Annotated in this window: 47 protein-coding genes (2 of these 47 cut by a window edge); 29 read left to right on the top strand and 18 right to left on the bottom strand. The window is 71.1% G+C overall.

Annotated elements, in window-relative coordinates:
• Positions 1–719, top strand: partial view of an anthranilate synthase family protein gene (locus QOZ89_RS25975; protein WP_071048436.1) — the 3' portion only. Its footprint begins 1,276 nt before the window's first position; only the last 719 of its 1,995 coding nucleotides appear in the window; the start codon falls outside the window, past its left edge; its stop codon occupies positions 717–719.
• A 17-nt stretch (positions 720–736) separates the two neighbouring features.
• On the opposite strand, the gene QOZ89_RS25970 is transcribed toward QOZ89_RS25975, so the two are convergent.
• Positions 737–1,696 carry a helix-turn-helix transcriptional regulator gene (locus QOZ89_RS25970; protein WP_312625883.1) on the bottom strand — a complete coding sequence of 320 codons (960 nt, stop codon included), beginning with the start codon at positions 1,694–1,696 and terminating at the stop codon, positions 737–739.
• A gap of 61 nt (positions 1,697–1,757) precedes the next feature.
• Here QOZ89_RS25970 and QOZ89_RS25965 point away from each other — a divergent pair, with 61 nt between their 5' ends.
• From QOZ89_RS25965 to QOZ89_RS25945, 5 genes are all read left to right on the top strand, one after another.
• A complete protein-coding gene (locus QOZ89_RS25965) occupies positions 1,758–2,378 on the top strand; it encodes a DinB family protein (RefSeq protein ID WP_312625881.1) in 621 nt (206 codons plus the stop codon).
• 1 nt (position 2,379) lies between these two features.
• Entirely contained in the window at positions 2,380–2,817 is a 438-nt protein-coding gene (locus QOZ89_RS25960) for a VOC family protein (protein WP_071048433.1), read from the top strand.
• Positions 2,818–2,942: 125 nt separating this feature from the next.
• Positions 2,943–4,616 (top strand): class I adenylate-forming enzyme family protein, encoded by a 1,674-nt coding sequence (locus tag QOZ89_RS25955; RefSeq protein WP_312625880.1) that lies wholly within the window; start codon positions 2,943–2,945, stop codon positions 4,614–4,616.
• Positions 4,606–6,807: an acyl-CoA dehydrogenase family protein gene (locus tag QOZ89_RS25950; RefSeq protein ID WP_312625878.1), complete on the top strand. Its 2,202-nt coding sequence runs from the start codon at positions 4,606–4,608 to the stop codon at positions 6,805–6,807. Before QOZ89_RS25955 ends, QOZ89_RS25950 begins: the two co-directional genes overlap by 11 nt.
• 306 nt (positions 6,808–7,113) lie before the next feature.
• Positions 7,114–7,926: an enoyl-CoA hydratase gene (locus tag QOZ89_RS25945; RefSeq protein WP_312625876.1), complete on the top strand. Its 813-nt coding sequence runs from the start codon at positions 7,114–7,116 to the stop codon at positions 7,924–7,926.
• Between the two features lie 129 nt (positions 7,927–8,055).
• Here QOZ89_RS25945 and QOZ89_RS25940 read toward each other — a convergent pair whose 3' ends face one another.
• On the bottom strand, positions 8,056–8,973 hold the full coding sequence (locus QOZ89_RS25940) for an enoyl-CoA hydratase/isomerase family protein (protein ID WP_312625874.1): 918 nt from the start codon (positions 8,971–8,973) through the stop codon (positions 8,056–8,058).
• A gap of 106 nt (positions 8,974–9,079) precedes the next feature.
• Between QOZ89_RS25940 and QOZ89_RS25935 the strand changes: the two genes are divergently transcribed.
• The 3 genes from QOZ89_RS25935 to QOZ89_RS25925 all read left to right on the top strand — a co-directional run bounded on the left by QOZ89_RS25935 (position 9,080) and on the right by QOZ89_RS25925 (position 12,937).
• Positions 9,080–10,123 (top strand): acyl-CoA dehydrogenase family protein, encoded by a 1,044-nt coding sequence (locus QOZ89_RS25935; RefSeq protein ID WP_312625872.1) that lies wholly within the window; start codon positions 9,080–9,082, stop codon positions 10,121–10,123.
• A 79-nt stretch (positions 10,124–10,202) separates the two neighbouring features.
• Positions 10,203–11,753 (top strand): class I adenylate-forming enzyme family protein, encoded by a 1,551-nt coding sequence (locus QOZ89_RS25930; protein ID WP_071054256.1) that lies wholly within the window; start codon positions 10,203–10,205, stop codon positions 11,751–11,753.
• A complete protein-coding gene (locus QOZ89_RS25925; RefSeq protein ID WP_071054234.1) occupies positions 11,753–12,937 on the top strand; it encodes an acyl-CoA dehydrogenase family protein in 1,185 nt (394 codons plus the stop codon). The genes QOZ89_RS25930 and QOZ89_RS25925 overlap by 1 nt, the downstream gene beginning before the upstream one ends.
• Before the next feature lie 124 nt (positions 12,938–13,061).
• Here the strand turns inward: QOZ89_RS25925 and QOZ89_RS25920 are convergent, their stop codons facing one another.
• A complete protein-coding gene (locus QOZ89_RS25920) occupies positions 13,062–13,691 on the bottom strand; it encodes an EthD domain-containing protein (RefSeq protein WP_312625868.1) in 630 nt (209 codons plus the stop codon).
• Positions 13,692–13,870: 179 nt separating this feature from the next.
• Positions 13,871–15,490, bottom strand: coding sequence for an ABC-F family ATP-binding cassette domain-containing protein (locus tag QOZ89_RS25915; protein ID WP_071054229.1), 1,620 nt, complete (start codon positions 15,488–15,490; stop codon positions 13,871–13,873).
• A gap of 162 nt (positions 15,491–15,652) precedes the next feature.
• On the opposite strand from QOZ89_RS25915, the gene QOZ89_RS25910 reads away from it, so the two are divergent.
• Positions 15,653–16,699, top strand: coding sequence for an aldo/keto reductase (locus QOZ89_RS25910; protein ID WP_071054227.1), 1,047 nt, complete (start codon positions 15,653–15,655; stop codon positions 16,697–16,699).
• A gap of 97 nt (positions 16,700–16,796) precedes the next feature.
• Here QOZ89_RS25910 and QOZ89_RS25905 read toward each other — a convergent pair whose 3' ends face one another.
• Complete coding sequence (locus tag QOZ89_RS25905; protein ID WP_071054225.1) at positions 16,797–17,651, bottom strand: helix-turn-helix domain-containing protein; 855 nt, start codon at positions 17,649–17,651, stop codon at positions 16,797–16,799.
• A 150-nt stretch (positions 17,652–17,801) separates the two neighbouring features.
• Here QOZ89_RS25905 and QOZ89_RS25900 point away from each other — a divergent pair, with 150 nt between their 5' ends.
• Positions 17,802–18,899 carry an NAD(P)/FAD-dependent oxidoreductase gene (locus QOZ89_RS25900; protein ID WP_312625863.1) on the top strand — a complete coding sequence of 366 codons (1,098 nt, stop codon included), beginning with the start codon at positions 17,802–17,804 and terminating at the stop codon, positions 18,897–18,899.
• A 51-nt stretch (positions 18,900–18,950) separates the two neighbouring features.
• Here the strand turns inward: QOZ89_RS25900 and QOZ89_RS25895 are convergent, their stop codons facing one another.
• Entirely contained in the window at positions 18,951–19,928 is a 978-nt protein-coding gene (locus tag QOZ89_RS25895) for an alpha/beta fold hydrolase (protein WP_312625861.1), read from the bottom strand.
• 152 nt (positions 19,929–20,080) lie between these two features.
• Complete coding sequence (locus tag QOZ89_RS25890) at positions 20,081–20,815, bottom strand: TetR/AcrR family transcriptional regulator (protein WP_083420072.1); 735 nt, start codon at positions 20,813–20,815, stop codon at positions 20,081–20,083.
• Positions 20,816–20,940: 125 nt separating this feature from the next.
• On the opposite strand from QOZ89_RS25890, the gene QOZ89_RS25885 reads away from it, so the two are divergent.
• The 4 genes from QOZ89_RS25885 (at position 20,941) to QOZ89_RS25865 (ending at position 31,947) form a co-directional block, all read left to right on the top strand.
• Positions 20,941–22,539 (top strand): MFS transporter, encoded by a 1,599-nt coding sequence (locus QOZ89_RS25885; RefSeq protein ID WP_312625858.1) that lies wholly within the window; start codon positions 20,941–20,943, stop codon positions 22,537–22,539.
• A gap of 178 nt (positions 22,540–22,717) precedes the next feature.
• Positions 22,718–23,161: a cyanase gene (cynS, locus tag QOZ89_RS25880; protein WP_071054218.1), complete on the top strand. Its 444-nt coding sequence runs from the start codon at positions 22,718–22,720 to the stop codon at positions 23,159–23,161.
• Between the two features lie 441 nt (positions 23,162–23,602).
• Positions 23,603–25,627 carry a prolyl oligopeptidase family serine peptidase gene (locus QOZ89_RS25870; protein WP_312625855.1) on the top strand — a complete coding sequence of 675 codons (2,025 nt, stop codon included), beginning with the start codon at positions 23,603–23,605 and terminating at the stop codon, positions 25,625–25,627.
• A gap of 1,079 nt (positions 25,628–26,706) precedes the next feature.
• Positions 26,707–31,947 carry a protein kinase domain-containing protein gene (locus QOZ89_RS25865; RefSeq protein WP_312625853.1) on the top strand — a complete coding sequence of 1,747 codons (5,241 nt, stop codon included), beginning with the start codon at positions 26,707–26,709 and terminating at the stop codon, positions 31,945–31,947.
• 165 nt (positions 31,948–32,112) lie between these two features.
• On the opposite strand, the gene QOZ89_RS25860 is transcribed toward QOZ89_RS25865, so the two are convergent.
• Positions 32,113–33,129: a CobW family GTP-binding protein gene (locus QOZ89_RS25860; RefSeq protein WP_071054212.1), complete on the bottom strand. Its 1,017-nt coding sequence runs from the start codon at positions 33,127–33,129 to the stop codon at positions 32,113–32,115.
• 388 nt (positions 33,130–33,517) lie between these two features.
• On the opposite strand from QOZ89_RS25860, the gene QOZ89_RS25855 reads away from it, so the two are divergent.
• Positions 33,518–33,907, top strand: a complete 390-nt coding sequence (locus tag QOZ89_RS25855) for a VOC family protein (RefSeq protein WP_071054210.1) — start codon at positions 33,518–33,520, stop codon at positions 33,905–33,907.
• 880 nt (positions 33,908–34,787) lie between these two features.
• Here QOZ89_RS25855 and QOZ89_RS25850 read toward each other — a convergent pair.
• Entirely contained in the window at positions 34,788–34,910 is a 123-nt protein-coding gene (locus QOZ89_RS25850) for a hypothetical protein (protein WP_274536638.1), read from the bottom strand.
• A 5-nt stretch (positions 34,911–34,915) separates the two neighbouring features.
• A complete protein-coding gene (locus QOZ89_RS25845; RefSeq protein WP_241842424.1) occupies positions 34,916–35,062 on the bottom strand; it encodes a hypothetical protein in 147 nt (48 codons plus the stop codon).
• 167 nt (positions 35,063–35,229) lie between these two features.
• Between QOZ89_RS25845 and QOZ89_RS25840 the strand changes: the two genes are divergently transcribed.
• Positions 35,230–35,583, top strand: coding sequence for a VOC family protein (locus QOZ89_RS25840; RefSeq protein ID WP_241842423.1), 354 nt, complete (start codon positions 35,230–35,232; stop codon positions 35,581–35,583).
• 31 nt (positions 35,584–35,614) lie between these two features.
• Here QOZ89_RS25840 and QOZ89_RS25835 read toward each other — a convergent pair whose 3' ends face one another.
• Both QOZ89_RS25835 and idi read right to left on the bottom strand, forming a co-directional pair.
• Positions 35,615–36,391 (bottom strand): helix-turn-helix domain-containing protein, encoded by a 777-nt coding sequence (locus QOZ89_RS25835; protein ID WP_241842422.1) that lies wholly within the window; start codon positions 36,389–36,391, stop codon positions 35,615–35,617.
• A gap of 82 nt (positions 36,392–36,473) precedes the next feature.
• Positions 36,474–37,121, bottom strand: coding sequence for an isopentenyl-diphosphate Delta-isomerase (idi, locus tag QOZ89_RS25830; RefSeq protein ID WP_083420071.1), 648 nt, complete (start codon positions 37,119–37,121; stop codon positions 36,474–36,476).
• A 508-nt stretch (positions 37,122–37,629) separates the two neighbouring features.
• Between idi and QOZ89_RS25825 the strand changes: the two genes are divergently transcribed.
• Positions 37,630–38,094 carry a SpoIIE family protein phosphatase gene (locus QOZ89_RS25825; RefSeq protein ID WP_071054206.1) on the top strand — a complete coding sequence of 155 codons (465 nt, stop codon included), beginning with the start codon at positions 37,630–37,632 and terminating at the stop codon, positions 38,092–38,094.
• A 308-nt stretch (positions 38,095–38,402) separates the two neighbouring features.
• Here QOZ89_RS25825 and QOZ89_RS25820 read toward each other — a convergent pair whose 3' ends face one another.
• Positions 38,403–39,437, bottom strand: a complete 1,035-nt coding sequence (locus tag QOZ89_RS25820) for an ankyrin repeat domain-containing protein (protein ID WP_071054204.1) — start codon at positions 39,435–39,437, stop codon at positions 38,403–38,405.
• A 451-nt stretch (positions 39,438–39,888) separates the two neighbouring features.
• On the opposite strand from QOZ89_RS25820, the gene QOZ89_RS25815 reads away from it, so the two are divergent.
• On the top strand, positions 39,889–40,956 hold the full coding sequence (locus QOZ89_RS25815) for an NAD(P)H-dependent amine dehydrogenase family protein (RefSeq protein ID WP_071054202.1): 1,068 nt from the start codon (positions 39,889–39,891) through the stop codon (positions 40,954–40,956).
• Positions 40,957–41,163: 207 nt separating this feature from the next.
• On the opposite strand, the gene QOZ89_RS25810 is transcribed toward QOZ89_RS25815, so the two are convergent.
• Positions 41,164–41,811: a flavin reductase family protein gene (locus QOZ89_RS25810; protein ID WP_071054200.1), complete on the bottom strand. Its 648-nt coding sequence runs from the start codon at positions 41,809–41,811 to the stop codon at positions 41,164–41,166.
• Positions 41,812–42,346: 535 nt separating this feature from the next.
• Here QOZ89_RS25810 and QOZ89_RS25805 point away from each other — a divergent pair.
• Positions 42,347–44,461, top strand: coding sequence for a hypothetical protein (locus tag QOZ89_RS25805; protein WP_312625844.1), 2,115 nt, complete (start codon positions 42,347–42,349; stop codon positions 44,459–44,461).
• A gap of 229 nt (positions 44,462–44,690) precedes the next feature.
• On the opposite strand, the gene QOZ89_RS25800 is transcribed toward QOZ89_RS25805, so the two are convergent.
• A complete protein-coding gene (locus tag QOZ89_RS25800; RefSeq protein WP_198543632.1) occupies positions 44,691–45,116 on the bottom strand; it encodes a TetR-like C-terminal domain-containing protein in 426 nt (141 codons plus the stop codon).
• Between the two features lie 530 nt (positions 45,117–45,646).
• Here QOZ89_RS25800 and QOZ89_RS25795 point away from each other — a divergent pair.
• The 4 genes from QOZ89_RS25795 (at position 45,647) to QOZ89_RS25780 (ending at position 48,446) form a co-directional block, all read left to right on the top strand.
• Complete coding sequence (locus QOZ89_RS25795) at positions 45,647–45,865, top strand: CbtB domain-containing protein (protein WP_083420074.1); 219 nt, start codon at positions 45,647–45,649, stop codon at positions 45,863–45,865.
• Positions 45,866–45,880: 15 nt separating this feature from the next.
• Complete coding sequence (locus tag QOZ89_RS25790; RefSeq protein WP_071054195.1) at positions 45,881–46,756, top strand: CbtA family protein; 876 nt, start codon at positions 45,881–45,883, stop codon at positions 46,754–46,756.
• 163 nt (positions 46,757–46,919) lie between these two features.
• Positions 46,920–47,438, top strand: a complete 519-nt coding sequence (locus tag QOZ89_RS25785; protein WP_241842421.1) for a flavin reductase family protein — start codon at positions 46,920–46,922, stop codon at positions 47,436–47,438.
• A gap of 258 nt (positions 47,439–47,696) precedes the next feature.
• The gene (locus tag QOZ89_RS25780; protein ID WP_312625833.1) at positions 47,697–48,446 is read left to right on the top strand and encodes a GntR family transcriptional regulator; all 750 of its coding nucleotides are present in this window, start codon (positions 47,697–47,699) and stop codon (positions 48,444–48,446) included.
• Positions 48,447–48,582: 136 nt separating this feature from the next.
• Here the strand turns inward: QOZ89_RS25780 and QOZ89_RS25775 are convergent, their stop codons facing one another.
• Positions 48,583–49,950 carry an LLM class flavin-dependent oxidoreductase gene (locus tag QOZ89_RS25775; RefSeq protein WP_312625831.1) on the bottom strand — a complete coding sequence of 456 codons (1,368 nt, stop codon included), beginning with the start codon at positions 49,948–49,950 and terminating at the stop codon, positions 48,583–48,585.
• Between the two features lie 341 nt (positions 49,951–50,291).
• Here QOZ89_RS25775 and QOZ89_RS48390 point away from each other — a divergent pair, with 341 nt between their 5' ends.
• From QOZ89_RS48390 to QOZ89_RS25760, 3 genes are read left to right on the top strand one after another with little or no spacing between them, the layout of a single operon-like run.
• On the top strand, positions 50,292–51,341 hold the full coding sequence (locus tag QOZ89_RS48390) for a ribonucleotide reductase barrel domain-containing protein (protein ID WP_312625829.1): 1,050 nt from the start codon (positions 50,292–50,294) through the stop codon (positions 51,339–51,341).
• A gap of 46 nt (positions 51,342–51,387) precedes the next feature.
• Entirely contained in the window at positions 51,388–52,089 is a 702-nt protein-coding gene (locus QOZ89_RS48385; protein WP_312625827.1) for a ribonucleotide reductase barrel domain-containing protein, read from the top strand.
• Entirely contained in the window at positions 52,086–53,195 is a 1,110-nt protein-coding gene (locus QOZ89_RS25760) for a ribonucleotide-diphosphate reductase subunit beta (RefSeq protein ID WP_312625825.1), read from the top strand. Before QOZ89_RS48385 ends, QOZ89_RS25760 begins: the two co-directional genes overlap by 4 nt.
• Positions 53,196–53,383: 188 nt before the next feature.
• Here the strand turns inward: QOZ89_RS25760 and QOZ89_RS25755 are convergent, their stop codons facing one another.
• Positions 53,384–53,548, bottom strand: coding sequence for a hypothetical protein (locus QOZ89_RS25755; protein ID WP_241842418.1), 165 nt, complete (start codon positions 53,546–53,548; stop codon positions 53,384–53,386).
• A 576-nt stretch (positions 53,549–54,124) separates the two neighbouring features.
• On the opposite strand from QOZ89_RS25755, the gene QOZ89_RS25750 reads away from it, so the two are divergent.
• Both QOZ89_RS25750 and QOZ89_RS25745 read left to right on the top strand, forming a co-directional pair.
• A complete protein-coding gene (locus tag QOZ89_RS25750) occupies positions 54,125–54,826 on the top strand; it encodes a cysteine hydrolase family protein (RefSeq protein WP_071054189.1) in 702 nt (233 codons plus the stop codon).
• Between the two features lie 190 nt (positions 54,827–55,016).
• A complete protein-coding gene (locus QOZ89_RS25745; protein WP_071054188.1) occupies positions 55,017–56,672 on the top strand; it encodes a SulP family inorganic anion transporter in 1,656 nt (551 codons plus the stop codon).
• 150 nt (positions 56,673–56,822) lie between these two features.
• Here QOZ89_RS25745 and QOZ89_RS25740 read toward each other — a convergent pair whose 3' ends face one another.
• Positions 56,823–57,671 carry the 3' portion of a sensor domain-containing phosphodiesterase gene (locus tag QOZ89_RS25740; RefSeq protein ID WP_071054186.1) on the bottom strand. It continues 372 nt past the right edge of the window, so 849 of the gene's 1,221 nt are visible here — the last part of the coding sequence; its start codon lies off the right edge, out of view — the gene reads right to left on this strand; the stop codon is at positions 56,823–56,825.

Below are 57,671 nucleotides of genomic sequence, written 5' to 3'. Positions count from 1 at the left end.
TCGCCGCCGCGCTCGCCGCGCGCAACACCCACCTGGCCCGCTTCTGGCTGGAGGAACGGTCACCGGCGACGGCCACGGTGCCCGCGCTGGCCGAGCGGTCGGCGCTCGTCGTCGACGGCGAGGACACCTTCACCGGGATGCTCGCCCACCAGCTGCGCGGCCTGGGCCTCGCGGTCACGGTGCTGCCATGGCGCCAGGCCGGCGACACCGTCGGCTTCGACCTGGTCGTGCCCGGCCCAGGACCGGGCGACCCGACCCTGTGGCACGACCCGAAGATGGCGGCCATGCGACGAATCGTCGCCGACCTGCTGGACCGGCGGCGGCCGATGCTCGCCGTCTGCCTCGGGCACCAGCTCCTGGCCGGCCTGCTCGGGCTGCGCCTGCACCGGCGCGACACGCCCTGCCAGGGGCTGGCCCGAGAGATCGACCTGTTCGGCCAGACACGTCGGGTCGGCTTCTACTCGACGTTCACCGCCCTGTCCGACACCGACGAGATCGCCACGCCATACGGCGTGGTCCGGCTCGCCCGAGACGGTCGCGAGGGCGGCGGAGAGGTGCACGCGCTGCGCGGGCGGACATTTGCCGGGCTGCAGTTCCATCCCGAGTCGGTGCTCAGCGAGGACGGCCTCGAGATCCTGCGTGATCTGCTGACAGAGCTACTGCCCGCGCCGGCACACCGGACCCGAGCAGGGACAGCCGCATCGGGCCAAGCCACGTGAAGTGGAGCCCACGCACATCAGCTGGCGCCGGCCAGTGCCGCGGCGCGGCGGGCGAGCCGGGCGGCGGCGTCGCGCAGCTCCGGAGGCTCCAGCACCTCCGCGTCGAAGCCAAGGCGGGCCACGTGCACGGCCAGCCAGTCCAGGTCCTCCCCGCCGAGGACGAGCACGCACCACCCATCGCGATCGTCCTCGACGCGTCCCACCTGGGGTGGCACCAGCTCGCGCACCTGGTCGGGCCTGGCGTGCACCCGCACCCTGGCGAGATGGCGGTACGGGGCCTGCGTCACCGACCGCTGCACGTAGGCGACCGGGTCCGGATGCTCCCTCGGCCGAAAGTGCCAGGTCGTCGCCACGACCTCGCTCATCCGGTCCAGCCGGAAGGTGCGCCAGTCGTCGCGCTCGACGTCCCAGGCCATCAGGTACCAGCGGCGGCCGGTGGCGACCATCCGCACCGGCTCGACGGTGCGCTCGCGCTTCGCGCGGTCACGGCCGGCGTACTGGAACCGGACCCGCACCGCGTCGCGGCAGGACCGCGCGAGCGTCACCAGCAGCTCCGCCGCGATCTCGACGCCGGGGCCGACGAGGGTCTCGGTGGCACCGTGCACCGCGCGCACCTCGGCGCGCAGCCGGGGCGGCATCACCTGGTCGAGCTTCGCGAGCGCCCGCAGCGCCGCCTCGCCCGCTCCGGCGACCGTGCCTCCCGCCGCCAGCCGCAGCGACACCGCCGTCGCGATCGCCTCCTCGTCGTCGAGGAGCAGCGGCGGCAGCCGGGTGCCCGCCCCGAGCTGGTAGCCGCCGCCGACGCCCGCCGTCGCGTGCACGGGATAGCCGAGCGTGCGCAGCCGCTCGATGTCGCGGCGCACCGAACGGTCGGTGACGCCGAGCTCGGTGGCGAGCGCGGCGGCGGTCCAGGACGCACGATGTTGCAGGAGCACCAGCAGTCGCAGCACCCGCTCGGTCGTCGCCTCGACGGTCATGCACGCATTGTCCCCGCGATCGCGGAACGATCCTGTCCGCTATCGAGGGGAGGGTGAGGCCATGACCGACCAGACCTGGAACTCCCTGCTGCGCGACCAGCTCGCCTGGCACTGGACCCACCAGCTGTGCGATCGTCTCGACGGGCTCACCGACGACGAGTACTTCTGGGAGCCGGTGCCCGGCTGCTGGAACGTGCGCCCGCGCGGCACCGGCACCGCGCCGGTGGCGGCCGGGGCCGGCGCGATGACCATCGACTTCGCGGCGCCGCCACCGGAACCTCCGCCGTTCGCGACGATCGCCTGGCGGCTGGGGCACGTGATCGTCGGTGTGCTCGCGATGCGGAACGCCGCCCATTTCGGTCGTGCACCCACTGACTACCGGTCGTTCGAGTACGCCGCGACCGCGACCGGGGCGCTGGCCCAGCTCGACGCGGAGTACGCCACGTGGCTGGCCGGGGTCGAGTCCCTCGGGGACACCGGCCTCGCCCGGCCGTGCGGTGCGGCGGAGGGGCCGTACGCCGAGTTTCCGTTGGCGGCGCTGGTGCTGCACATCAACCGCGAGCTGATCCATCATCTGGCTGAGGTGTGCCTGCTTCGGGACCTTTGCCTGCACACCCACCAGCACACCCAGCACACGACCCGGCAGCAGACCCATCAGCGGATTCGACGGGAGGCGAGCTGAGATGGCCCGCAACGTCCAGATCACCTTTGACTGCGCCGACCCGGCCGCGCTGGCCGCGTTCTGGGCCGAGGCTCTCGGCTATCGCGTGCAGGACCCGCCCGCGGGTTTCGACTCGTGGGATCAGGCACTGGCGGCGATGGGTGTGCCGCCCGAGCGCCGTAACGACGCCTCGGCGCTGGTCGACCCCGAGGGCGCCGGGCCGCGGCTGTTCTTCCAGCGGGTGCCGGAACGCAAGCAGGTCAAGAATCGGGTCCATCTTGATGTGCGGGCCGCCCCCGGGCTCGCGGGCGACGCGCGGATGGCGGCTCTGGAGGCGGAATCCGCGCGGCTCGTCTCCCACGGCGCGACCCGGCACCAACGCCACGAACCCGCTCCGCCGCTCGGCGCCGGGCACATCGTGATGGCCGACCCCGAGGGCAACGAGTTCTGCCTCGACTGAGCGTCCGGGCGCCGCGGCGCCAACGAAAGATCTAGATCTCGTATCGCCATCTTCCCTGGACCTGCGGGCATCCAGGGGAGCCGCCGCCCCTAGACGCCGTCGAAAGGTTAAGATATTTTCTGCTCATGATCGCCACGACGATCGATGCCGGTGACGAGCTGCCACTGACGGTCCCGGCACTGCTGCGGGCACAGGCCGATCGGCACGGTTCGCGGGTGTTGTTGGCCTGCGACCACGACGTGCTCACCTATGACGACGCGGACAGGCGTTCGCTGGCGCTTGCCCGTGGTCTGCTGGCGGTGGGTGCGGGCAGGGGAACGCACGTCGGGCTGCTGTACCCGAACGGGTCCGAGTTCGTCGTCTCGTGGCTGGCGGCGGCGCGGATCGGGGCGGTGACCGTTCCGCTCAGCACCTTCTCGACAAGCGCCGAGCTGCGCGCCCTGCTGCGGGGCGCCGACGTCGGGGTGTTGTTGAGTGCCCGGTCCTACCGCGGCCACGACTATGTCGCGGCGCTCGCCGAGGCGGTGCCGGAGCTTGACCTCGGCGCCGCCGGGCCGCTGTTCGCACCGTCGATGCCGGTCCTGCGCCACATGTTCTTCAGCGATGACGTCTTCAGCGATGACGCGGATGGGGCGAGCTCGGCGGGGCACCGATCCGGTGGAATGGGCCCTGCCTGGACGGTGCGGGCGTTGGTCGACCGCGGCGAGGCGGTCGCCGGCGACGTCGCTCGCGCGGCGGAGGAGACCGTGTACCCGAGCGACCGCATGGTCATCGTGCACACGTCGGGATCGACCAGCGCGCCGAAGGGCGTGATCCACACGCACGGCGCGCTCATCCGGCATCAGGCCAACCTGAACGAGATCCGCCGCTACACCCCGGACGAGGTCCTGTTCTCCAACTCGCCGTTCTTCTGGGTCGGTGGCTTCGCCTACGCGCTGCTCGGGACGCTGGTGGCCGGCGGCCGGCTCGTCTGCTCGAACGCGCAGGCGGCGGCCGGCGTGCTCGACCTGCTCGAACACGAACGCCCGACGATGGTCAACGGCTACGCCCAGTCGGTGGCGCAGCTTCCGGCCGATCCGAGCTTCGCCGGCCGGGACCTGTCGTCGATCCGGCGCGGGAACCTGTACTCGATCATGCCGGACGACGTCAGGCCGGCCGACCCACAGCTGCGCCACCAGATGCTCGGCATGACCGAGACCGGCTCGGTCTGCCTGGTCAGCGAGGACGAGGGTGACCAGCCCGAGCACCGGCGCGGTTCGTTCGGCCGCCCGGCACCTGGCCTCCAGGCGCGGATCGTCGACCCGGACGACGGCCGGGTCCTCGGGCCGGGGGAGGTGGGGGAGCTGTGGCTGCGCGGGCCGTTCCTGATGGAGGGCTACCACGGGCGCGAGCGGCACGAGGTGTTCGACGCCGACGGCTGGTACCACTCCGGTGACCTGTTCGTCGTCGACGACGAGGGGTTCTACTACTTCAAGGGCCGCGGCGGCGACGTGATCAAGACGGGCGGCGCCAACGTCTCGCCGGCCGAGGTCGAGGAGACCATCCGGGACGTCGCCGGGCTGACCGCGCACGTGGTCGGCCTCGCGGACGCGGCCCGAGGCCAGATCGTCGCCGCGGCCGTACGGGTGCCCACCGGGCGGACTGTCGACCCGGACCGGCTGCGCCGCCAGCTCGCCGACCGGCTGTCCGCGTACAAGGTCCCGCGCCGGATCGTGCTGCTCACGGACAATGAGGTGCCGACGATGTCCAGCGGCAAGATCGACATGCCCGCGCTCAGGGAGCTGCTCCGTGCCCGGTGAACCGCCGATGAATCTCGCGCCGACCGAAGAGCAGGAAGCGCTGGTCGCGTCGTTCGCCGATCTGCTGGCGGCGCACGCGACCCCGGAACGCGTTCGCGCCGCCGAGGCGACGGCGGGCTTCGATCCCGAACTGTGGAAGGCGCTGCGGGATGTCGGGGTGGTCGAGATGGCTGTCCCCGAGACCCATGGCGGCTGGGGCGCCGATCTCCTCGACCTCGCGCTCGTCGCCGAGCGGATGGGCGCGGCCGCCGCCGCGGCGCCCGTCGTGGAGACGCAGGTCGCGGCCCGGTTGCTCGCCGCTCTCGACACCGCGGCGGGGCGGGCCGCGCTGGCGACGGCGGTGGGCGGCGAGCGGCTGGTGACGATCGCCGTGCGGCCGGCGGTGGACGGCGTCGCGTCGCTCGTCCCGGGAGCGGCCGTCGCCGAGGAGGCGGTCGTGCTCGACGGCGATCGTCTGCTGCTGGTACCGCTGCGCGACGGGACGCGTACCGCGGTCGCGAACCTCGCCGCCGCGCCGCTCGCCGACGTCACGCTCGGCCCGGGCGCGATCGAGCTCGCCCGCGGCGCGGCGGCGGTCGGCGCGTTCGAGGCGGCACTCGACGACTGGCTGGTGCTGACCGCAGGCGCGCTCGTCGGCCTGGGAACCGCGGCGCATCGGCTCACCGTCGGATATGCCAAGGAGCGCCGGGCCTGGGACCTGCCGATCGGTGCCTACCAGGCGGTGGCGCATCCGTTGGCGAACGGCGCCACGGCGTTGGACGGCGCGCGGCTGCTGGTGGCCAGGGCGGCGGGGGAGCTGGCGCGGGGTGGCCCGCGTGGCCGTGAGCTGGCCGCGATGGCCTTCGCGTTCGCGGCGGAGACCGCCAGGCAGGTGACCTACGACGGCGTCCACTTCCACGGTGGCAACGGCTTCACGCTCGAGTTCGACGCGCAGCTGTACTACCGGCGGGCACGTGGTTGGGCGCGGGTGTGGGGCGAGCCGCGTGACGCCTATCGGCGGGCGGCCCGTGTCCGGTACGGCCGCGGGCAGGGGCCCGGGCGCATCGTGGATCTCGGTGTGGACGAGTCTGTGGCGGCGCTGCGGGCCGAGGTGCGCGCGTTCCTCGCCGAGGAGCTCACGCCCGAGCTTGAGGAACGGGTCTATCGCAGCGGCGTGTCGCACGATGACACGTTCGTACGGCGGCTGGCCGAGCGCGGCTGGTTGGCTCCCGGCTGGGACCGCGGCGACGGCCGTCGCGCGCTCGACCCGTACGAGGCGCACGTCGTCGTCGACGAGCTGACGAAGGCCGAGGCACCGGTCTACGCCATCGGCACCACGGAGATGGTGGCGAACGTGATCCGCGCGGTCGGCTCGGAAGCGCTCAGGGCGGAGATCCTGCCGGGGTTCCTGCGGGGCGAGGTGACGATCGCGCTGGGCATGACGGAGCCGGAGGTCGGCTCGGACGTAGCCGGGGTCCGCACCAGGGCGCGCTGGGATGGCGAGCGCTGGGTCGTGAACGGCCAGAAGATGTTCACGACCAACGGGCACATCACCGACTACATCTTCCTGCTCACCCGGACACGTCCGGACGGCCCGAAGCACGCCGGCCTCACGATGTTCCTGGTCCGGCTCGACCAGCCGGGTATCGAGGCGCAGGCCGTCTACACGCTGTCCGGCGAGCGGACGAACATCTTGTTCCTCAGCGACGTGGTGGTCGAGGACCGGTGGCGGATCGGCGACGTCGACGGCGGCTGGCGGGCGCTGATGATCGCGCTCCAGGATGAGCACTCGGCGCCGTTCAGCCCGCACCTGGCCCGCCTGGTCGACGCGGTGGAGAAGTGGGCGCACGAGCGCGGCCGGATCGACGAGCCCGACGTGCGGGAGCGGCTCGGCCGCTGGGCGACCGCGCTCGAGGTCGCCCAGCTCCTGGAGCTGCGCACCACCTGGATGGTCGCGAACGGCCAGGTGCCGGTGGCGGAGGGCCCGATGTCGAAGCTCTTCAGCACCGAGTCAATGGTGCACGCCGCCGAGGACCTGACCGAGCTGGTGGGCCCGGACGCCCTGCGCAGCCGGCTCGACCCGACCGCGGTCGTCGGCGGCCGGATCGAGCACGCCCTGCGGTTCTCCCTCGGCACCACGATCTACGCCGGGACCAGCGAGATCCAGCGCAACATCATCGCCCAGCAGCGCTGCGGCCTGCCCCGAAAGTAGCGGGCCGCGTCACTCGGGTCACTGAGTCATATTGAGACGCATTGACTCTCGAATCTGCTGCCGAATGCAACAGACCTTGACCGACGGGTAGCTGGCGGTGAGAGTCGGCTGAGGGGCGCTTGCGGCCGCGCGGGCGGTACGGACCGGTCCGGCCTCGGGTGGCCTCAGGGCCGACCCGACCGTTAACATATAGATATTTCTGGATGTGATGGGTCGTCCGGCCCGACCGCCCACAGGGCGGTCGCCGCACCGGCCGCCCCGGACCGGAGACGCCGGCACGGTACCCCAGGGTTCGAGGAGATCTTCGTGATCACAAGCTTCATCGAGTACGAGGTCAGCGAGCGGATCGCGACGATCACGCTCAACCGGCCGGAGGCGGCCAACGCCCAGACCCTCCCGCTGCTCGACGACCTGGACGAGGCGTGGCGGCGCGCGGCGGACGACCCTGAGGTCCGGGTCATCGTCCTGCAGGCCAATGGAAAGCACTTCTCCGCCGGCCACGACATCAAGGGTGTCGGCCCGCAGGGCTCCGGCAATGGCGCGACTCCCAAGTGGACCCTCGAGGGCATCTACGAGATCGAGGCGAGGCGGTTCCTGGAGTACACGCTGCGGTGGCGCAACACCCCCAAGCCGTCGATCGCCGCCGTGCAGGGTGTGTGCATCTCGGGCGGTCTGCTGCTGGCGTGGCCGTGCGACCTGATCGTCGCGGCCGACAACGCGAAGTTCTCCGACCCGGTGGTCATGATGGGCATCGGCGGCGTCGAGTACCACGGCCACACCTGGGAGATGGGTCCCCGCAAGGCCAAGGAGATCCTGTTCACCGGCCGGCACATGACGGCGGACGAGGCCGAGAAGGTCGGCATGGTCAACCGGGTCGTGCCGCTCGACGAGCTGCGCCCGGCCGTCCGTGAGCTGGCCGCCCAGATCGCCCAGATGCACCCGTTCGCGCTGCGCCAGGCCAAGCGCGCGGTCAACCAGACCCTCGACGTCCAGGGCTTCTACGCGGCGATCCAGTCGGTGTTCGACATCCACCAGACCGGCCACGGCCACGCGCTGTCCGAGTCCGGCCTGCCCATCCTCACGCTCCTCGACGGCATGAAGACCGCGATCAACAAATAGGCTTTGCCGTCTACGGGGCGGGAGGCACGTGCCAAGGGCCGCGCCGAGGGGGAATACGCATCGTGGTGCGTGTTCCCCCTGACGTTGTGCCCGGACGAAACCCGGGCGCCGCCAAGACGGGTCGTTCCGCTACAGGTCGGGGATGTTGAAGTGTTGGTCGCGTAGTTGGAAGGCGCGTTTGATGCCGTGGCGGGCGCGTTCTTTGATGAAGTTGTATTCGCCGTCTTCGAAGGTGAGGTTGGTGCCGTAGGCGTGGAGGAGGTAGCTGAGGACTTCTTCGCCTTGGTAGGCCTGGAGTTGTTCGATGAGGCGGAAGGCTTCTTTGGCGATGGCGATGCCGTCGGCGGGCATGCGGGAGATCTTGTGGGCCCACCAGTCGGCGCGTTTGGCGACGTCGGTGTCGTCGACGGTCTCGGTGAAGATTCCGAGGTGTTCGAGGGTGGTGGCGGGGATGGAGTCGCCGGTGAGGAGCATGCGGCGGGCGAGGACGGGTCCGAGTCGGTGGAGGAAGAGGTGGAGGGAGCCGAGTGCGGGGCCGAGGAAGCGGGTGGCGGGCATGCCGAGTTGGGTGTTGCGTCCGACGACGGCGATGTCGGCCATGAGTGCGATTTCGAGGCCGCCGCCGAGGGCGAGGCCTTCGACCTGGGCGATGGTGGCTTTGGGGTAGCCGAGGAACTGGTGGTAGAAGCCGAAGGTCTGGCGGTCGACGGTGAGGCGGCGGCGTTGGCTGGGTCGGCGGGGCTTGCTGGGTGGCGTGCCGGTCGTGGTGGTGTTGGGGGTGGTGCTGTTGGTGTTGGTGGGGGTTTCGCCGTACCAGTCGTAGGCGTTGCGCATGTCGGCGCCGGCGGAGAAGTAGCCGTCGGTGCCGCGTAGGAGGACGACTTTGATGTTGTCGTCGGTGGCCGCGGTGTCGAGGTGGGTGGCGAGCTGGTCGCGCATGGTGGCGTCGTAGGAGTTGCGCCGGTCGGGGTTGTTCAGCGTGATGCGGGCGATCCCGGTGTCGGGGTCGCGTTCGAGCAGTACGCGTCTGTCAGTCAACGCGGTCATCCTTCTCCCGTTGCGCCTGGGTCCTGGCCATCCTAGGGTTAATGTCTAGATATTTCCAGCGAGCCGCGTGCGGTCGACCCTAGCGAGGCAGAGGGAGGCGTCACGTATGGACTTCCGTCTCAGTGACGAGCAGCTTGCCCTGCGCGACACCGTCGTGTCGTTCTGCAAGGGACATTCGGACGTGGGGGCAGCCGCGTCGCGCGAGGGTAAGCCGGCGGACGCCGCGGCCTGGTCGGAGCTCGCGGGTATCGGCGTGCTCGGCATGCTGGTCCCCGACGAGATCGACGGCGCGGCGCCCGGCGGCGCGGCCGAGGTCGCCATCGCCTTCGAGGAGCTCGGCCGGCACCTGTGCGCGGGGCCGCTGCTCTGGTCGACGATCGCCGCCCCGCTCGTCGCCGGCGCCGGCGACGGGGACATCAGGGTGGCGGGGGTGCGCGTCGAGCCCGGCCTGCCCATCGGTCCCTTCGCCGTCGAGCACGCGGGGGAGAGCGATGTGCTGATCGCGCTGTACCCGGACCGCGTCGAGCGGGTCGAGACGGCTGACCTGCCGGTCTCCGTCGCCGGGGAGCCGTTCGACCCGTTGACGCCCACGGCGGTGTTCGAGACGCTGCCCGCCGGCACGGCGATCGGCGGTGCCGAGGAGGCTGCGCGGCTGCGGCTCCTCGGTACGACGCTGTCCGCCGCGCTGCTGACCGGTGTCGCGCAGGGGGCGCTGGACACGGCGGCGGGCTACGCGGCCGGGCGCAGGCAGTTCGGCGTGCCCATCGGCTCGTTCCAGGCCGTGAAGCACCTGCTCGCCGACATGTACGTGCGGGTCGCGCTTGCCCGCAGCGCGACCTACGCCGCCGCCGTGATGATCGACGATCCGCGCGCCGGGGACGCTGTGCGCGCCGCGAGTGCCGCGAAGCTCCTGGCGGGCGAGGCGGGCATCGGCAACGGCCGGACCGCGGTCCAGGTGCTCGGTGGCATGGGCTTCACCTGGGAGATGCTTCCGCACTACTTCCTCAAGCGGGCGTGGGTGCTGGAGCAGGGCTTCGGCTCCGCGGGCGACCACGCGCTCGCGCTGGCTGGCGCGCTCGCGGCGGAGGCCACGGAGACCACGGAGGCCGCGAACAGGGCCGGCAGGACAACGAAGGCGGCGAGTGCATGATCTCCACACGTCCGCGAGACCCGATCGGCGTGGCCGAGGTCAAGGCCGGCCCTGGGCCCGAGTGCCAGGCGAGGTCGCGGTGACCCCCAGCGAGAGGACTGACCGGGCCACGCTGTCCAACCGGATCGCCGACACCCTTGTCCTCGACCCGGGCGCGCCGTTCCTGGAGTTCCACGGTGAGTGGCGCACCTGGGGCCAGCTCGCGGTGACCGCCGAGGCGGTCGCCGCCCACGTTCCCAGGCCGGGCACCCGGGTCGGGGTCCTGCTGCGCAACCGGCCGGCGCACGTCGGCCTTCTTGTCGGCCTGCTGCGTGCCGGGGCCTGCGTCGTCACCATCAACCCGAGCCGCGGCGTAGACCGTGTCCGTGCCGACCTCGCCGGCCTCGGCCTGCCGATCCTCGCCGGCACACCGGACGACATCGCCACCTTCGCCGGCCGTGCCGACGGTGCCGTGACCGGGCTGGTGCTCACGACGACCGACCTTGGCGAGCCGGTCAGCGCGACGGGCGGACTCCCCGACGACCTGGGCGTGCCGCGGCCAGAGGTCGCTGTGGAGATGCTGACCAGCGGTACGACCGGGCCGCCGAAGCGGATCCCGCTGGGTTACGAGATGCTCACCCGCGGACTCGTCGGCGCCAAGCACTACGAGTCCAACCAGGACGACACCCCTCGGTTGCGGTCGGGTGTCGCGATCGTGAACGCGCCGCTGGTGCACATGGGCGGCCTGTTCCGGGTCCTGCAGTGTCTCTACGACGGCCGCGCGCTGTGCCTGCTGGAACGGTTCGCGCTCGACCCATGGGCGGACGCGGTGCGCAGGCACCGGCCGCGCACGATCAGCCTCGTCCCGGCGGCGCTGCGGATGGTGCTGGAGGCCGATCTCGACCCGGCGGTCTTCGCCAGCGTCCGTTCGGTGATTTCGGGTACCGCCCCGCTGTCTCCGGACGACGCGGACGCCTTCGAGGCGAAGTACGGCGTGCCGGTGCTGGTCTCGTACGCGGCGACCGAGTTCGGCGGCGGCGTGGCGGGCTGGAACCTGGCCGACCACCGGAAGTACGGGGCGGCGAAGCGGGGCAGCGTCGGGCGGGCGCACGCCGGCTGCGAGCTGCGCGTCGTCGACGCGGAGACCTTCGAGCCGCTGCCGGCGGGCGCGGAGGGACTGCTCGAGGTCCGCGCGCACCAGTTCGGCGACGGCGCGGGCTGGGTGCGGACCACCGACCTCGCCCGGCTCGACGCCGACGGCTTCCTGTGGATCCTGGGCCGGGCTGACCAGGCGATCATCCGCGGCGGTTTCAAGATCCGCCCGGATGACGTCCGGGTCGTGCTGGAGCGTGATCCGCGGGTGCGGGGTGCCGCTGTCGTCGCCCGGCCCGACCCGCGGCTGGGCGCCGTTCCCGTCGCGGCCGTCGAACTGCGAACGGCCACCGGCGGCGCTGCCGGCGCGACGGCGGGCGCCGACGCGCGGGAGGTGGTCGAGGTGCTGCGGGCTGACGCGGCCCGCGTGCTCGCCGCCTACGAGCTGCCGGCCGAGATCCGCGTCGTGGACGCGCTGCCGCGTACCCCGTCGGGCAAGGTCGACCTTGGCGCCGTCAGGGAGCTGCTCGCCGTACCCGTCATCGACCAGGAGCACTGATGGACCTGACCTACAGCGAGCAGGACGAGCGCTTCCGGGTCGAGCTGCGGGCGTGGCTGGCCCGGGAGGTGCCGGCCCACGGCGCGCCCCCGCCGCCTGGTGACTGGCCGGCCCGGCGTGCCTATGACACGGCCTGGCAGCGCAAGCTGTACGACGCGGGCTACGCCGGGCTGCACTGGCCGACGGCGTTCGGCGGCCGGGGTGTGGCGGTCAGCCAGCAGCTGGTCTACCTGGAGGAGTACGCGGCGGCGAACGCGCCCTACATCAGTGTCAACTTCGTCGGCATGATGCACGCCGGGCCGACGCTGATCGCGGAGGGGACCGACGAGCAGCGGGCCTTTCACCTGCCGCGGATCCTGCGCGGTGAGGATGTGTGGTGCCAGGGCTTCTCGGAGCCGGACGCGGGTTCGGACCTGGCGTCGCTGCGGACCCGCGCGGTCCGCGACGGCGACGAGTACGTCATCCATGGCCAGAAGATCTGGAGCACCCGGGCGCACGTCGCGGACTACTGCGAGCTGCTGGTGCGCACGGACCCGGACGCGCGCAAGCATCGGGGGATCAGCTGGCTGATCCTGGACATGCACCAGCCGGGCGTCGAGGTCCGCCCGATGCGCACGATCGACGGGGAGAGCCATTTCTGCGAGGTGTTCCTCGACGGCGCCCATGCCCCCGTCAGCAACCGGGTCGGCGAGGAGAACGACGGCTGGCGGGTCACGAACGTGACGCTGCGCTTCGAGCGCGGCACGGCGTTCGCGCAGCACATCATCACGCTGCGCTCGCAGGTCCGGGCGCTTGTCGAGGTCGCGATGACGACCCCGACCGGCCCCGGCGGGCAGACGCTGTGGGACGACTCGGCGCTGCGCACGCAGGTCGGGCGGCTTTCGGCGAGCGTCGACGCGCTGTGGCGGCTAACCCAGATGGGCATCGCCGAGGCCGAACGGACCGGCCTGCCCGCCCCGACCGGCTCGGCGGTGAAGCTGCGGTTCTCCGAGCTCGCCCAGGAGATCACCGAGCTGACGCTGCGAATCCTGGGCCGCCCGGTGCTCGGCGGCGCCGCCGGACGCGCCCGGGAAGCCGCGCGCGACTACCTCTGGTCGCTGCAGTACACCATCGCCGCCGGCACCTCCCAGATCCAGCGCAACCTCGTCGCCGAACGCATCCTCGGCATGCCCAGAAGCGCCTGAACCAGATTCCCCGGGCTGGATTCCCTACGTAAACGCCCTTACGTTGGGGCAGTACCTCCGACTGGGTGATTTTCGCCCAGGCCGCCGCGGCGTTCGCGTGGGCACGATCGGAAAGAGGTCCGGGTCATGATGGCGGGACAGGCCACAGAGTCTCCTCGCGGACCGCGACGAACCAGGACTTCCGGACCAGGTCGTCTTCGTTCTGGTCAAGGTTCTCGGCGAACCAGGATATCCGCTTGCGCATGTCGTCAAGGTCGTCGAAGTAGACCTCGTTCACGGCGTCGTACGGCCAGTCGGCGTCGGCGGTCAGCAGCGGGTGGTTCTGTATGTATGCCTGCCCGCGTGCGTCGGCGGGAATCGGCACGGTCCCGACCTTGCCGGCACGGTTCTTCCAGCGGTCGAAGAACTCCGCCGGTGTCAGGTCCGCCGCCCGCCGCGCAAGCGCCATGTGCTTCAGGCTCGTACCACCTTCTCGGCGCCGCTGGCGGAGCCACTCCTCGCCACGCATCACGTGCTCGTGTGCCACCACGATGCTGACGCTTCCCGGCTCGACCGCGCGGCCAAGGAGATCGTTCGCGGCTTTTGCGTCTGACGAGGCCCACCATGCTTCGAACCGCTTCAGGTGAGTGTCGTCCGCGAACCACTCCAGACCGATGCCGTCATGAGGCGGATCGGGCGTGACAGCATCCAGCACGGTGCACGCGGCTAAGCCAAGTGGTCGGGCGTCCGGCGGCGCGGTCAGCGCGGCGCCCACGCAGGCGCGCCACTCGGCGGCGAACCCGTCCCGCGCACACGCGCGGGTGACCAGCAGTATCCGCTTGATCATGCCTCTCCTCGCAGATCTCACTCCCCGAACAGCACCTCCATCACTACCAGCCGAGGGCTCTTCGGGTCGGGGAGGCGACAGGGGCAGCGGATTGCTCCGCGTTGGAGCTATCGGCTGCGCCGCACCCGTCGCTCGTCCCAGACCGGCTCGGTGGTCTCGCGGACCTTCCCGTCCGTTCCGAACACCAGGAAACGGTCGAACGACCGGGCGAACCAGCGGTCGTGGGTGACCGCCAGGGTCGTTCCCTCGTACGACTCCAGACCTTTCTGCAGGGCCTCGGCGGAGGCCAGGTCGAGGTTGTCGGTCGGCTCGTCCAACAGCAGTGCCGTCGCGCCGCCGATCTCGAGCAGAAGGATCTGGAAACGGGCCTGCTGGCCGCCCGACAGCCGGTCGAACGGCTTGTCGCCGTGGCCATCGAGCTCGTAGCGACGCAGCGTGTTCATAGCCGGTCCCCGGCTCTTCGCGTGGTCGGCCCACAGGATGTCGACCAGCGTGCGCCCCACCAGATCCGGCCTGGTGTGCGTCTGCGCGAAATGCCCTGGCACGACGCGGGCTCCGAGCTTCCACTCGCCGCCGTGGGCGACGTCACCGCCCGCCAGCAGCCGCAGGAAATGGGACTTGCCCGAGCCGTTCGAGCCGAGCACGGCGACCCGTTCGCCGTAGAAGACCTCCAGGTCGAACGGCTGCATGAGACCGGTCAGTTCCAGCCCCGCACAGGTGAGGGCCCGCATGCCCGTACGCCCGCCCCGCAGCCGCATGGTGATCTTCTGCTCGCGCGGTGGCTCCAGCGGCGGGCCGTTCTCCTCGAACTTGCGCAGCCGCGTCTGGGCCGCGTGGTAGCGCGAGGCCATCTCGTCGCTCCGCGACGCGTACTGCCGCATGTCCAGCACGAGTTTCTTCAGCTGTGCATGCTTCTCGTCCCAGCGCCGACGCAGCTCCTCGAACCGCTCGAACCGTTCGGCGCGCGCCTGGTGGTAGGTGGCGAAGCCGCCGCCGTGCACCCAAACGACACTTCCCGACGGCCCCGGTTCGACACTGACGATCCGTTGCGCCGCCCGCACGAGCAGCTCGCGGTCGTGGGAGACGAACAGCACGGTCTTGCGGGTGGCGCGCAGCTGCTCCTCGAGCCACTGCTTGCCCGGCACGTCCAGGTAGTTGTCCGGCTCGTCGAGCAGCAGGACCCCGTCGGGGCCGCGCAGCAGAGCCTCCAGGACGAGCCGCTTCTGCTCACCGCCGGAAAGCGTCCGCACGGCGCGCCACTGCGCCTTCTCGTAGGGCACGCCGAGCGCGGACATCGTGCACATGTCCCAGACGGTCTCGGCCTCGTAGCCGCGCGCGTCCGCCCAGTCGGAAAGGGCCTGCGCGTAGCTCATCTGCGCCGCCTCGTCGTCGCGTTCGACGAGCGCCATCTCGGCCTCGTCGACGGCGCGCGCGGCCTGCTGGATGAGCGGCACCGCGACCGAGACCAGCAGGTCACGCACGGTCCGGTCGTCGCGCACGGAGCCGACGAACTGCGGCATGACACCCAGGCCGCCGCTGACGGTCACCGTGCCGGCGTGCGGCGTCAGCTCGCCGGTGATGATCCGCAGCAATGTCGTCTTGCCGGCGCCGTTGGCCCCGACAAGCGCGGCGATGGTGCCGTCCGCCACCCGGAACGAGGCGTCGTCGAGCAGCACCTGCCCATCCGGCAGGTGGTACTCGACATGCGCGACTTCTACGTGGCTCATCGGTCCAATCCAAACCCACGGGGACCTGCCCCAGCCCGACGAGCGTGCCCACAGGCTAGCTGACCGCCCGCCATGCCAGGCGTCTGGCCATTCAGGCCATATCCGGGAGGGCGGGCGCCGGGGCCCGCCGCGATAGTGTGCCGACTGACCTGGGGAGTGTGCATGAAGTACCGCAAGTTCGGTCGAACCGGCGTCGAGGTCAGCAGCCAGTGCCTGGGCGCGATGATGTTCGGGGTCATAGGCAACCCCGACCACGACGAGTGCGAACGCATGATCGGCCGGGCGCTCGACGCCGGGATCAACTTCATCGACACCGCCGACATCTACTCCCGCGGCGAGAGCGAGCAGATCGTCGGCCAGGCGGTGAGGGCGCGGCGCGACGACGTGGTCATCGCGACCAAGTGCTTCAACCCGATGGGCGCCGATCGCAACCAGCGCGGCGGGTCCCGGCGATGGATCATCAAGGCCGCTGAAGACAGCCTGCGCCGCCTCGGCACCGACTACATCGACCTGTACCAGGTCCATCGGCACGACTGGGACACCGATCTTGAGGAGACTCTCGGCGCGCTCACCGACCTGGTCCGTCAGGGCAAGGTGCGATACATCGGCTCGTCGACCTTCCCGGCGGACTGGATCGTCGAGGCGCAGTGGGCCGCCCAGCGTCGCAACAGCGAACGTTTCGTCAGCGAGCAGCCGCAGTACTCGATCTTCGCGCGGTCGGTGGAGAAGGCCGTGCTGCCGACCTGCCTGCGGCACGGCATCGGGGTGATCCCGTGGAGCCCGCTGTCCGGCGGCTGGCTCACCGGCAAATACCGGCGCGGCCAGGACGAGCCGGCCAGCTCGCGGTACGCCGCCGGCAGCGTGTTCGCCCGGGGCCGCACGATCTCCGGCGACCCGGACTCCGAGGCCAGGTTCGACGCGGTCGAGGAGCTGTCCAAGATCGCGGCGACGGCCGGCCTCTCGCTCACCCACCTGGCGCTCGCGTTCGTCGACCGCCATCCGGCCATCAGCTCGACGATCATCGGCCCCAGGACCATCGAGCAGCTCGACGACGTGCTCGCCGCCGTTGACGTCGTGCTCGACGACGACACCCTCGACGCCATCGACGAGGTAGTGCGCCCGGGCACCGACATCGCGGGCGTCTCCCACATGACTGGAGACCCATCTCTGCGGCCCGAGCTACGCCGCCGGCCGGTCGCACAGACCTGAAGTACGTCCGGTTCGGCCAGACCGGCCTGTTGGCGCCGAAGGATCAAGGTGCTCTACGGCGGTGGCGCGTGTTGCCTCGCTGGGTGTGAGGCCTGCGTCACCGAAGGACGAGGCGTAGTGGTTGCGCTCGATCGCGGTTGAGCTGGTCGAGCGCTGTGGCGGTTGCCGCGTCGCCGGGCAGGTAGACGATCAGACGTTGGTCGTCGTCGGCGGGGAGCTCGAGGGTTTCGTAGGCGAGTCGAAGCGCGCCGGCATCGGGGTGGGTGAGGCGCAGGACGCCGCTGGTCTTCGCCAGGCTGGGAATCGTGTCGACTCGGTGTGTGAAGGCGTCGCCGGCGATGACCGTCAGCTCATCCGCGAACGCCGCCATGTCGGGGCGTGCGCGGAATGGGCCTTGCTTGAGCGCCGCGACCTGTTCGTCGGCTACGTGGGCCCAGTCGGGGTAGGTGGCGCGGGCGCGGCTGTCGGTGAAGACGTACCGGGCCAGGTTGGGCTGCGCGGCGTCCAACAGTCCCGTGGGTCTGGCGAGCCTTTCGTAGCCGGCGGTGTGCGCGAGGATGTCGGTGAGCGGGTCGAGCAGTATCGCGGGGGTGGGCTCGAGGCGGTCGAGCAGGGCCCGCACGGTCGGGCGGACGATGCGAGAGAGGTTGCCGAGGCCCCGGCAGTTGAATCCCGGGTCGGCGGCTTTCGTCAGTCGGTGCAGGTGGATGCGTTCGCTCGGGGTCAGCCGGAGCGTGTCGGCGAGGGCGGAGAGCACCTGCGGGGATGGTCGGCGGTCGCGCCCCTGCTCGAGCCTGATCACGTACTCGACGCTGACGCCGGCGAGGGTCGCCACCTCCGAGCGGCGCAGTCCAGGGGCACGGCGACGCGGTCCGGTGAGCAGGCCGACCTCGGCCGGGCTGATGTTCTCGCGGTGCGTGCGCAGGAAAAGCCCGAGCTCGTTGTGGCTCACCGTCCGACCGTAACAGTGTCCCCGCCCGTGTAGGTGTCCCCGTCACTACCACCCTCAGCGCGGCCTTCCTGAGTGTTCGCCCGCTGGCAAGAGTCGAGAAAGAGGTTCGGCGACGTCGAGCCCGACTCTGTGTCCGCGGGAGCTGGAATCATGAGCAGTACGGTCGTGGTCGTCGGCGGGGGTTATGGAGGTGCGGCGGTCGCCAAGGCACTCGAGGCTGAGGCCGATGTCGTCCTCATCGATCCGCGGGACGCCTTCGCCAACGTGGCGGGGTCACTGCGGGCGCTGGCTCAGCCGGCCTGGGCCGCCAGAATGTTCTTTCCTTTTGCCACGCTGCTCACCCGCGGCACGGTGATTCGCGAGCGAGCGGTCTCGGTGGACCCCGACGGTGTCACCCTCTCCTCGGGGCGGCGAGTTCCCGCGGACTACCTGGTACTCGCCACCGGCTCCAGCTACGCCTACCCGGCCAAGCCGAAGGCCGACGCCACCGAGGACGCGCTGGCGGACCTGCGCGATACCCACAAGGAACTGGCCGACGCGGAGCGGGTGCTGATCGTCGGCGCGGGTCCGGTCGGTCTGGAGCTTGCCGGCGAGATCAAGGATGCCTGGCCGAGCAAGTCCGTGACCGTCGTGGACCTGGCCGCGACCCTGTTGCCGGGCTTCGAGCCGGATCTGCGCGACGACCTTCACCGCCAACTCGACGACCTGGACATCCGGCTCCACCTGGGAGCCAGCCTGACGGCGCTGCCGCCGACCGAGGCTGGCCGGGCGGGGGCGTTCACCGTCGCCACGACCGGCGGCGCCGAGATCACCGCTGACATCTGGTTCCAGGCCTTTGGCGTGCGTGTCAACAGCGACTACCTTGCCGACGGCCGGCTCACCACGCTCACCGCGCGGAGCGAGGTCGCCGTGACCGACACCCTGAATGTCGCGGGGCATGGCCATGTCTACGCGATCGGCGACCTGACCGATGTCGCCGAGGACAAGTTGGCCGCGTGCGCCCTGCGGCATGCGGAGGTTGTGGCGAAGAACATCACCGCGCAGCTGCGGGGCGAGCGGCCCACGACCACCTACCAGCCGCTGCCACATCCGATGATCCTGTTGCCGCTCGGACCGCGCGGCGGCGTCGGGCAGATGCCCACACCCGAGGGCCCGACCGTCGTCTCGGCTACGACGGTTTCCCAGTACAAGGGCGCCGACCTGTTCACCGGCCGCTTCACCGAACAGTTCGGTCCCACCGCCGCCTGAACGACCTTCGCTGACCACCGACGGCCCTACCGCCGTGGCGCCTGACCCGCGCTACGGCTGTCGGCCGCCGTGCGGGCGGACGGTGGCGGCCAGGTCCCCGTGCAGGTCCGCCAGTAGCCGGACGAACTCGTCCGCGGCGTCGAGGATGAGGTGATGGTGGGCGCCGGGCAGCGTCACGAAGGTCGATCCGGCGGGTAGCGCGGTGCGCGCGTAGGCGGCGACCTCGTCGGTGACGACGAGGCTGCGTCCCGCACGTACGAACCACAGCGGTATCCGCAGCCGCGTCAGGCTCTCCACCACTCGATCGTTGTCGATCGGCGGAAGCCCGCGCTGGTCGAACTTCCAGGTCCAGCCCTGGGCGCTCGCGCTCGGGCGCACGGCGTACTCGGCGACCGGGCGGACCACCTCGGCCGACGGTTCCGGCTGCGGTGGCCGCAGCCGGAACCGCGCGGCGGCGATCTCCCGCGAGGCGTAGACGAGCTCGCGCCCGGGCGGGAGCGACGCCATCCGCGGCGGTGGCGCGCCGGCCGGGCGGAGCAGCGAGTCGAGCAGGACCAGCCCCCCGAACCGGTCCGGGTGGCTGGCCCCGGCGACCGCCGCGATCCGGCCGCCCATGCTGTGGCCGACCAGCAACGCGTGCCGGGACCCGACCGCGTCGAGCACCGCGATCAGCTCGGAGATCCACATGTCCACGCCGTAGCGGTCGCGGCGCCCGCTGTCGCCGTGGCCGCTGAGGTCGAGCCTGATCACCCGCCAGTGCTCCTCTAGCGCCGGCAGCACCCGGTACCACCACTTGTGGTGCGCCTGGTAGCCATGCACTAGCAGCAGGTCGCGGTTCCCCGACCCGGATACGGCGTAGCGGACCGGCACGCCGTCCACCAGCACCTCGTCCGGCAGCGCGGCCGCGGACGCCGGCGGCCCTGCCTCCACAGACGGCTCTTCCTCTGCGAACGGCCCTGCCTGCGCGGACGGCCCTGCCTGCGCTGGCACGGCCGTCCCACCGGTCACGCCGGTCTCGACCGGGCTCATCGCGCCTCCGACCCGTCCATCTCGTGCGGTAGCCAGAACCAGCCGATTGTCGACCCGCCCGGTCGGCCGGTGCGCACGGATGTGGCCAGCGTGGCAGTCCGAGGTTCTGGCCCGCGCGACAGCGTCGCCGCCAACAGATGCGGAGGCGGGGCCTACAGATCCTGAAGGGTCGGGGGGCGGCCTCGGTGGACCGTCGTGACCATGCTCTGCACGGAACGTTCGATCTGGTCCGCGGTCGGCGCGGGCGGTACCGGGTCGGTCCGAGCCGTTCCCTCGGCCCGGAAGGCGTCGAGGAGGTAGGCGGTGAAGCGGCGCCACGCGTCGGGCGCGGCCTCGTGGGTCGCGGCTGCCAGCCCGGCGTTGGCGAGCAGCAGGATGCCGATGTCGGCGGGGACGAAATCGGGCCGTAAGGAGCCGTTCCGCTGGGCCCGGGCGACGAGTTCCTCCAGCTCCGCCTTGGCCTCCGCCTTGAGCCCCTCGACCGCGCTGGACGACGGGAACCGCAGGGTGATCAGGTCGCGCAGGCCCGCGTCCGCCGCCTGCGCGCCGCAGAGGTACTCGATGAGCTCTCGGAAGCCCTCCCAGGGGCTCGGGTTCTCCAGAGCCCGGCCGACGGTGGTCCGGTAGTCGCGGATGTTCTCCTCGACGCTTGCCTCGAGCAGGTCGGCCCGGGTCGGGAAACGGCGGTAGAGCGTGGCGATGCCGACACCGGCCCGGCGGGCGATCTCCTCCAGGCCGACGTCGATGCCGCGCTCGGAGAACACCTCCCGCGCGGCCCGCAGTATGCGCTCGCGGTTGCGCTCGGCGTCGACCCGCAACACGGGACCTGTCCGCCTGGTAGGCCCGGCCGCCATCGCCTCGTTCCCGCCGAGTCGCGGACCGTCCATGTGACGAGCCTACCTTTCTATCTGGAGGTGACCCTCCGTTTACCCTGCTAGGGTTATCTGGAGAGATCTCCTCCATTTGTGGCGCGCCTCACGACGGCCGCGTGCTCGACGAAGGGATGGCCGCCATGTCACAGCACGTCGTCGCCGACGATCAGCGGACTCGCTCCGCCTCGGCGACAGGCGCGACTGGCCGGCGAGGTAATCCCTGGTGGGCCCTGGTGAGCGTCGCCCTCGGCGTCATCATGGTCGGCCTGGACGGGACGGTCGTGTCGATCGCGAACCCGCGGATCGCCGAGGACCTCAACGCCTCGTTGGCCGACCTGCAGTGGATCACCAACTCCTACCTGCTGGCCCTGGCGGCGCTGCTGATCTTCGGAGGGAAGCTCGGCGACCGATACGGCCGCAAGCGGGTGTTCCTCATCGGCGTGGTGGGGTTCGGCCTCTCATCACTGGCGATCGGCCTGGTCGGCAACATCGTCGGGATCATCGCGTTCCGGGCGGTCCAGGGCGCGTTCGGCGCCCTGCTGATGCCGAACACCCTCGCCATCCTGGCCGGCGCTTTCCCGCCCAAGGCCCTCAACCGGGCGATCGGGATCTGGAGCGGCGCATCGGCCGTCTCGATCGCCGGCGGACCGATCATCGGGGGCCTGCTGGTGGAGCACGTGAGCTGGGAGTCGGTCTTCTACATCAACGTGCCGATGGGGGCGCTCGCGCTCGGCGTGGGCCTGGCGGTGCTGCGCGAGTCCCAGAGCGAGAGCGCGGCGCAGCGCCACGACCTTCCCGGCATCCTCAGCCTGTCCGGCGGCCTGTTCGGCGTCATCTTCGGTCTGATTAAGGCGTCCAGCTGGGGGTGGACGGACGCGAAGACCCTTGCCTTCGTCTTCGGTGGCCTGGCCGTCCTGGCGCTGTTCGTGGTGATCGAAACCCGGGTGTCCGCTCCGCTACTGCCGATGCGGCTGTTCACCAACCGGTCGATCTCGGTGGGCAGCGCGGTTCTCGTCATCAACTTCTTCGCGCTGTTCGGCGTGCTGTTCTTCGTCACGCTGTTCCTGCAGAACGTCCAGGGTGTCTCGCCCATCGGGACCGGCGTACACATCCTGCCGCTGACCCTGGCCATGATGGTCATGGGGCCGATCTCCGGCCAGGTCACCGAACGCTTCGGGCCCCGCCCGCCGATGGTGGTCGGGCTCGTCCTGTCCGGGGTGGCGTTGCTCCTCCTGACCAGGCTCGAGACCGACTCCGGCTTCGGCGCGCTGTGGCCGTCACTGCTCATGCTCGGCATCGGGATGGGGCTGGTCATCACGGCGAGCGCGGAGGCGATCATCGGCAACGCGCCGGTGGACGACGCCGGGGTCGCCGGTGGCCTGCAGACCACGGCACTGCAGCTGGGCGGGGTCATCGGCACCGCCGTGCTGGGCTCGATCCTCAGCAGCAGCGTGGGATCGGTCCTGATCGACAAGCTGACCGGCGCCGGCGCTCCCGCCGACGTCGCGAACGGCCTGACCGGCTCGAACGAGCTCATCAGCCAGGGAGTCGCGCCCCGGGTGACCGGCGCGCCGGAATCGGTGCAGACCGCCGTGACCGCCGGCAGCCATGAGGCATTCATGGCCGGTCTGCACACGTCACTGGTCGTCGCGGGCGTCGCGACACTCGTCGCGGCGGCGTTGGCCCTCCTGGTTCAACGAGGAAGCCACAGCGACGGCACCACCGTCGTCGTGCACTAGGTCGTCGTGCAAAAAACGATCTGGTTGGCTCAGGCACCCCTGTAACACAGGGGTGCCCTCGCCAGAGTTCCGCATGAGCGGGTTCCGGGACAGACGGTGCGTCGGGGACACTGGGGCCTGGCCGACTCCGACTCCGACGCCGGCCGGTGCCCATCGCTCCGCCCCTGGGAGGCCCCGCGTGGATCGGTCCGAACTGACTGAGCTGATCGTCACCAGTCGGCGGAGCAAGGGGCTGAGCTGGGCGTCGGTCGCCGAGGCGGTGGGCCGGAGCAAGGAGTGGGTCACCGCCGGCTGCCTGGGCCAGATGTCGTTCGACGAGTCGGAGGCGGCCACGCTCGTGGAGCTGCTTGAGCTGCCGGCCGAGGCGGCCGCGCTCCTCACCGAGCCGCCCTACCGGGGCTCGCTGCCGACGGCCGTCCCGACCGACCCGCTGATCTACCGTTTCTACGAGCTGGTCTCGGTGTACGGGACGACCTTCAAGGAGCTGATCCAGGAGGAGTTCGGCGACGGCATCATGAGCGCGATCGACTTCAGGATGAACATCGAGCGCGAGCCCGACCCGGCCGGCGACAGGGTGAACATCACGATGAGCGGAAAGTTCCTCCCGTACCGCCGCTACTGACAGCCCCGACCAGCCCGTTCCCGTGGTTCGCCGGGGCCCTCACGCCCCCGGCGCGGCCCGTTCCTCGGCAGAGCCGTCACCGGAACCCATCCCAGGCGCGGGTGCCGGGCCGAGAAACCGAGCCGCAGCAGGCTGTTGGCGTATTTCGGCAGGCTCAGGTAGCCCCGGAGCCATGTGCCGCCGATCGTGTGCGCCTCGTCGGCGTCGGCGCACAGAAAGACGGTCTGCTCGGGCAGCACGAGCGCCTGGGCGCCCAGGCCTCTCGGATGCGGCTGGTGTGCTCGGGGGTGACGAGGTAGGGGTGCGCCCCGAGGGCCCGCCTCCCCGCGGGGCGGTCGTGGAGCAGGCCGGTGCCTCGGCCGTCGCTGTTGTTCACGTGGCCGAGGCCGTAGCTGACGGGACATGTCGGAATCGGCGTCCGATGTCGGGCAGACTTGAGGGGTGGCCGACGATGATCCGTACCGTTGGCTCGAGGACGTCGCCGGGGAGGCCGCGCTCGCCTGGGTGCGCGAGCGCAACACCGAGACGTTCGCCGAGCTCACCCAGTCCGCCGGGTTCGCCGCGCTGCGCGCGGAGATCCGCGAGGTGCTCGACGCGGATGACCGGATTCCCTATCCGGTCACGAGGGGTGAGTACCTCTACAACTTCTGGCGCGACGCGGCTCATCCGCGTGGCCTGTGGCGGCGCACCTCGCTGGCGTCCTATCGCGACGCCGCCCCGGACTGGGAGATCGTGCTCGACGTCGACGCGCTCGCCGACAGCGAGGGCGAGAACTGGGTGTGGCACGGCGCGCGGGTGCTGCGACCCGACCATCGGCTGGCCCTGGTCCAGTTGTCCCGTGGCGGCGCGGATGCCAGCGTCGTCCGCGAGTTCGACCTGATCGCCAAGTCCTTCGTGGACGACGGCTTCCTCCTGCCCGAGGCCAAAAGTACGGTCAGCTGGATCGACGAGGACCGGGTCTACGTCGGTACCGACTTCGGCGAAGGCTCGTTGACCGCGTCCGGCTACCCGCGTGTGGTCAAGGAATGGCGGCGCGGCACGCCGCTTGACGATGCCGTCACGGTCTTCGAGGGCGAGCCGGATGACGTCTCGGTCGGCGCCTCCCACGACCCGACCGAGGGTTTCGTGCGCGACTTCGTCCACCGAAGCGTCGACTTCTACCGCACCGAGTTGTACCTGCGTACCCCGACCGGGCTGGTCCGCATCGACGTTCCGGATGACGCGCACACCTCGATCCACCGGGACTGGCTGCTCATCGCCACCCGGTCGGAATGGGCCGTAGACGAGAACGCCTATCCGGCGGGCGCACTGCTCGCGGCCGACTTCGACGCGTTCCTCGAAGGACGACGTGAGCTCGCGGTGCTCTTCGAACCGGACGAGCACACCTCGCTCGACTACCACGCGTGGACCCGCAACCATCTGATCGTCGCCACGTTGCGGGACGTGAACAGCAGGTTCACCGTGCTCACTCCGACAGTCGAGGGCTGGGCGCCGGCGCCGCTGGCCGACCTCCCGGACACCGGCTCGGCCTACATCTGCGACACGAATCCCGACGTCGACGACGAGTACTTCCTCAACGTCAGCGGCTACACCCAGCCGGCGACCCTCTACCGTGGCGATATTGGCGCCGAGCCAGAGATCATCAAGCAGGCACCGGAGTTCTTCCCGACCGAGGGCCACACCGTCAGCCAACATTTCGCTGTTTCCGACGACGGCACCCGCATCCCGTATTTCGTCGTCGGTACCGGGAAACCCGGGCCGACGCTGCTCTACGGGTACGGCGGCTTCGAGGTCTCGCTCACCCCAAGCTACAGCGGCACTGTCGGCCGCGCCTGGCTGGCGCGCGGCGGCACCTACGTCGTCGCCAACATACGTGGCGGCGGAGAGTACGGCCCCGACTGGCATCAGTCGGTTGTCCGGGAGAACAGGATGCGCGTCTACGAGGATTTCGCCGCCGTGGCCCGAGACCTCGTCCGTACAGGGGTCACGACGCCGGCCCAGCTCGGCATTGAGGGCGGCTCCAACGGCGGCCTGCTCATGGGCGTCATGCTGACCCGCTATCCGGAGCTGTTCGGAGCCGTCGTCTGCTCGGTGCCGCTGCTCGACATGCGCCGCTACCACCAGCTGCTCGCCGGAGCCTCTTGGGTGGCCGAGTACGGCGACCCCGACGATCCCGCCGACTGGGCGTTCATCAAGGAATACTCGCCGTACCAGAACGTCCACCCCGACCGCCGCTATCCGCCGACGCTCATCACCACGTCGACCCGGGACGACCGCGTCCACCCCGGGCACGCCCGCAAAATGGTCGCGAGTCTCCGCGAGCTCGGCCACGACGTCCGTTACTACGAAAACATCGAAGGTGGCCACGGCGGCGCCGCCGACAACGGACAACTGGCCCACAAGTCAGCCCTGACCTACGAGTTCCTCTGGCGCACCCTCGGTACCGGCGCGGCCGCGGTCGGATAACGCGGGCGGTGGGGCAGGCGGGCGGTGGGGCAGGAGGAAGGGGGCGTCAGCTGGCTGGGACGGGTCGGGGTCGGTCATGGCCTCGGTTGCCGCAAGCGCTGTTTGATGGTCCTTGGCCCGCGGACGAGCCGGATCGGGTCAGCGGTCGGGGACGAGCGTCACCTGGAGACGCGATCGGAGCCTGTCCGCGAGCTCGGCTCGCAGCGGAGTGCCGCCCGCCCTCGCCGCCTCAACGGCATCTTCCGTCATCAATACCGTTGCCGAAGCACCAGTCGTAGTAGACGTAGGCCTCGTGTGACGAGCCGCCCGCCACCAGCCGTATGGACGATCCCGGTGTCGCCCCACCTGTCCTTCAGGAGCCCGGGGCTGCCCACCGGGCGGTTGAGGTCGTACTGGCAGACCGCGACGGTGTCCACGGCGTCAAGCCGAACCACGTCGCGAACTCCGGTTCCACACGTCAGCCGAAAGGCTTGACCGACCGCCACCTGTCCTCGCCGTATGCCGGCGGCCGTATTCATGTTCACCGGCTCGCGGGATAGGGCTACCGACCGCGGGCTCGGAGACGGCGAGACGTTGGGATGGCGGAGACGGCGGGGACGGCGGAGAGCGTGATGCCGCCACCGCGACCCCGCGGTTGCCGGGAAACTCCCCAGGTCATCGACCAGGCGCCGCGCGACCATCCATCCATCCATCGGGTTCTCTACCGCCGCCGAGCTCCGCCGTGCGCTGGAGGAGGCCCGCTGACACGGCACCCTCTTTCGGTTCTACTGACCGCGCGGCGCGTTCCCACGTTCGCCGGCAGCCGGATCGCCGACATTCCGGCGGCGTGGGACCGGCCCGGCAGGACCGTATGACCCGAGCGTCAACACCATCCATCACCACGACGGCGGCGGGCCAGGCCCGCCGGCCGGATATCCACGGAAGGTGGCCATGCCCGTCCTGACCGGTGTCCCGTGCCGGCACCCTGGGGAACGCCAGCGGAAAGCGGTTCCACGACGTTCCCCTTTCCGGGTTGACCCGCATCAGTTCCCCGCCTGGCCCGCCAGGTTCCCGCGCGCCACCGAGAGGGTGATTCCGGAATGGTGAGATGGCCGCGCCGCCAGAAGAGCGAAGACGGCGACGAGGGCGCGGAGCGCCGGCGCGCGCCCGCCCCGCCGTCCCCGGCGCGGCCTCCTGGCGCCACCGTCACCTGGACCACCGCCCCCGTTGCCCCCGCCGTGACTGCCCCCGTGACCACAGCCGCGGCACCCACGTCGGCGCCGCGGCCGTCATCACCGCTCGCCGCGGACGCGGCTGACGTGTCCACGGACTGGAGGGTCGGGGAGCGGGTGCTCGGCCTGTACCACGTGCGGCAGGTCTTCACCTCCGGCGGAATGGGCCTCGTCTACCGGGTGCGCCACCTGGGCTGGAACGTGGACCTGGCGGTGAAGAGCCCCCGGCCGGAGCTGTTCGCCGACGGCGCTGACCAGGAGCGTTTCGTCCGCGAGGCGGAGACCTGGGTGGGCCTCGGCGTGCACCCGCACCTGTGCGCCTGCCACTACGTCCGTACCCTCGGCGGTATCCCGCGGGTGTTCGCCGAGTACGTCGACGGCGGGAGCCTGCGCGACTGGATCGACCACCGCTCGCTCTACGCGGGCGGGCCCGGCGAGGCGCTCCGCCGGATCCTCGACCTCGCGGTCCAGACGGCCTGGGCGGTCGACTACGCCCACGGGCGGGGCGTAGCCCACCTGGACCTCAAGCCGGCGAACATCCTCCTCGACAGCGAGGGCACGGCGAAGGTGACCGACTTCGGCCTCGCCCGGGCGCACGGCGCGGCCGGCGGGCGGCAGCCGGACAGGGCCGACCCGGCGGTCTGGAAGTCACACCACTACGCGTCACCGGAACAGGCCTCGGGCGGACAGCCCGGGCCGCCCAGCGACGTCTGGAGCTTCGCGGTCACCGTCCTGGAGATGTTCACCGGCGAGGTCACCTGGAGCGCCGGGCCGGTCGCCGGCGCGGCGCTGGCCGACTACCGCACCCGCGGCCCGGCGGGCGCCGGCCTGCCGCCCATGCCGTCTCCGCTCGCCGACCTTCTGAGCCGCTGCCTGCGGGACGAGCCCGGCGAGCGGCCAGGCAGCCTGGCCGGGATCGCCGACGAGATCGCCGGTATCTACCAGGAGGAGACCGGCGAGGTTTACCCCCGCGCCGTGCCTCGTGCGGTGGCGCTGCGCGCGGACGAACTGACCAACCGCGCGCTGTCCATGCTCGACCTCGACCGGGCCGACGAGGCCGAACGGCTCTTCGGCGAGGCCCTGGCCGCCGACCCCGAGCACCTGGAGGCGACCTACAACTCCGGGCTGTTCCAGTGGCGGTCCGGCCGGCTTCCCGACGACGCGTTCGTCGCCAGCCTGGAAGGGGCCAGGGCGTCCGCGCAGGACCCTCGCCTGGCCCGGTGGCTGCTCGCGCAGGTACATCTCGAGCGCGACGACGCGGACTCGGCGCGTCCTCTCCTCGAGGAGGCGGCTCGGGACACTCCCGGCGACCCGGAGATCCCCGTCCTGCTGGAACGAGCCCGCGCCGGAGGCACCACCGGCCGCTGCCTGCGGGCCATCGACCACGCCGACGGTGTGTCCGCCCTCGCCGTCACGGCGGGCCCGCGCCCGTTCGTCGTGTCCGGTGACGGAAAGACGGTACGTGTCTGGGATCTGGCGACGGGGGATTCCCTGCGCGCCCTCGAAGGACACTCCAACCCCGTGTCGGCCGTCGCCGTCAGCGCTGACGGGCGCGTCGTACTGTCCGGCCAGCACGCGACCTCCGTGACGTACCAGACCGAGTTCGGCCCGCAGAGCCGGCGGGAACCAGCGCCGATTCGGGTATGGGACCTCGCCACCGGCACCTGTCTGCACACCATCGACACCGAAGAGGACTCCTGGGGCATCGACTCGGCCGCCGTCAGCCCGGACGGACGTCTCGGCCTGACCGGCGGCGGCGGCGGGATGTTGCAGCTGTGGGATCTGGCCGCGGGCACCTGCCTGCGCACCCTGCCAGGTCACGGAGGCAAGGTGGAGGCGGTCGCCGTAACGGCGGACGGGCGCCTGGGACTGTCCGGTGCCCTGGACAACGAGGTCCGGCTGTGGGAGCTGCGTACGGGCCGCTGCGTGCGGGTGTTCGAGGGCCACACAGGCGCCGTGGATGCGGTCGCCGCCAGCGCCGACGGGCGTTTCGCCGTCTCCGGCGGTATGGACTACCGGCTGCGCGTGTGGGAGCTGCACACGGGCCGCTGTATGCGCGTGCTCGAAGGTCACACCGGCAGGGTGTTATCGGTCGCCGTCAGCGCCGACGGGCGTTTCGCCCTGTCCGGCGCCGCCGACCGGACGCTGCGCCTGTGGGAGCTGAGCTCCGGCCGCTGCCGGCGTACCTTCGCCGAACATACGGGCGACGTGATGGCGGTGGCCCTGGCCGCGGACGGGCATCTCGCGGTGTCCTGTGCCGGGGACAAGAGCGTGCGGGTCTGGGAGCTGCCGGACCTGGACAGCTACGCCTGCGCGTTCCAGCCGTGCCGCCCGCGTTCGCACGCCGAGCTGGCGCGGCACGAGGCGGAGCTCGACAGGCTGCTGAGCGACGCGGCTCGTCCCGTCGAGGAGGGCCACTTCCCCACCGCGCTGGCGCTGCTCAGGCGGATCAGGGAGATTCCCGAGTACGAGCGGGACCCGCGAGTCCTCGACGCCTGGCGGCGGATGGCGCTCTTCTCCGCGCGCACCGGTGTCCGCGGCACCTGGAAGGCGCGGGTCCTCGAGGGCCACACCAGCGGCGTGCAGGCGGTCAGCCTGAGCCCGGACGGCCGTCTCGTCGTCACCGGCGGCGACGAGACGATCCGGGTGTGGGAACTCGACACCGGCCGCCTTGTCCAGACGTTGACAGCCCCCACCAGCGTGGAGGCGGTTGGCCTGAGCCCGGACGGCCGTCTCGTCGTCACCGGCGGCGGCGGCAACAAGGTGCGGGTGTGGGAGCTCGCCACCGGCCGTGAGGTCCACACCCTGCGGGGCCACACCGGCCCCGCGAATTCGGTCGCCGTGAGCCCCGACGGGCGGTTCGTCGTCTCCGCGGGGGACAGCACGGTGCGGGTGTGGGAGCTGGCCACCGGGAGGAGGGTCCACGTCCTGCGGGGCGGCGGCGAGCGCGTGGAGTCGGTTGCCGTGGCCCCGGACGGCCGGGTCGCCGTCTCCGCGGGCGGCGGCGAGACGGTGTGGGTGTGGGACCTGGTGACCGGGAACTGTCTGCGCACCATCCGCGTAGGTGAACGGTTCAGTGCCACCGTCGTGTCGAGCGCGCTCAGCCCCGACGGGCGCCTCTTCGTGACCGGAGACGCGGGCGCCACGCTGCGCGTCCTCGAGCTGGCCACAGACCAGCTCCTGCACCCGCCGCGACGCGGCGGGGCGAGATCGGTCGCGCTCAGCCCGGACGGTCGCTTCGCGCTGGTGGGCAGCGACTCGTCCAACGGCGACCCCACGGCGCGGATCCGGGAGCTCGCCACCGACCGCGACATCCACACCATCCAGGGTCCCTCCGGCGGTATGGCGTCGCTGGCGATGAGCCTCGACGGGCGGTACCTCGTCGCCGGCGGGGAGGACGGGACGGTGTGGATCTGGGAGACAGACTGGGAACTCGAGGCTGTCGAGCCGGCTGACTGGGATGACGGGGCCGCGCCCTACCTGGACGCGTTCCTCGCTCTGCACACTTCCCGCCCGCCGGATCGGCCCGCCTGGGACGAGGGCGACTTCGACGGCCTGATCCGCCGGCTCCAGCACGCCGGCTATGGATGGCTGCGCCCGGCCGGCGTCAGGGCCGAACTGGACCGCAGAGCGCAGGACGCCGAGCTGGCCGCGTCGGCCGCGTCGGCCGCGGACGTCACCGCCTCGGGCACCGAACCCGCCGCGACGCCCCTCGGCGCGGATGAGGAGAGCGGGGGCCAGGCCGCCGCGCTGGAGATCGAGGACGAGGCGCAGCTGGCGGGCGTGCTGGCGGCGGTGCGGCAGGCCATCGACGACGGCCGGTTCCCGGCCGCGCGGTCGCTGCTCAGCCGGGCCCGCCAGGTGCCGGGGCGCGCGGGGGACCCGCGACTGCTCGAGGCCTGGCGAGACCTCTCCCGGTTCTCGGTGCGCATCGGTCTGCGAAGCGCCTGGCAGTCGCGTGTGCTCAGCGGCCACACCCGCGAGGTGCTGGCGGTCGCCGTGAGCCCCGACGGCCGTCTTGCTGTGTCCGGCTCACAGGACCGGTCCGTGCGGGTGTGGGAGCTGGCCACCGGCCGCTGCCTGCACACCCTCGCCGGTCATACCAATGCCGTGACCGCCGTCGCCGTCAGCCCGGACGGCCGCCTCGCGCTGTCCGGTGGCGACGACGCCGCGGTGCGGGTCTGGGAGCTGGCCACGGGCCGTCTCGTGCGTACTCTCACGGGTCCCACCGATCGCGTGCGGGCAGTGGCCGTGTCCCCGGACGGCCGGTCAGCGCTGTCCGGCGGCCTGGACAAGGAGATCCGCCTGTGGGACCTGGCGACGGGACGCCTGAAGCGCACCGTCGAGGGGCATGCCGGCACCGTGACGTCGATCGCCATATCTGCGGACGGCCGTCTCGCGCTGTCCGGGTCCTGGGACCTGACGGTCGGCGTCTGGTTCATACCGGATGGCTTCAACGTGTACCCCGTGAGTGTGCTGGAGGACCCGGATGACTTCTCGGACCTCAGGGCCAGGGTGGAGGAGCACATGGTTCAGTCCGTCGCCCTGACGGCGGACGGCCAGTTCGCCCTGACCGGCCACGGTCTCCACCACCTGGGGCGCAAGGGCGCGGTACGGCTCTGGGATATGGACGAGGAGAGGTGCGTCCGCGTGCTCAGTGGCCACACGAAGGCGGTGCTGTCGGTCGCGGTGAGCCCGGACGGCCGGTTCGGCTTCTCCGGTGGTGACGACGGGGCGGTGCGGGTGTGGGAGCTGGCCACGGGTCGCGTCGTCCACACGGCCCGCAACCAGGCCGACTCCGTGGCCTCGCTGGCGCTGGCCCCGGACGGGAACTCGCTGCTGTTCGCCGGCGATGACGGGACGCTGCGGGTATGGGACCTGGACTGGGACCTCGAAGCCCGTGAACCGGCCGACTGGGACGAGGACGCCGACCTGTATCTTCGGGCGTTCCTCGTCCGGCACGGAGGGGATCTCATGACGAGCCGGGCCTCCTGGACGGAATCGGACTTCGACGGCCTGATGCGGCAGCTCCAGCATTCCGGCCTCGGCTGGCTGCGCCCGGCGGGCGTCCAGAGGGAGCTGGAACGCAGGGTTCGCGGGGCCACGTAGGCCGCGGACCGAGCTCCGTGAGGCGCCTGGCGGCGGTCGCCTCACGGAGCCGGTAGTCCTACGGCCTGATAGCTCGTCAGATCTCGGCCGCTGTGGTGAGGGCGGTACCAGCCGAACCGAGCGTGCGTGACGGATGTGGAATCTGTGGTGGGGGTCGCTGCGTGTTCAGGCGCTCAGGCGGCGGAGCCGGGCGAGGCGGCGTACCCCGTCCGCGGCGGGGCGGTCGAGGCAGGGCTGGAGTGCTGCCTCGAGACGGGCGCGGACGGTGGGCTCGTCGAGATGCATGCCGATGGCGACGAGACCGTCGGGGCCTTCCGTCACGGGCCTCATCGCGAGGTGGGTCTGTCGTCCGACGATGTTGACCACGTAGCCGCGCATACCCCGCCCCGTGTTTACGGTCACGGTGCCCTTGAGCCGGTAGACGTTCGTGGGTGGATCCTCGAGCAGGTCGACCAGCAGGCCAGGATCGATCGGGCCGGCGGCGGGGACGGTGACCGCGCCGACGCGCGGGTGTGGCTCGTCGTCGTGGTCGTGCCTGGCCAGGGCCGCGAGCGGAAGCTCGTCTGCGGGGTCGTGCGGGCTCGCGGCGTCGAACACGAGTGCCGGGTCGATGCGGCCGTGCGTCGTGTCGACGATGTGGGCATGTGGGTTGCTCGCGCGCACCCGGCTGGAGATCCGTGCCACCGTCTCGGCCCGGTGCGCCGGCGGAACCCGGTCGGTCTTGTTGATCAGGACGAGCGAGGCGGACGCGAACCGGGCCGGCGGCAGGCCGCCTCTGTCGACGGTCGCGAAGTACGAGGCGGCGTCGATCACGTCGATGAGGCCGCCGGGGCGGACGCGGTCCACACCACTGAACCGGATGAGCCTCGCCAGTGCTGGCGGGTCAGCCACGCCGCTGGCCTCCACGATCACCGCGTCCAGCCGCAGCCGGGGATGGGTCAGTTTCTCCAGCGCCTCGTCCAGGCCGTCCGTGTCTGGCAGGCAGCACAGGCACCCGCCCGCGATCGAGGCCGGTTGGTCGACCTGACCGGTGATCAGCGCGGCATCGACGTTGATCGCTCCGAAGTCGTTGACCACCACCCCCAGGCGCGCCCCCGGCGTCTGGAGCAGGCGGTTGAGCACCGTCGTCTTGCCCGCGCCCAGGTACCCGGTGAGCGCGATCACAGGCACCCGCACCCTCATTCCGACATGCCTCCTCCCGGCCCGCCTCCAGCCGGTGCCCGGATACGTGTCGCCTGGTAAGCGGGCGCGGGCCCCGGACAACGGGCTATGAAGACCATGCCATCGCTCGCGACCAGGCACTTCGGCCGGGTGCGGAGCCCTCTCCGTCTGCTGAGACGGGTCTGTCGCGTGCTCCGACGCCGCTGCCAGGCCAGCGACCTACCGGGCCAGCCGACCTGCCAGCGGCGTGGCAGCGATCTGCCAGAGGCCGAGAGGACTGCCGTGTTCGGCTTGGACCTGTCAGGCTCAGCGCGTCGCCTGTGATGCGGCGAGCCGGGAAGATCTTGGGCGGTCGCGAGGGGTGACCGTGGGGGTGGTGTCACGGATCGACGGGGAAGGATTGATCGCCATGCGGGTCACCGGATTCGACCATCTCGTTCTCAACGTGGGCGACGTCGAGCGTTCGCTCGCCTTCTACTGCGGCGTTCTCGGCCTTGAGCCCGTCCGGGTCGAGCAGTGGCGGGCGGGCAAGGCTCCGTTCCCGTCCGTCCGCGTCAGCGGCGAGACCATCATCGACCTGGTCGCGCTGCCACGGGGCTCGGCCAACGTGGATCATTTCTGTCTCGTCGTGGACCCGCTCGACTGGCAGGAAGTCATCGACGCGGGCGCCGTCACGGTCGTGGACGGCCCGGCCACCCGCTTCGGCGCGCGCGGCAACGCGGTTTCGCTCTACATCAGCGATCCCGATGGCAACACCGTCGAGCTTCGCTGGTACCCGGCGGACGCCCCGGCGACGTGACGCCGCCCGCCCCGAGGTGCTCCAGTGACACGGAACTAAGCCGGCTCTGTCAGCTCTGCCGGCTCTGTCAGCTCCGCCGGTGGGCGCGGCCGCCGGACCCGCCGTGCCGCCGCCCCCGCGGGCCACTTCGACGCCGACGACGACGAGCGCGTGCACCACGGCGCTGACGACCGAGAACGCCACGAAGGCGCCGCTGCTCGACCAGGGATAGCGCCACATGTCATCGGAGAGGTCGGTGGCGGGCTGGATGCCGAACTGGAGCACCGCACCAGCGACGACGGTGAACGCCGCGGCGCCGATGAAACCGATGGCTGCTATGGGTATCTGGCGGACATGTGCGTTGCTGGTTGAAGACATCGTTCCTCCCCGATCGATTCTGTTGCTGGTGTCGTTGTACGAGTCGGGGCCGGGGGCCGGCATCAGGGCAGGGGCTGAATCACCGATACGCGCCAGCACTGACCGTCGTTGCGCGCCAGCACCGTTGCCGGCTCTCGGCGAGGATTGGGACAATTAGCGGGCGTGATGCGCCTTCACTTGCGTGGTGGCTGGCGTCGGTGTTCGCGGCGACGCTGGCGGCAGAGGTCGTCGCGGTCGCGTTGTCGTGGGGCCCGGAGCCCGCCCACGACAGCGGGCTGTACGCGATCTACACCGTCACGCTTTCCGTCGCGGGTGCCCTGACCGTGCCGCGCCACCCGATCGTGCGGTTGGTGCAACGTCTGCGCCGCTCGAGCTTCGGCTGTTCCTCCCGGACAGTGGCGCGGCATGCCGTCGGACAAGGCGGCTCGGACAGGGCGGCGATGACGAGGTCCGCCGGACGCTCGGCAGCACGGTCGCCGAGATCATCTCGCCGTCGACGAGCACCGCGGAGTTCGCCAGCGGCCTACCCGGACGCCAGCGCGACCAGCAGCGCCAGCAAGGGCAACGACTGCCACCGCCGGCGCAGGTCCAGCCGCGGGACGGGCAGCGCCGCGAAGCCAGCCAAGATGCAGCTCCCGTCGTCCATCGACGTCAGCCCCATTCGTGGACGGCTCGGAGGTGGGCGAGTACGGCCAGTACCCGGCGATGGCCGCCCGTGCTCTCGGGGATGTCGAGTTTGAGCAGCACGTGGCGCGCGTGGGCTTCGACGGTTCGTTCGCTGAGGACGAGCCGGTTCACGAGCTCGGGCAGGCGACTACCGGGTCGGAGCCGTCGCGCGGATGTTCGCGGCGTCGCCGGAGCCGCCCGCCCGGCGCGGCGTCCGATTCGTTCAAGCCAGGCAGGGCCGCTTTCCCTACGGTCTGGGTATGCCAACGTTCTCACTGACTGGAATCGTGGTGTCCGACATGGCGCGGGGGCTGGCGTTCTACCGCCGCCTCGGCCTGGAGATCCCCACGGCGGCCGACGCGGAGCCGCATGTCGAGGTCACGACCCCGAACGGCCGCCTCGCCTTCGACACCGACGACACGATCCGCTCGTTCGACCCGAGCTGGCGACCGGGCTCCGGCTCACCGCGGCTCGGGCTCGCGTTCGCCTGCGCCGACCCGGCCGAGGTCGACAAGGTCTACGCCGACCTGACCGGCGCCGGATACACCGGCGAACGTCCGCCGTGGGACGCCTTCTGGGGCCAGCGGTACGCGACGGTGGCCGATCCCGACGGCAACCACGTCGACCTGTACGCCCCGTTGGCCGGTAGCTGAGCCAACCGGCTGGCCGGGTCAGGCCGGCCGGTCAGGAGGCACCGACGGAGTCGGCCGCCGGCATGACCAGCTCGCGTAGCGGCGCCCCGCCGAGGGCACGGACCTCGCGGGCGAGATGAGCCTGGTCGGCGTAGCCGGCCGCGGCGGCCACGCCGGCGAACGGCGACCCGGCGCGGGCCAGCGCCAGCGCGCGGCGGAAGCGGACGATCCGGGCCAGCGTCTTCGGCCCGTAGCCGACCGCGAGCTGGCAGCGGCGCAGGAACTGGCGTTCGCTGAGCGCCGCGGCCCGGGCGACCTCGGCCACCGGAGCCCCTGCGCGGATGCCGGCCAGCGCCGCCGGCGGCAGCAGGTCGGCCAGCCCGGCCCGCCGGCCACGGCGGGCGATCTCGGCCTCGAACGCCGCCGCCGGCGCCTCGGCGGCCGCGAGGCGCTCGGCGAGCCGGGTCGCCTCGGCCGCGCCCCAGATCTCTACCAGCGGCACCCGGCGGTCGCGGACCTCGCTGGCCGGGACGCCGATGCGCGCCGGGCCGACCGCCGAGTCGAACCGCATACCCAGGTGGAGCGAGCCCGGCCGCCAGAGCGCGAACGCCGGGGCGGTGTCCGGACCGGCGACGAAGACGTGCCCGACGTCACCCGGCCCGGCCCGCGACCAGATCAGGTCCATGCAGCCGTCGGGCAGGACGCGATGCTCCGCTCGCCCCGCGGAGGTGGCGTCGGCCTGGGCCGTCGTCTCGCCCGCACGATCTGGTGCGGCCGCCAACCACATGGTGGCCGCCAGCATCCGGGCCCGCTGCTCGCGATACATCATCCCGACGGTACCCGGCCACGCGTCGTCCCATTGATCGCCCGGGCCCTCTCGTCACCGCGTCCACGGGTGCCAGCACAGATTCTCAGGGGCCCGATACCGCGATCCGACCAGGTGATCCCACCGGCGAAGACTCCCGTGCCGCCGTTGGCAGCGCCTCTTCCGAGGCCGTCGGCCAGTCCCTGGGTGACGGCCCGAGCGCGCGTAGGTGCCCCACCTGCATGCGACACCACGGAGACACGCCGAGCGAACCCGACGAAACGTCGCCCACGAATGTCGACCAAGGAGTCCAGTACGCCTCGGCGACCTCCTCCGGGTTGAGCTGGAAGGGCTCCGACGTCGTGGCGGAGAAGACCGGGCAGATCTCGTTCTCGACGGTCCCGTCTTCCATCACGGAGCGGTAGCGGAAGGTGGGAAGGACCAGGCGAATGTTCTGGACACGTAGGCCCAGTTCGTCAGCCAGCCGGCGCGAAATAGCCGCCGGTATGGCCTCGCCGAGAGCCGGATGTCCGCAGCACGTGTTGGTGAGCACCCCGGGCCAGGTACGTTTGTCGAAGGACCGGCGTGTCACAAGAAGGCGGTCAGACGCGTCGAAGACGTAACACGAGAACGCGAGGTGGAGTGGCGTTCGAGGTCCGTGAACTGTTGCCTTCGGCGCGACTCCTATGGCCTCTCCATCGAGGTTGAGGAGGACGACGGTCTCGGTAGTCTCGCTACTCTCCACGGCCACCATTCTATGGTCGGACATTCCCGGCCGGCCGGCCGCGGGTCGCGATTAGCGGTGTTCTCCATCACGGCCGTTCTCCTGACAGATTTCCGACTCGGGCACGACGAAGGCTGTGATGTAAAATTGGCACCATTTTCCACCTGCCCGAACTGGACCGCGACGATCCGGGCCGCCCGGATGACGTTTTCCGGCTGCCGGCCCCTGCGCGGACGATCCGCGTCCCGACGCGCGGGACGAGGGCGAGCCAGCCGGACCGGGGCTGTCCCGGTGTGCGCCCACCACCGGCCGTCTTCGTGCGAGCGGTCATCCGACCCGCGGCGGCCCCGAGGGCGTCACAACATCACCGAGCTGCGCGGAGGACGACGCCGCACCGGTCTGTGGCGCGACGTCGCGCGACTGGCTGAACTGCTGGACATCCCCTCCCGTTCAGCCAGGAAGCACCCATCCCGGTCGCCCACGTCACCGTCGCAGGCCTCCGTCCCACAACGGGGCCGCGCCGGGATGTCCGGAACGCGTGGCCCACCCGCGTGGCCGGCGTGTCGAGCGCGGAGCGACGCATGGAGAGCGATCGCCGGCGCACTCTCCCACGCCGGGACGCGCCACAAGCCATACGCTGGACTGCGTAGGCAGGTCGGTCAGCGGGGCCCGAGAAGGGTCGGCGGCGACCCGCGGGCCGGGGCGATGCGGCCAGAGGCCATGCCACCAGCCGGCACCAGGCGTCGATCCGTCGCTCACCTACAGCCAGACCGACCTGAGCCTGCCGCCGGAATCGCGGCTCCTCCTCTACACCGACGGGCTCGTCGAGCGCCGCCACCTCTCGATCACCGACCGGCTCGACACCCTGGCCGACGTCGCCGCCGACCACGACCCACACGGGCACGGCGGCCTCACCGGCCTCTGTGACCACATCCTCACCCACGTCGCCGGGCCAGCCGGACGGGAGGACGACCTCTGCCTCCTCGCCGCCCAGACGCCCTAGTCAGGTGAGGTCGTGATGGCCGGCGACCTGGGACATGCCTACGGTGTGCTCGCCCAGCGCGATCCCGTGCTTGCGCGGGTGCAGGCGGAGGATGGGCGTCCAGCAGGTCACTGTGGCCGGCGCGGTCCAGCAGCGAGGAACTCGACTGGTCGACATGCGTCGTAGCGGTGAGTCGTGTCGGCGCCCAGGTAGATGCCCCGACGCCGCGCATGAGCTCGTAGGCATCCAGGTCTGGGCGGATCTCGCGGGAGCTGGCCACGGCGTCGAGTAGCCGAGCACACACGGGCACGAGGCGGGTCGGTCTCCCGCTATGCGGGGTCGGGCGCGGTGACGGGTTCGAGGATGTTCTCGACCTCGGCGTGGCCGGTGCCGGGGAGGTGGTGGGGGTGCCCAGCTCGGCACAGCTCCAGTGGCGTGAGCCCGTCGGCGTCCCGCAGGTTGGGGTCGGCGCCGAGGGCGAGCAGGCATCGGACGCTCGCGGGTCGGCCGTTCGCGGCGGCGAGTCGCAGCGGATGGCGGCCCCAGGTCTCGTCGACCCCGTCGACAGGCGTGCCAGCCGCGACCAGCGCCTTGATCACCGTCAACCGCTCATGGTCCACGGCCATGAGGAGCGCGAGGAGACACTGCTGCGGGCTGGCCTCCCCGAGAGGCCAGCGGCTGATGTCGCCGGCCGCCGCGCCGATGACAAGGTCCCGGATCCGTGCGCCTGCCTTCACCAGGACGTCTACCACCTCGGTCATGCCGAACACGGCCGCGTGCAGCAGCGCGTTTCCGCTGGGAACCCCGCCGGATGTCGCCGAGGAGGTGGCCTCGAGGTCGGCACCCGCCCGGATGAGGACCTCGGCGACCTCGGCATCGCCGTAGCTGGCCGCGGTGATCAGGGGAGTCTCCGGGCTGCCCGGCTCGCCGTCGACCGGTGCTCCGGCCGCGAGCAGCGCGCGTGCCAGCGCCGCGGCGCCGGGGACGTCCCGCCAGATGTCGCGGGACGTGTCGTAGCGCAGCATCGCGACGTAGTTCAGCGGCGATGCGCCCAACGGGTGGTCGCACCACTGGGTCATCTCGGCGGTGGCCAGGCGCGGCTCGCGGGCAAGCAGGTCGGCCAGCTTTGCCACGTCGACGTCGTCGAGGGTCTCGCGGCGGTCGACCTCGATCTTCAGCCGGGTCCAGCTGGTGAATCCGTACTCGCGGGCGACGGCGAGCTGGGCGTTCGCGAGACCGACCTCGGTCCCGACGGCGTGAACACGCGCCAGCGCGGTGGCGTCACCGCCTTGGGCGGCCCGTAGGAGGTCTCTGGCCTGGTGACGAAGCTGCTGGAAGTCCGGGCGGGCGGGAAGACTGGGCATGACGTCCCCTCGTCAGCTCGCGGTCCGCGCGCCGAGCTGGAAAGGAGAACGTCACCAGCCTGGGGTAAGTCATGTCGCTGGAGGTGGACTCAGTCCTGCCCGCGGACCCGGAAGCGCCCTCCCGCGCTCACCGCTCATGGTAGCGAACACGGCTACCACCCGACACGAGGACCGCCAGCCAGCCGTGTAAAGGTCACGACACCATAGGCGGCGCCGGTCGAGAACAGGTTGAGCACGGCGGCCTTGAGAGCAAGGAACGGGGTGAACTCGACACGGACAGGTGCCGAGGACTCGGGCGGGCGGTGAAACGGCGATCCGGGCCGCCTACCCTCAAGGCCCGCCGAACTTGCAGTCCGGCCGGTCATTCCGCTGGCGGGCATCCCTCGCAGCACCGATCATGGCTACCGTTCGCCGACGTTGCCGTGACTCAGGTTGTGACCGGAGGTAGCTGATGAGCCCGCTACGCGTGATCCAGTGGGGGACCGGAAACGTTGGCCTGCACGCCTTACGGGGGATCATCCGGCGGCCGGATCTCGAGCTGGTCGGCGTGCATGCCCACTCGCCGGCCAAGATCGGACGGGACGCGGCCGAGTTGTGCGGGCTGAGCGAGCCCACCGGGGTGGTCGCCACCGACGACATCGACGCGCTGCTGGCCACCGACGCAGACTGCGTGTCGTACATGGTCCAGGGCGAGTCCCGGATCGACGACACGATCGACGAGCTGTGCATGATCCTCGCCGCCGGCAAGAACGTCGTGAACACCGCGCTCGTCTTCCTGGTCAACCCGGCGTTCCTCGACGACGCGACCCGTGGCCGGCTCGCGACCGCCTGCGAGAAGGGCGGGACCACCCTGTTCACCTCGGGCATCGACCCGGGCTGGTCCGGTGACATGCTCCCGCTGCTGGTGGCGCAGATGTGCGAACGCGTCGACTCGATACGAGTCAGCGAGCTGATGAACTACGGCGAGTACGCCGACCCGACGTTCACCGGCGAGGTATTCGGTTTCGGCCTGCCGCTCGATCACCCGGCCGCGCTGTACGAGCCCGGGGCGGTGACCTTCGGCTGGGGCGGGATCGTCCGGCTCCTGGCCGACGCGCTCGGCTGGACGCTCGACGAGATCCGTGAGGAGCATGAGCGACTTCCGGCCCCGGAGACGTTCCACACGGCGATGGGACGCATCGAGCAGGGCAGCACCGCGGCCGTCCGTTTCGACGTGACTGGCATCGTCGGCGGCCGGCCCGCGATCGTCGCCGCCCACGTCAACCGGCTGCGCGACGACATCGGCCCGGACTGGCCGATCCTGGCCGGCGGCCGCTCCGGCTACCGTGTCGAGGTCACCGGCCACCCGTCGTTCACGCTCGAGCTCGAGCCCCGCCTCGACGACGGCGGCGGCCACGCCGTGGCCGGCGTCGTCGGCACCGCCATGCGCCTCCTCAACGCCATCCCCACCGTCTGCGCCGCCCCACCCGGCCTCGTCACCCCGCTCGACCTCCCCTTCTTCACCGTGGGCGGCGCCTGACCGCGCACAGGCCCGGCGAATCCACATGGAAGGACGCGGGCGGTTCGGCGAGCCGATCGCTCGGGCCGTCAGCCAGCTGAGTATGCGAACTGGCATCCGGTTACCCGTCGACCGCCGCCCAAACGAGATCCACGGAAAAGGCCCCAGCGGCCCCTCCACTGGGCGGCCCGACCATGTATCCGCTGAGCCGCGTATCCGCCGAACCGGTCAGGAGCCCGACGGCGACCGTCCGCGAATACCGAGATCGCCGTCGTTGGCCTTCCCGCCGCCGTCGCCGGCCTTCGGGCCGCTGTTCGCGGGGCCGTCGTCGCTCTTGAGGACGGTGCCGTAGCCGCCGTCGTGGTAGACGAGTGGCTCCGCCGTGGGATCGACCCGGCTTTCGAGGACCTCCGCGACCACCAGCCAGTGGTCTCCCGTGGCGGAACGGTCCCGGATCCGGCAGCGCAGCCAGGTGGCCGCGTCGAGCAGCAACGGTTCGCCGGTGTCGAGCCGGCGCCAGCGGGTGGGCGCGGCGAACCGGTCGGCACCCGGCGCGGCGAAGCGCGCGGCGAGGTCCTGCTGATCCCGGGAGAGCAGGTGAACGAGGAGCGTTTCGGCGGCGCGTAGCGTCGGCGCGATCGACGACCGGACCGACAGCGCCAGCGCCAGCAGCGGGGGGCGTTCGGACAGGGAGGCCACCGATGTCGCGGTGAAGCCCACCGGGCCGCGCTGTCCGGACATCGTCACGATCGTGACGCCCGCCGCGTGCCGCCGGAAGGCCCGGCGCATCGCCTCGGCGCCGGCTTCGTCGAGGCTGTCGCTCAGGGGCCGGGATGCTGCCCGCTGCGATGACGGCGACGGTGCGCGGTTCGGCATGTTCGGACCCTGCTCCGTTCGTGCTCGTCCACCTTGTCCGTGCATATCGGTGCGGACACACGCGACCCGGGCAGGCGCCAGGGCGCGGTGCCGACAAGACATGCGGTGTCGAGGTGAGCCGTCCACCGAACACTACTGACACACATACCAACGTTCGACCCCGCCTTTCGTTGATCCGCTCGACTGGCAGGAGGTCATCGACGCGGGCGCCGTCACGGTCGTGGACGCCCTGGCCAAGGTCTCCTGTCAGATCAGGAACGATGATCCGGTGCTCTGCGCCAAGATCGGAGACGCCTCGGACGGTGGGACGGGAGAGGCGTGGCGGGCGCCAGGAATGGTGCCCGTTCACGGACGGCCATGGTCAAGGGCCGTTTGGATCTCACGATGAACGGCGGCTCGACGGTCTGGATGATTGCGCCTTGGCGGTCTGGTATGGCGCGGGCTTGTCGGGTCGGATGGCGCACGCTGATTGGCTTGTGGTGTTATGGCACCCAGCAGAGATCATCGCCGGGGACTGATCTGAAGGAGGCCCGCGATGGAGCGGCCAGCTGAGACTGACGACGTGCAGGCCCTGGAGCCGGGCACGGGTCCCGTCGGGCCGGTCGCGTTCGTGGCATTGGGGGCGGCAGTGGCGCGGGTGATGCCGTCGTTGGTCGCCCGTGTTCCACGGGAGCCGGCCGCGCGGCTCGGGCGGCTCGGGCTCGCGGGGCCGGCCGGGATGACGGTGGTGGGAGCCGTCGGGAGGCTGCCCGCCACCGCGCTGAGGCCGGGTCGCCCCGTGCCGTGGGCGGCGACCGAGCCCGTCTTGTCCGGCCAGATGCGAGGTCAGCTCGCCGCCGCCGGCGGGCCGGTGCCGTCGGCGCAGCCAGGCCCGCCAGCGCCACCGCCGGTTATGCGGTCCGGACCGATGCCGATGCCGATGTCGGTGTCGGTGTCGGGGCCTCCTGGGGCGCAGCAACCTCCACCGCCGTTTGTGCCGTCGTTCCCGGCCGGCCCGGCCGAGTCGCCGGTGCTGCGGGAGCTGCGCCGGCTCGGGTCGACGCTGACCGCCCGGCTGCACGGCGCGCTGGAGGTCGCGGTCGACGGCCTGGTGTTGGCCGACGTCCCGCCCGGGCTGACGGCGGGTGTGCCGCGTCCGCCGGACGGGGCTCGAAGCGTCCTGCTCTCGGCCGCGGACGGCAGCGATCTGGAGAACGCCGTCATCATGCTCGATCAGTTCCGCTGGGGGATCACGATCCTGGTGGCGGAACTGGTGCGGGCGCTGCGCGCGCATCCCGGCGTCGCGCCGCTGCTGACGCCGCCGGAGGTCGAGGGCGATCGGACGCCGGCTGAAGCGGAGACAGCCGTCGCGGCGTGGCATGGCCGCGCGCACCTGGCGCTGGGGGTGGCGACCGCGGTGGCGGTGCTGGCCGAGCTGGCCCCGCCGGCGGTGGCTGGCGGGGAGGCGGCGGTCATCGGCGTCGGGCTGGGGGCGGCGGCGCAGGTCCTCGCGGTGGCGCCGATGCCGGCCGCGTACGCGGCGGCGGCCCTGGCGCGGCGCCGGGCCGAGTACCTGCTGCCGCGCAGTGCCTGGGGACATGTGGAACCGGCGGACCACCGGATCGGCCTGCTGGAGAGCGAGCTACCCGAAACCGACGCCGGCGCCTTCGCTGGCAACGGCCTGGTCACGGAGGTGGCCGGCGGCGCCGTGATCCGCACCGGCACGGACCATGGTCTCGTCTCGGTACGGCTCGAGGTGCTCGCCGGCGCCCCGCCGGACGTGGACGTCCTGGTCTGGGACGAGGTCGTCGAGATCAGCTGGACGTCCATGGCCGGCGCCGCGAGCGTGCTGGGCCGGCCGTCGGTGGAGGCCGGTCACATTCCGCGCAGCGCCAACCTGCGCGAGCAGGCCCCGCCGTGGCCCGGCGAGCTGCGACTGCGGGTGCACGCCTCCGGTCGGGACGACTCGCCCGGCAGGGTCAGCGTGTCGGGTGTCGTGACCGACGAGCGGTACCAGCTGATTGTCTGGGAGGCGCCCCGCGAACCGGAGATCGTGTACAAGCGCTCCGACCGGCTGGGGGCGCGGCTGCGTGGCGAGCCGGAGCCGCCGCTGGTCGACCGGCCCGAGTATGCCTACCGATGGTTCAGGCACACGTCGATCTCCGAGGGCGCGACGATCACGGTCATCGCCGGGCCGGCGGACACCGACGCCGTGCTGCGCGCGTTCGGCGCCGACCCGGCGGTACCGCGGTCGTTCTGGGACACCCGCGCCTCCGACGACCTGACGATGCGGGCACTGGCGGTCATCGCCGTCGACGGCGCGGTGGTCGCGATCGAGGACAACGCCTTCCGGGGCAGCCGTCCCGAGGTTCTGGCCGCGCTCTCCCGGCTCGGCCGGACCGGGAGCGTGTTCTGGAACGTCAGCGCGGGCCCGCGGCTGGGGCTGGCTGAAGGCGGTGAGGCGCTCTTCCACGGGTTCGAGCCCGGGCTGTGGCAGCCGACGCCCGCCGCGGCGGAGCCCTACCTGGCGGGGCTCGACTTCAAGGACTACCGCGACAGGACCGAGAAGTGCCTGGTCGCCGTCGAACGGTTCACCGGGTACACGGTCCAGGCTCGCGACCTGGAGCGCATCGAGGCCGCCGACGTGGCGTACGAGATTCCGGACCGGTAGGCCGGACCAGTAAGCCGGGACGGTGGTCCGAGCAAGCCGGTGGGCTTAGCAAATGGGCCGGGACTGCGCGGTCAGCCACGGTCGTAGGTCTTGGTGTTAGTCAGTATGTCTGCCAGCCTTGTGGGTCGACACCGCCGGGGATGTCCGCGTTCGGGTCGTACGGCGTGCGGGTGAGAAACGCCTTCTGTCGGTGGTTGAGGGTGACGGGTGCTCAGCCCGCGCGACCGTGCTACCCGACACGGGCCAGGAGGAGCGCGAGCCTGCGGTGGTGGTGATCGCGGGGGAGCCGGCCGCCGCGCATGAGCGTGACCAGGCCGTGCAGGGCGGCCCAGAGAGTCTCGGTCAGGACACCTAGGTCGTCGCCGTCCGCGTGCGGGCGGACGGTCTCGGCCAGTTCGCCGAAGGCCGCGTGCAGGGCGGCCGGCGCTCCCGGGGTGGCGAACGGCAGGTTGACGGCCTGCGCGAACATCGCGTCGTAAAGCGCGGGGCGCTGGTCGGCGAACGCGGTGTAGGCCAGGCTGACGTCGGCGAGGGCACGGTCGGCGTCCGGCGCCTCGGTGCGGGCCGCGCGCAGGACCTCGGCCAGCTCGGCGAAGCCTTCGACGGCGACCGCCGTCATGATCGCGTCCTTGCCCTTGAAGTGGGTGTAGAGCACCGGCTGGCTCCCTGCTGTTCGCCCTCTGACCCCGTTCACCCGCTGACCTCAGGTCCGCCCACTGGCCATCGCCCAGAAAGCAGGGATCCGAACATGTCGCTGGTCGCCCCCGACCTCACCGAGTCCGTCAGAGAGTCGTCATGGCCGACCACCGCGAGGTCCGCGGGGGGACCGGACGGCCTCGGACCGAGGTGTCTGCCAGATCGCGGATGGAGCCCGCTCCCCGGAAACGGCCCGGCCGGGACCTTCGTCGTCCCGCCTGACCGTCCGTGCGTCGGAGGGGCCCAGCGATGCCGCCGGGCGGACGCGGCCGGCACAGGTCGTGTGACCTGGTTGATAGGGCGTTGACATGTTCTGGCGTGCCCCGCACACTGCGAACGCGATCTGTGGGTGGAAGCCGGTGCGAATCCGGCGCGGTCGCGCCACTGTGATCAAGCTGTCCCGCCCGTCCGGGCGGTCGCTTGGGAGTCAGACCCACCCGCGGGTCCAGTCCGAATGTTCAGGGACGCGTGATCCCGAAGGGGGCTGCTGTGAGTACCAATGCGCCTGTTGTCGATGCGCACGACCAATCGATCTCCTCACCCATCAGCGCGCGGGCGCTGTGGCTCGGGGGAGTCCTCACTCTTTCGCTCCTGCTGTACTACTTCATCGGTATTGACCAGGGCGCGACGTCGCTGTTCGGTCAGGACAGCCACATCCATGAGTTCGTCCATGACGCGCGGCACTTCCTCGGCTTCCCCTGTCACTGAGAAGCCGGAGCCATCATGGAATCACGTTTCATTTACCGTGCCCTCGGCGTCGGCGCTCTCGGCGGCCTCCTGGCGTTTGTCTTCGCCCGGATCTTCGCCGAACCGTTCATCCAGAACGCGATCGACTATGAAGCGGGCCGCGACGCCGCCCAGAACGAGCTCTACAAGGCCGCGGGCCTGACGGTCGATGGGGAAGAAGCGGAGATCTTCAGCCGGGGGCTCCAGCGCAACCTCGGTATCGCCACCGGGATGGTCCTCTTCGGCCTGGCGATGGGCGGCCTGTTCGTCGTCGCCTACCTCGTCGTCTCCCGCCGCTTCCCCGGCATCCGGCCGCGGGTGCTCGCGGCTCTGCTCGCCGCTGCCTGCTTCCTCGGCTTCTACGCGGTGCCGTTCGTCAAGTACCCCGCGAACCCACCCGCGGTCGGCCACTCGGAGACGATCGGCGACCGCAGCGCGGTCTACCTGGCGATGGTCGGCATCTCCGTCGTCGCGCTCATCCTCGCTGTGGTAGCCGGCTACCGCCTTGCCGGACGCTTTGGTGCCTGGTACGGCAGCCTGCTCGCGGCGCTCGGCTTCGTAGTCGTTGTCTCCGTCGCGATGGCGCTGCTGCCCGCCCTGGGTCACTTCCCGCTCAACGAGTCCCAGTACGGCAAGCACGCCACCGAGACCCCGCAGCCGCTGCTCGGACCAGACGGGAAGATCGTGTATCCGGGCTTCCCGGCCGACGTCCTGTTCAAGTTCCGGCTGTACTCCATCATCGCCCAGATGATCATGTGGGCGACGATCGGTCTCGCCTTCGGCGCGCTAGCCGAGCGCGTCACCGCCAAGGTGAAGGCTCCCGCGTCGGCTGCCCGCCCAGCGGCGGCCGCCACGCCGTCCCCGGCATCCTGACGGTCGCATACCCACCTCATACCGGCCTCGGCCGAGCCCGGCGGGTCGCGATCCGCGACCCGCCGGGCTTGCTCGCGTCTGGCCCGGCTCCGCCAGTCCGGTGCGCACGCCCGGTTCAGTCGATGCCTTGACATCTGATATATCAATCCGGCAGGCTGCTCTAGTGACAAGTGCGGCAGAGGCCCCCCGTACCGACATGACGGACGACGCGACGCGGCTCTTCCGCGAGGCCATGGCGCTGTTTCCCAGCGGCGTGACGATCGTGACGACAACGGACCACACCGGGCGCTGGTGGGGTTTCACCGCCAGTTCGTTCTGCTCGGTCTCCATGGACCCGCCGCTGGTGCTCGTCTGCCTCGCGGCGAAGGCCGAGTGCCACCCGGCGTTCGCCGCTGCCGAGCGGTTCGTCGTGCACGTGGTGCACCCCGAGCACGCGGACCTCGCCGTCCGTTTCGCGACCAGGGGCGCCGACAAGTTCGCGGACGCGGGCTTCCGCGCAGGCGAGCACGGTCTGCCCGTCCTCGACCGGGCGAGCGCGACGTTCAGCTGCGTCACCCATGCGGTGCAGCCGGCGGGTGACCACTCGATCCTGCTCGGCCGGGTCGAACGGACCTCGGTCGGCGAGGAGCATCCCGCTGTCTATTTCCGGCGCCGGTTCCACCTCATCGGGGATGTCGCCTGAGATCCCCGATGGCCGCCCGTCGACAGACCGAGGAGCCGGTTTCGGAGTCCGGTGCGCCGAGTCTGGCGCGCCGGACTGCCCCGCGGCGCGGCGTGAGACAGTCCTCTCTGATATACGCTGATTGCCGTGCCCACGCCGAGTCATCTACATCCGCACGATGGCGGAGCCATCAAGGGTGGCAGTGGCGGAGCCATCAAGGGTGGCAGTGGCGGAGCCATCAAGGGTGGCAGTGGCGGAGCCATCAAGGGTGAGTAAGCGGTGGTAGTAGACGCCCCGGCCTCGGCGGGGTCGGCGGGAGACGCCGACGGAACGGGCCTTCGCCGGCTCCGGCTGGGGGCGACCGCCCGGGACAGGGTGGCCGACGTGCTGCGCGACCAGATCATGAGCGGCCGGTTCGGCCCGGGGACACGCATCGACCTGGACGAGACCGCCTCCTGGCTGGGCACGAGCCGGACCCCGGTTCGGGAAGCGTGCCTGACGCTGCAGTTCGAGGGGCTGGTCCACGTCGCCCCCCGCAGCGGGGTCACGGTCATCGGCCTGCGCCAGCGCGACGTCGAGGACAACTTCGCCCTGAGCGCCCAGCTCGCGGGCTCCGCGGCGGCCTGGGCGGCGGAGCGGATCTCGGTGCCCGCCCTCGACGAGGTGCGGCGGCTCGCCGACGGCGTCCGCGCCGCCGTCGAGGCCGGCGGGGACCCGAAGATGCCGAACTTCCTGTTCCACCGGGCGATCAACCGGGCCAGCGACTCGGTGCGGCTCATCGCGCTGATCCGTCAGACCGGGCGGATCATCCCGTGGTCCTTCTTCGACATGGTTCCCGAGCAGGTGGGCTGTGCCCTGCGGGAGCACGACGACATCGTCGACGCGCTCTCCGCCCGCAACGCCGCCCGCGCCCGCCGGGTCTCGGAAGAACACGTGATCAACGCCGGCCGGCTGCTCGTCGCCCGCATGTTCGGTGCTCAGCCGGCCGGCGACGCTGATTCCCTGCCGGACACCAGCGTCGCCAGTTAGCGGCTTCCCGCGGATCTTTGTTGGCCGGGTGTGGAAGCAGCGTTCGCCGGACTGTCGCCGCGGAAGATCGCCAGGACTGTATTCGGATCCGAGCGCTGAGCCCCCGCTCGTCCGGATCCGAATACAGTCCCGCTGATCAGGCTGTCGGCTTCGCGAAGCTGCTGGTGGGACGGGCGAGGCCCAGGTTCTCCCGCAGCGTCGAGCCGCTGTAGCTGGAGCGCATCAGCCCGCGGCGGCGCAGCTCGGGCACGACCATCCGGACGAAGTCCTCGAACGCCCCGGGGAAGTGGGTCGCGGCGAGGACGAAGCCGTCGCAGGAACGGGACTCGAACCACTCCTGCATCTGGTCGGCGATCTGCTCGCCGGTGCCGACGAACCGCGGGCCCTGCAGCAGGGAGGCCCGATGGCTGGCGAGCGTGCGCAGGGTCAGCTTCCCGCCGCCGAGGTGCCGCTTCACCCCCTGGACGAGACCGCGGATACCGGAGATGGAGTCGATGAGCTCGTCGGTGATCTCGTCGTCGAGCGAGTAGCCGGAGAAGTCGTGGTTGGTGAGCTCGGACAGCAGGGTCAGCGACGCCAGCGGGTGCACGAGCTCGTTGAGGAAGATGTTCTCCTTCTCCCGGGCGATCGCCTCGGTCTCGCCCACCACGGCGTAGACCATGGGCAGCATGCGCACAGCGCCCGGGTCGCGTCCCTCGGCCGCGATCTGCTCCTTCTGGGCCTTGTAGTGCTCAAGGGCCACGGCCTGGCTCGGGTCGGCGGTGAAGATCAGGTCTGCCCACCGGGCGGCGAAGCGCTGGCCGCGGCCCGACTGGCCGGCCTGGATGATGGGCGGCCGCCCCTGCGGCGGGCGGGGCACCGTGAGCGGGCCGCGCACGTTGAAGTACTTGCCCTCGTAGTTGATCTCGTGGACCTTGGCCGGGTCGGCGAAGATACCCGCGGCGCGGTCCAGGACCAGCGCGTCATCCTCCCAGGAGTCCCACAACTGGGTGACGATCTCGATGAACTCCTCGGCGCGGTCATAGCGCTCGTCGTGGGCGAGGTGCTGCTCGACCCCGAAGTTGCGCGCCTCGGCGTCGTTCACCGACGTGACGACGTTCCACGCCGCCCGGCCGCCGCTGAGGTGGTCGAGGGTGGCGAAGGTCCGCGCGACGTGGAACGGCGGGTAGTAGGTGGTCGAGTAGGTCGCCCCCAGGCCCAGGTGCGACGTCGCCGCGGCGGCGGCACCCAGCACGGCCGTCAGGTCCATCTTGACTGGGCGGGCGCCGTAGCGGACGGCGTCGTCGGGGGACCCGCCGTAGATCGATGGCATCGCGAGGCGGTCGTCGAAGAACATCAGGTCGAACGTGCCGTCCTCGAGCACCCGCGCGATCCGCTGGTAGTAGCGCAGGTCGAGAAAGTCGGGCGCCGAGTTCGGGTACCGCCAGGAGCCCGAGTACACCGACACGTTCGAGGCCTGCATGAAGGCGACCAGGGTGAGCTGGTCGTCGCGTCCGGCGGACACGTCCACCCCTCTCGTGAGTTGATATATCAGAGATATGGTCACAGTAGACGCCGCCGGACGCCGCCGGGTCAACCCGGGTCAGGCACGGCCGGCGTCACGGACCCGCGGTGCGGTGGTCTCCAGCCGCATGCGGGCCGGCGGCGAGTCGGCGAGCTGAGGCGGAAGCCGGCCGCGGACCGCCACCTGGACGCGTGCCGGCGCCCAACACGTACGGAGCGGCCGTCGCGTACGACGCGCCCCGAGCGACCGGCGCGTACGGCACGGCCGGGCGAGAACGGTGCTCCGCGCACCGTCCGCCGCGGGCCGGGCCGCCGCGATGTGGTCGGGTCCGGTGGCTCGCCGTGCAGACGGCCGCGGACCTGATCGGTGAGGAGCCGCAGTACTCGCGGCTCGCCGCCCGCCTGCTTGCCGGGCTCATCGCCGACGAGGTCGCCGGCCAGGGGATCACCTCGTTCAGCGAGGGCGTCGCGAACGGCCACCGCCTCGGCCTCGTCGGCGACACGACCGCCGTGTTCGTCGCCGCGCACGCCGCCGAGCTGGACGAGCTCGTCGACCCGGGCGCCGACCGGGCGTTCGAGTACTTCGGCATCCGCACCGTGCAGGACCGTTACCTGCTGCGCCATCCGCGCACCCGGCTGGTCGTGGAGACGCCGCAGCGCTGGCTGCTGCGGGTCGCCTGCGGGCTGTCCCACGACGTCGCCGAGGCGGCCGAGCTGTACCGGCTGATGGCGTCGCTCGCCTATCTGCCGAGCTCGCCGACGCTGTTCAACGCAGGCACCGCGCATCCGCAGATGTCGAGCTGCTTCCTGGTCGACTCGCCTCGCGACGAGCTTGAATCGATCTACGAGCGGTACGGCCAGGTCGCCCGGCTGTCGAAGTTCGCCGGCGGCATCGGGATCGCCTTCTCCCGGGTGCGCTCCCGCGGCGCGCTGATCCGCGGCACGAACGGCCGTTCCAACGGCATCGTGCCGTGGCTGCGCACCCTCGACGCCTCGGTCGCCGCCGTCAACCAGGGCGGGCGGCGCAAGGGCGCCGCCTGCGTGTACCTGGAGCCCTGGCACCCCGACATCGAGGAGTTCCTGGAGCTGCGGGACAACACCGGCGAGGACGCCCGGCGCACCCACAACCTGAGCCTCGCGCACTGGATCCCGGACGAGTTCATGCGCCGGGTGCACGCCGACGAGGCCTGGTCGCTGATCGATCCCGACGAGGTCCCCGAGCTGACGGACCTGTGGGGCGACGAGTTCGACCGCGCCTACCGGGCGGCGGAGGCCGCGGGGCGCTACGTCCGCCAGCTGCCCGCGCGTGACCTCTACACCCGGATGATGCGCACGCTCGCGCAGACCGGCAACGGCTGGATGACCTTCAAGGACGCCGGGAACCGCCCGTGAGCACGGCCGGCATCCGGCGTTCGCGCGGACCCGGGCCGCGCGGGGGGTGCTGCACCCGGACCATTTCGACGTGACGCTGACGCAGCCGGCGCGATGGACGGCGCTGCGGGCCGGGATCGCCGAGCATGGCCTGCGCAACTGCCTGCTGGTCGCGATCGCTCCGACCGCGACCATCGCGTCGATCGCGGGCTGCTACGAGTGCATCGAGCCGCAGGTGTCCAACGTGTTCAAGCGCGAGACGCTGTCCGGTGAGTTCATGCAGATCAACAACTACCTCGTCGAGGAGCTGAGGCGCCGCGGGCTGTGGACGGCGCCGGTCCGGGAGCGGATCAAGTCCGCTGACGGCTCGGTGCAGGAGCTCGGTGAGCTGCCGGACGACATCCGGGCCCTGTTCCGGACCGCCTGGGAGCTGCCGCAGCGGGCTCTGGTCGACCTGGCCGTGGCGCGGATGCCCTACATCGACCAGAGCCAGTCGCTGAACCTGTTCATGGCGGACCCGAACATCGGACGGCTGTCGTCGATGTACTCCTACGCCTGGTCGAGCGGCCTCAAGACGACGTACTACCTGCGGTCGCGGCCCGCGACCCGCATCCAGCAGGCCACGGTCACGGCCGCCGCCACGTACACCATCCCGGCCCAGGAATCCCCGAGGGAGGAATCCCCGAGGGACGGCGGGACCGACGGGGACGCCGCCACGGCCGTCGCCTGCTCCCTGGAGAACCCGGAGATCTGCGAGGCCTGCCAGTGACGACGCCCGCCCCGGCTCGGCCCGTCCCCTCCCCACCCGTCCACCCGGTACCCGGCCCGGCCGTGCCCCTCCAGGCCGGGCCCGCCGCCGAGGTTCTGGAAACGCGGCCGATGCTGCTCGACCCGGGCATGAACCTGACGCTGCGGCCGATGCGCTACCCGGCCTTCTACGACCGCTACCGGGCGGCGATCCGCAACACGTGGACCGTGGAGGAGGTCGACCTGCACTCCGACCTCGCCGACCTGCACCGGCTGAGCCCCGCCGAGCGGCACCTGGTCAACCGGCTGGTCGCGTTCTTCGCGACCGGCGACACGATCGTCGCGAACAACCTGGTCCTCAACCTCTACCGCCACATCAACGCGCCGGAGGCGCGGCTATATCTCTCCCGACAGCTGTTCGAGGAGGCCGTGCACGTCCAGTTCTACCTGACGCTGCTCGACACCTACCTGCCCGACCCGGACGAGCGGACCCGCGCCTTCGCCGCCGTCGAGAACATCCCGTCGATCCGGGCGAAGGCGCGGTTCTGCTACCGGTGGATCGACTCGCTGGGCGACCTCGACCGCCTGCGCACCCGCGAGCACCGGCGGGCGTTCCTGCTCAACCTCATCTGCTTCGCCGCGTGCATCGAGGGGCTGTTCTTCTACGGCGCGTTCGCCTACGTCTATTTCCTGCGCTCCCGCGGCCTGCTGCACGGGCTCGCCTCCGGCACCAACTGGGTGTTCCGCGACGAGTCGATGCACATGGAGTTCGCACTCGACGTGGTGGCCGCGGTGCGGGCGGAGGAACCCGACCTGGTCGACGCCGGGTTCGAGGCGGACGTGCGCCGGATGCTCGCCGAGGCGGTCGACGCGGAGACCGTGTTCGCCGAGGACCTGCTCGCGGGTGGGATCGCCGGGATGACCGCGCAGGACATGCGCCGTTACCTGGAGCACGTCGCCGACCGCCGGCTCGGCCAGCTCGGGTTCGCGCCGATGTTCGGCTCGGCCAACCCGTTCTCGTTCCTCGACCTGCAGGACGTGCAGGAGCTGTCCAACTTCTTCGAGCGGCGCGTGTCCTCCTACCAGGTCGCCGTCGAGGGCTCGATCTCCTTCGACGAGGACTTCTGACGCGCGGCGAGACGCCGCGAACATTCATGATCGCCGCAGGCGTGTCGCCGGGGTCGCGATCTGGCCGGATTCGCGACCGCGACGACACGGGCGTGGTGATCTGCCAGCCGCGTGCCGGTGGGCGAACGTGAGCAGGGGCGGGGACAGGCACTAGGCGTCGTCCTTGTTACCGGCGAGCGCGGGCGCGGTCATCGGGCCGGCTTCCGGCGGGTCCGGGCCAGGCCTCGGTCCAGGTCGAGATGAGGTCGCCGTCGCGGGGGGACGGCGAAGAACTCCGTGACGAGGACGGCGCCGACGTCCGCGAGCGTGGGCGGCGACCAGCGCGGCGAGCGGTCCTTGTCGATGATCTGCATCGATGATCCGCGCCCGGATGGCCTCGGCCAGGTCGGGGTGACGCAGGCAGGCCAGCGCCGCGACGTCGGACACCCCGACCGGACGCCCCGACGCCGGATATGAGCTGCCTGACGCCGTCGACCAGGTAGAGGTCGCCGTCCCGGCGCGCATGGGTGCTGATAGCGGCAGCGTCCGATCCGGTCGATCCGGTCGATCCGGTCGATCCGGCCGACGGCTGGCTACTCCGCGTCGCCGGCGCCGCCTCGCCCGGATCTGTATACGACGCCGGATACGAAATCGTATACGTCATTTACTGCTGCGTTACACAGGGACACGCGGCCCGAAACCGGACGGCCCGACAGTCGTCGAAGGCAGCTAGCGCCCGGGGTATCCAGCCCCAAATCCCAGCCAAACCGCACGTAGAAGACCCGAATCCGGCCGTGCCGGCCGGCTCGCCCCTGTCCCGGCGCAGACCCCCGTCCGCCCGGCGATCCGCGAGGTGCGCCGACGGGCGCGCTGGCCAGTTCGGTTTCTCCGGGTCACCGCAGACCGTCCCCGTCCCCGTCCCCGTCTCCGCCGACGACAGGACCCCTGGCATGACGAGCGCACAACTCACCGTCCCGGCCCGTCCATACGACTTCACCTTCGACCCAGCCACGACGGCCCTCGTCGTCATCGACATGCAGCGCGACTTCATGGAGCCGGGCGGTTTCGGCGAAAGCCTCGGCAACGACGTGTCCCAGCTGCGGAGCACCATCGAGCCGCTCACGGCGGTTTTCGCCGCGGCCCGCGCCGCCGGCCTGACCGTCATCCACACCCGGGAAGGCCACCAGCCGGACCTCTCGGACCTTCCCCCGGCCAAGCTGAACCGGGGTAACGCGACCCTGAAAATCGGCGACGTGGGCCCGAAGGGGCGAATTCTCATTCGCGGCGAGTACGGCCAGGACATCATCGACGAGCTCGCGCCGATCGAGGGCGAGATCGTCATCGACAAGCCCGGCAAGGGCGCCTTCTACGCCACGTCGTTCGGCGACATCCTGGCGGAGAAGGGCATAAGGAGCCTCGTCGTCACCGGGGTCACGACCGAGGTGTGCGTACACACGACGGTCCGGGAGGCCAACGACCGCGGCTACGAGTGCCTGGTCCTGTCCGACTGCGTCGGCAGCTACTTCCCGGAGTTCCAGCGGGTCGCCCTCGAGATGATCGCCGCCCAGGGCGGCATCTTCGGCTGGGTCGCGCCGTCGGTCGCGTTCATCGACGCGCTCGCGCCCCTCTCGGCGGCGTCGGCCGCCCAGTGACCGCCGCCGGACCGCCACCGGGCCGTCGGGTGACCGGCGGCCAGTGAGGTAAGGACCGGCCGGTCAGCACCGGCCGGTAACGCAGGAATCCGGCCGCCGCATGCCGGACGGACCACGACCAGCCCGCCTTTGAGGCCGGCACCCGGGCAGCCGCGCCGCGGCTGTGCCCACCGTCATTGAGGAGTCTGTCATGGTGAAGTTTCCAGGGACGGGCGGCACAGCCACCGCCGGTCCGCCACTGTGGGTCCGGGGGGACCTCAACGCGTTCTTCGGGCTCGGCATCAACGTGCTGGTCAACGTCCTGGTGCTGACCGGGCTGTGCATCGGCGTCGTCGCAATTCCCAAGGGCGACGTGCTCGGCACGATTCTGCCCGCGCTCGGGATCGCACTGATCCTCGGCAACCTGTACTACACCTACCTGGCCCGCCGGCTCGCGGCGAAAGAAGGCCGGTCGGACGTCACGGCGATGCCCTACGGCCCCAGCGTGCCGCACATGTTCATCGTCACGTTCGTCATCATGCTGCCGATCTACCTCAAGACGAAGGACCCGCTCAAGGCGTGGGAAGCCGGCATGGCGTGGGCCTTCATCATCGGTGTGATCGTCATGCTCGGCGCGTTCGTCGGGCCGACGATCCGCCGCTACGCGCCCCGGGCGGCCATGCTGGGCACCCTGGCCGGCATCTCGGTCGCGTTCATCTCGATGCGGCCTGCCGGGCAGATGTGGGAGGCGGCCTGGATCTCGCTGCCGGTCTTCGCCCTGCTCATCGTCGGCCTGCTCACCGACATCAAGCTGCCCTGGAACCTGCCGATCGGGGCGGTCGCGCTGCTGGTGGGGACGGCGATCGGCTGGATCGGCGGCTTCATGCACACCCCGGACGTGACCTCCGCGGCGAAGGACATCGCGCTGGCCGTACCCGACTTCCGGTTCGACATGCTCTTCTCCGGGCTGAAGGATCTCTCCCCGCTGCTCGCGACGGCCATCCCCCTCGGCGTCTACAACTTCACCGAGGCCATGACCAACGTGGAGAGCGCCGCCTCGGCCGGTGACAACTACAACCTGCGCGCGGTCCTGCTGGCTGACGGCTTCGGCGCCGTGGTCGGCTCCTGCCTGGGCTCGCCGTTCCCGCCCGCCGTCTACATCGGCCACCCGGGCTGGAAGGGCGCCGGCGGCCGCACCGGCTACTCGCTGGCCACCGGCGTGATGATCGCGATCCTGTGTTTCTTCAGCCTGTTCAGCCTCCTGGGCGCGATCCTGCCGCTGCCGGCGATCGTGCCGATCCTGCTCTACATCGGCCTGTTGATCGGTGCCCAGGCGTTCCAGGTCTCGCCCCGGGCGCACGCGGCGGCGGTGGTCGCGGCCCTCCTGCCCAACATCGCGTCGTGGGCGGTCGGTCTGATGGACAACGCGTTGGCGGCCGCCGGTACCAGCGCGACCGAGGTGGGTTACGACAAGATCAACCAGGCTGGGGTTGTCTACCACGGATTGATGATCTTCGGGCAGGGGGCGATCCTAGCCGGCCTGGTGCTGGGCTCGGTCGTCGCCTTCATCATCGACAAACGGTTTGTCTCGGCGGCGGTCTTCGCGGCGGTGGGATCGGTGCTGTCGTTCATCGGCCTGATCCATGGCGAGAAGGTCGAGTGGAACGCCAACGGCCAGGTCGCCCTGGGCTACCTGCTCCTGGCCGGCATCTGCGTCGCCTTCGCCCTGACGAAGCCGGCGCCGCGCGTGCCGGACGCCGACGAGATCGAGCTGGAGCGCATCCACGGGGTGCCCCAGCAGACCGGGAAGAAGGACAAGGACAGCGAGGCTGCCCCCGCGGCGGAGGTGCCGGCCGCCGCGAGCTGATCTGGCCGGCGGCGGGGCACGCGCGACTGACCCGGGCGCGCCCCGCCGGCGGCGCGGTGCTCGACTGACGCACCGTGCTCGACTGACGCACCGTGCTCGACTGAGGCGCGGTGCTCGACTGAGGCGCGGTGCTCGACTGAGGCGCGGTACTCAGGCGGCGCAGTGCTTCGGAAGTGGCAGCGGCCCCGGATAGCCAAGGTAGAAGCCTTGGGCATGGTCGACGCCGATGTCGGCGAGAACGGCGAGTTCGGCCGCGGTCTCCACTCCCTCGGCCAGGACCTGGGCGTCGATCTCGCTGGCGAACCTGACCAGGGCGGCGACGAGAGCCTGGCGGGCAGGGTCCGCGTCGATCCTCCAGGTCAGCTCCCGGTCCATCTTGAGGATGTCCGGTGTCAGCTGCAGCAGCCGGTTCAGATCGGCGTTGGCGACACCGACGTCGTCGACCGCGATCCGCGCTCCTCGCTGTCGCAGGTCGTCGAGCGCGGCGCGCATCGCCTCGTAGTCCTCGATGCACTCATGCTCGGTGACCTCGATGACGACCCGGCCGGTCGCCACCTCGGCCACGGCGTCGCGGATTCGGCCGCAGGCGACCACCGTCGGGGACGCGTTCACCGACAGCCACAGGTGGTTCGGCAGGAGGGGCAGCACGGCGAGCGCGTTCGCGATCGCGGCGAGCTCAAGGTCGGCGCGCAGGCCGACCGAGGCAGCGGCGGTGAACCACGCCTCCGGACCGCCGGATCCCGGGGGGAAGCGCGCCAACGCCTCCGCGCCGATTATCTGCCGGGTTCGGATGGCGACGACCGGCTGGAAGATCATGGTCGGGCGTTCGTGGATCACCGACGTGATCCGCTGGACCAGCAGGTCACGGTCCTCGCGCTCGTGAGCGAGATGGGAGATGAACCGGGCGAGTACCTCGGCCAGCAGGGCCAGGAAACGCGCGTCACGGCTGGAGAGCCCCGGCCTGGCGTCGTGGCTCAGGCAGCACAGCATGCCGTGGAG

Source organism: Pseudofrankia coriaricola (assembly GCF_032027725.1).
Classification (GTDB): Bacteria; Actinomycetota; Actinomycetes; order Frankiales; family Frankiaceae; genus Pseudofrankia.
Note: the sequence above shows the minus strand (reverse complement) of the source record. Positions and strands in the feature narration are given on the sequence as shown.

What these genes read in the sequence shown, in the direction of transcription:
- QOZ89_RS25895 (WP_312625861.1), bottom strand. Translation starts at nt 19,928, where the DNA reads ATGAGCCCGGTCGAGACCGGCGTGACCGGTGGGACGGCCGTGCCAGCG.
- QOZ89_RS25965 (WP_312625881.1), top strand. Translation starts at nt 1,758, where the DNA reads ATGACCGACCAGACCTGGAACTCCCTGCTGCGCGACCAGCTCGCCTGG.
- QOZ89_RS25890 (WP_083420072.1), bottom strand. Translation starts at nt 20,815, where the DNA reads ATGGACGGTCCGCGACTCGGCGGGAACGAGGCGATGGCGGCCGGGCCT.
- QOZ89_RS25755 (WP_241842418.1), bottom strand. Translation starts at nt 53,548, where the DNA reads ATGCAGATCATCGACAAGGACCGCTCGCCGCGCTGGTCGCCGCCCACG.
- QOZ89_RS25925 (WP_071054234.1), top strand. Translation starts at nt 11,753, where the DNA reads ATGGACCTGACCTACAGCGAGCAGGACGAGCGCTTCCGGGTCGAGCTG.
- QOZ89_RS25910 (WP_071054227.1), top strand. Translation starts at nt 15,653, where the DNA reads ATGAAGTACCGCAAGTTCGGTCGAACCGGCGTCGAGGTCAGCAGCCAG.
- QOZ89_RS25970 (WP_312625883.1), bottom strand. Translation starts at nt 1,696, where the DNA reads ATGACCGTCGAGGCGACGACCGAGCGGGTGCTGCGACTGCTGGTGCTC.
- QOZ89_RS25955 (WP_312625880.1), top strand. Translation starts at nt 2,943, where the DNA reads ATGATCGCCACGACGATCGATGCCGGTGACGAGCTGCCACTGACGGTC.
- QOZ89_RS25815 (WP_071054202.1), top strand. Translation starts at nt 39,889, where the DNA reads ATGAGCCCGCTACGCGTGATCCAGTGGGGGACCGGAAACGTTGGCCTG.
- QOZ89_RS25865 (WP_312625853.1), top strand. Translation starts at nt 26,707, where the DNA reads ATGGTGAGATGGCCGCGCCGCCAGAAGAGCGAAGACGGCGACGAGGGC.
- QOZ89_RS25745 (WP_071054188.1), top strand. Translation starts at nt 55,017, where the DNA reads ATGGTGAAGTTTCCAGGGACGGGCGGCACAGCCACCGCCGGTCCGCCA.
- QOZ89_RS25820 (WP_071054204.1), bottom strand. Translation starts at nt 39,437, where the DNA reads ATGCCCAGTCTTCCCGCCCGCCCGGACTTCCAGCAGCTTCGTCACCAG.
- QOZ89_RS25850 (WP_274536638.1), bottom strand. Translation starts at nt 34,910, where the DNA reads ATGGACGACGGGAGCTGCATCTTGGCTGGCTTCGCGGCGCTGCCCGTC.
- QOZ89_RS25805 (WP_312625844.1), top strand. Translation starts at nt 42,347, where the DNA reads ATGGAGCGGCCAGCTGAGACTGACGACGTGCAGGCCCTGGAGCCGGGC.
- QOZ89_RS25885 (WP_312625858.1), top strand. Translation starts at nt 20,941, where the DNA reads ATGTCACAGCACGTCGTCGCCGACGATCAGCGGACTCGCTCCGCCTCG.
- QOZ89_RS25960 (WP_071048433.1), top strand. Translation starts at nt 2,380, where the DNA reads ATGGCCCGCAACGTCCAGATCACCTTTGACTGCGCCGACCCGGCCGCG.
- QOZ89_RS25940 (WP_312625874.1), bottom strand. Translation starts at nt 8,973, where the DNA reads ATGACCGCGTTGACTGACAGACGCGTACTGCTCGAACGCGACCCCGAC.
- QOZ89_RS25860 (WP_071054212.1), bottom strand. Translation starts at nt 33,129, where the DNA reads ATGAGGGTGCGGGTGCCTGTGATCGCGCTCACCGGGTACCTGGGCGCG.
- QOZ89_RS25810 (WP_071054200.1), bottom strand. Translation starts at nt 41,811, where the DNA reads ATGCCGAACCGCGCACCGTCGCCGTCATCGCAGCGGGCAGCATCCCGG.
- QOZ89_RS25855 (WP_071054210.1), top strand. Translation starts at nt 33,518, where the DNA reads ATGCGGGTCACCGGATTCGACCATCTCGTTCTCAACGTGGGCGACGTC.
- QOZ89_RS25790 (WP_071054195.1), top strand. Translation starts at nt 45,881, where the DNA reads ATGGAATCACGTTTCATTTACCGTGCCCTCGGCGTCGGCGCTCTCGGC.
- QOZ89_RS25915 (WP_071054229.1), bottom strand. Translation starts at nt 15,490, where the DNA reads ATGAGCCACGTAGAAGTCGCGCATGTCGAGTACCACCTGCCGGATGGG.
- QOZ89_RS25750 (WP_071054189.1), top strand. Translation starts at nt 54,125, where the DNA reads ATGACGAGCGCACAACTCACCGTCCCGGCCCGTCCATACGACTTCACC.
- QOZ89_RS25835 (WP_241842422.1), bottom strand. Translation starts at nt 36,391, where the DNA reads ATGATGTATCGCGAGCAGCGGGCCCGGATGCTGGCGGCCACCATGTGG.
- QOZ89_RS25840 (WP_241842423.1), top strand. Translation starts at nt 35,230, where the DNA reads ATGGCGCGGGGGCTGGCGTTCTACCGCCGCCTCGGCCTGGAGATCCCC.
- idi (WP_083420071.1), bottom strand. Translation starts at nt 37,121, where the DNA reads ATGGTGGCCGTGGAGAGTAGCGAGACTACCGAGACCGTCGTCCTCCTC.
- QOZ89_RS25900 (WP_312625863.1), top strand. Translation starts at nt 17,802, where the DNA reads ATGAGCAGTACGGTCGTGGTCGTCGGCGGGGGTTATGGAGGTGCGGCG.
- QOZ89_RS25935 (WP_312625872.1), top strand. Translation starts at nt 9,080, where the DNA reads ATGGACTTCCGTCTCAGTGACGAGCAGCTTGCCCTGCGCGACACCGTC.